We start from the raw sequence: 48,784 nt of genomic DNA, 5'->3' as shown, positions 1-48,784 counted from the left end.
ACACATGGCGGTGATCGTCGCGGATGCCTCGCCCGCGACGATCACCACCAGTGCATCACGCCACGAAGTTGATCAATTACCCAACACTTTCTCAGGCGGTGCGGCCGAAGGCGGCCAGGCGGTCCGGGGTGCCGAGGTCGGGTGCCGCGGTGCGGATGTCGAAGGCGCCGACCGGGTGGCCCTGGCTGATCGCCCAGGGCATGAACTGCCGGTACAGGTCGGCCTCGCCGGGGTTGGCCAGGCGCCGGGCGTACTCCTCGAACAGGGCCCGGAACGGGGCGGGGGTGAGGATGACGGCGCCGGTGCTGGTGGCCTGCCGCAGCCCGCTGCGGCTCCCGGCCGGCAGGGTGGCGTCCACGCCTTCGAGGGCGTGGACGACGTGCTGGCCGTCGGGGTCGAGGAAGAGCCGGCCCGCGTTCTGGGCCGAGCGGCCGGGCGCGGTGGTCACGGTCCACGTCACCGCCGCCGGGCGGGAGCGGTGCTCGGCGACGGCGGAGGGCAGCAGGGCGGTGGGGAAGAGGGTGTCGGCGGGCAGCACCACCGCGGCCGGGGTGTCGGGCAGGTGGTCCAGGGCGGCGTAGGCGGCACCGGCGGTGCCGAGCGGGTGCTGTTCGCGGTGGATCGTCAGCTCCGCCTGCCGGGCCGAGGGGTGGGTGAGGGCGTACGTCTCGACGGCGTCGGCGCCGGTGGCGGGGTCGGTGCTGGTGAGCACGGCGATCCGGCGGAACCCGGCGGTGGTGAGCTGGGTGAGCGCGTGGCCGAGCATCGGGGTGCGGCCGGTGTCGGTGTCGATCGGAACCAGAACCTTCGGCGTGCGGTGCAGCTCGGCGTCGGCCGCGTCCCGCAGCCGGCTGCCCTTGCCGCCGGCCAGGACCAGGGCGACGGCGCGGGCGGGCAGGGAGACGAGCTTGCTGGTGTAGTAGGGGGCGGTGGTGTCGGTGGTGCTCCGTTCGGTCACGGGGGTCCTCCCGGGTGGCGGGTGGGTGAGCGTGGGGTGCCGCACCTGCCCGCCCCGGGGTCACAGGAGGTTCAGCGCATCCAGGGCGAGGTAGGCGGCGGCGGTGTCGGTCATCTCGCCGCGGCGGAGCACGCGGGCGCGGAACTCCGCCAGGTCGAGGGTCACGACGTCGATGAACTCGGTGCGCTCGGGGGTCGGTTCGGCGACCTTGACGCAGTCGGTGGCGAAGAAGGCGAAGCGAAGGGCGTTGGAGTACGCGTCCAGCCAGTACGGTCCGGCGGCGTGGACCTCGCCCTGGTAGCCGGTCTCCTCTAGCAACTCCCGGGCGATGGCGTCCAGCGCCTCCTCGCCGGGCTCCAGGAAACCGCCGGGCAGCTCGTAGAGCACCTGGTCCGGGCCGGGCCGGTACTGGCGGGCGAGGATGACCTGCCGGTCGGTGGTGAGGGCGAGTACCGCGCCGGCCGGGCGCTCGCTCTTGAGGTAGAACTCCTCCTTCCGGCCGTCTGGCAGCTCGAACTCGACGCGGTCCACGGACCGGCCGAACTTGCTGAACACGGTGGTGCGTTCGATCTCGCGCCACGACGCGGTGGTGGTGTCGGTCGTCATGGCCAGGACTGTACGGCTCCGGCCCGGCCCAGGCGGCCGTTCCGCTGTTGCTTGTCGGCCGGTGCCTGGTGGCGGGTGGGGCATGTCCAGAAGACCACCGGATCGGGTGACAGCGGCAGGGCAGATCGGTAGGCAGTCCGTGGCCGTCTCGGTACGCTGAGTTCTCTGCCTGGACCGAGGGTTGGGGCGGGGCATCGTGGCGAACGTGCTGTTCAAGCGCGCGCGGCTCGCGCTGGGCCTGACGCAGCGCCAGGTCGCCGAGCGGGTGCGCGCGCTGGTCGAGGCGGTCACCAGACGGGAATCGTCGTTTGACGCCGGCTACGTCTCGCGCATAGAACGTGGCCTCATCACCTGGCCGCACGAGCACTACCGGCAGGCCCTCTGCGTCGTGCTGGGGGCGGGGACGGCGGCCGAGCTGGGCTTGATCGCCAAGCAGGTCCACCACCGCGAACACCCCGATGAGGTGAGCTCCTCGAACCGCCGAGACGTTCTCCAGGCAGCCCTGGTCGCCCTGCTGCCGCCCGCGCCGCCCCTGTCGCGCCTGCGCATCGGCAACGTCCGGGCCATCGCCTCTCGCACCAGCGTCCTGGAGCACTGGGACCGGGCCGCGGGCGGCCGGGCCGTGCGCGACTTCGCGCTGCGCGAGCTGCAGGCCGCGGTGGCACTCGCCGAGGCGTCGACCAGCCCGGCCGTGCGCGCCGCACTGCTCGGCACGATCGCCCGTCTGGCGAACCTGACCGCCTGGTCCTCCTTCGACGCCGGCCTGTTCGACGAGGCCCGCCCGCTCTTCCAGCTCGGCCTCACCGCCGGCCACGAGCACGGCGACGCGGGTCTGCTGTGCCATCTGGCAACCAACGCCGCCCGTCAGGAGATCCACCTGCGCCGCCCCGAGCGGGCTCTGGAACTGGCTGGCCGGGTGGACGGGCGCCTGCCCGCCGCCGCGCGGGCGATGCTCGCCGCCGTGCGCGCCCAAGCCCACGCCCTGGGCGGCGACGAGCGGCAGGCGGCCCGCCACCTCGTGGCCGCCGAGCACGCCTACGACAAGGTCACCGACCTCGCGGCCGGCCCGGCCTGGACTCAGAGCATTACCGAGGCCAAGGTCGGCAGCGACAGCGGCTTCGCCCTCTACCTGCTGTCCGCCGCCACCGGCCGCGACAACCCCCAGGTCGTCGCCAACCTGCGCCGGGCTGCCGAGGCCGACACGGCGCAGGCCCGGGTACGGGCCATGGCCACCGCCCGCCTGGCCACCGTGCTCTACCGCCGGGGCGAGCGCGCCGAAGCCGACCAGCACGCCGCCCAGGCCCACGACCTGGCGGCCACCGTCGGCTCCGCCCGCCTGGCCACCGCGCTCGCGGACATGCGCCACGCAGCCCTCCGGCACTGACCCACGATCAGCAGCCCGCCTGTCCGGCGCCGGGCTAGAGCCGGATCCCGTTGCGGAGCAGGAGAGCGGCCAACTCGGGATCGTCGTCGGGGCTGACTCCGTGGATGTCGCCATTTCGCAGCGCCCACACGCCGCGCAGGCTGAAGTCGACGGCGACGCACAGGATCTCGCCCCGGTAGTCGAGTTCGTAGTACGTGCAGTGATCCAGTTCGGGGATCGCACGCTGCACGCGCTCGGTGATGTCCGCGCCTTCTCTTTCTTCAACGGGCTCGGCGGCGGTGTCCTGGATGCCGCTGATGACCGCGCGCAGGTCGATGACGGCCACGCCGTCCGGGGCGTCGATGTTGCCCTTGCCGAAGCGGAGCCAGATCGGGACGGCGCCGGCGTCGCGGGCGAAGGCGAACTTGGCGGCGGAGGAGGCGTTGGGCGCGGAGTCGATCTCCACGACGATGTCGGCCGCGCCGAGCTGGCGGATGACGGTGTCCAGGCGGCCGTAGCGGCTCGCGCCGGGCGGGACGACGGGCAGGCGGAGCTCCCGGTAGGGCTGGGCGCGGAAGGGGCCCTCCAGCGAGCGGCCGAGCTCGCCGACCTGCTTGGTCAGCAGCCGGGTGATCGCGGCGGTGCCCAGCACGCCCTGCGCCTGCCGGGCCTCGGTCAGAGCAGCGTCCGCCCAGTCGGCGAACCAGTCGGAGAACTCCTCGGCCATGTCGTCCAGTTCGTCCGTGCCCACGGGGCGGGGACGGCGGCCGGTGAGGTGGTGCGGCCAGCCCTCCGCCCAGTGGGCGTGGTCCAGGATCTTCAGCACCCCGCCCGCGGCGGAGGCCCGTCCGGCCTCCGCCTTGGTGGGCAGCATCGCAGCGGCCTGGGCGGTCACCCGGACCAGCGCCGCGTTCATCTCGCCCTGGCGGCCCGTCAGCGCGGCCTCGGCCCCGAACGCGCCCTGCAGTGTCTTGGCCGCCCAGACTGCCCACCTGGTTCTCCACGAAGACCAACAACATCGACGACCGAGCCCAGCACCACATGCTCGTCTCCGCAGCCACCCAGGCCCTGCACGAACTCGCTCACCTCACCAGCACAACTCCCGCCGGCCTGGCTCACGCGCTCCCCGCCTTCGGCGCCGACGAAGGCCCCGTCCGGGCCACGACCGCCTGCCACCGGTGCACTGCCCGCCTCGGTATCCGCGAGCCCGTCCCCGTCCACCTCCCGATTCACCACAAGGTCTGCACACAACACGGGATCTGGCTCAGCGATCTCGGAGAACACCACCTCGGCCTCTCCCTATGTCCCGAGATCACCACCGCCCAGCACCGGGCGAACCGCCTCCTACGACGCTTCACACCCCAGCAACTCACCCTCGCCCACCAAACCGCGGCCACCGCCGTCGCGCCCTGGCCGGCCTCCCCAGCCGCCGTCCCGCACCACTGGAGATACCGGCTCCTCGCACTGCAGACCCACAATCACCAACGCGGCGTCCCGACCGACCTCGATGCCTACACACACGCCGCGATCTACCCCGACACCATCGAACTCGCCGCGGCAATACTCGCCAAGCATCCTCACGATCCAGCAAGATCCACTGGCGAGACCTCTCCGCACCTCCGAACGCTGACGCCCGTGAGTCACGGTCGCTTCGCCACTCAAGATTCCTCGTCGCAGGTCAGAACGACCGCGTCAGGGACGACTCGGTGACACAGAACAACTCCCGGATAAGTGAACTCGTTCGAAAAGCGCGCGTGATCGTGACACCATGGACCGCGTGATGACGAACCGAAAGGTCCATGCCGCGTAGACGGCCGACGGACGTCCGGACCAGCCTCCCCCCACACCGGGCACAGGCTTCGAGACCCGCGATCGACGGTGTCTCCTCGCGGGCACTCTCCGAGGTAGCCCGTCTCGAACGCACCCGGAACTACCTGCAACCAGGGGATGTCACCGTCGCTGTGCGCCTGTGGCGGGACCACGTTCGCCGATCTCGCCGACCTCTTCGGGATCTCGCCCTACACCGCCCGCGTCTGGTCGTCCCGTCCCAACACGGTGACGCCCACATTCCTGGCCCCGAACGCCTGGATCGACGCGGCCGGGAATATGACCACCACCGCCCCGCCAGAGGGACGCCACCACGGGTGGCATCCCCTCTGGCGTGAGGACCACCGAAACACGCCCTCGTGACTGCCGATCCAGAGCGGCTGCCGGCCCGAGGTAGCGGCACCGTGGAGTGATCTTGTCGTAGACGGCGCGCTCATGGCGGTCTACGAACCCGAAGACCTGTTCAGCCACCAGCGCATGGGTCCTATCGTCTAAGCAGCTCGTGAAGCCTTGAGGATCATCGCGTCGTATACGGGACTGTCGTCCGCGTGCTTGATCTGGCCGATAATCTCGTAGCCCCACTTCAGGTAAGCGCTGTGCGCGGGTTCGTTGTCGGGGATGCAGGTGAGTGCCGTCCACCGTTGTTCGCGTCCGGCGACCCACTCATCGTGCAGACGCCGCCCCACACCGCGATTCGCATGTTCGGGGAGGACCATCAGCTCGCGTAGCCAGCCGATGTCGCCGGCTTGCGCGTCGGCGACGGTTGGCGCGGGGCGACGTACGCCGAGAGAGACCCACCAGGCACGGTCTGCGGGAAGGGTAACGCCGTGCACCAAACCGATCATCGCGCCGTCGCCGCCGGTGTGTGCGGTAAGGCACTCGAACCCCGGCAATTCGGTAGCAGCGAGCAGGCGGTCGCGAAACATCGCCGGGGTGAAGAACGGGTCGTCGTTATAGGGCGGGACGTTGTAGACGTGGGCGTAGACGTCGACCAGGTCGTCGAGGACTTTCACGGTGGCGTTGGGCGTGTGGCGTTCAAGGTGGAGCTCGGAGATCGGCATGAGGGGACTTCCTTACTGGTCAGGCGGCGTACTGGGTGATGCGTTCGATCGTGTGCCGGGCGCGTGGGTCGTTGTCGTAGCGATTCAACCCGGAAGCAATGCCGAGCAGCACCTGCTTGTTTCGGCGGGAGGTCATACCGCTGCCGATCATCCGGATGGATTGTTCGGCGGCGTCGATCGACTGGTCCAGGTCGCCGGCGTGCAGGGCTGCGCCGGACAGACGGACCAGGCACATGCCGCGGTTTCGGTCGTGGGCCGTATCCTGCAGCTGTGCTGACCGGCTGAGGAGGTTGACGGCCTGCTCGTGATCACCGAGGTCGTTGCGGCACATCCCCTCCAGACAAACCAGCTCCGCTTCGTTGAGGAACTGCGCCCACTGCGGGTCGTAGTCGGTGGTGCCCCGTTCGAACGCCCGCCAGGCCCTCAGAAGCGCATCGTTGACGCTAGTAGTGTCGCCCATGGCGGCATACCCCTGCGCCTCGCGGACGGCGAGAAGGGACTGTACGCGGGCCGGCGCCCAAGCACCGACATACTTCCCGGCGCGCTGCGCGTAGCGGACGGCGGCACGAGGGTGCCCGAGGTCGACAGCCTGCCGCGCCATCACCGACAGTGTGCGGACGATGAGCGGGTCGTCGTCGGACAGCAGGGCGGTGTTGAGGGCCCTCTCCCAATGGGCTGCGGCCTCGCCGGTGCGCCCGGCGTCATAGCAGAACCAGCCGATGGAGGTGGTCAGCGAGCCCGAGATCGCATGCAACTCGTCGCCGACGCCCTCGGTGAAAACTCCTCGTTCCAGGAGGTCGGTGATGTAGTACAGGGTGTGCTGCGCGCCGCGCCAGAGCAGGTCGCCGCCGAAGCGCTGGTCCAGGGCATCGAGCTCGCTCAGACTCCGGCGCAGATCGTCGATCTCCTCATCGCCGACCCGGATTGGATCCAGGGAGCGGCCGCCAGAAGGTGAGGACAGCCAGGGCAACGCGCCGATGGCGGCAGCCGTGCCAGCAGCAAGAACTTCACGTCGGTTCACAGGCGGGATCATCACCCCTCTCGCGAGTTCCACGCCAGCCGAACGCAGATCGAGGGGCGCGACGAACCCGAGTTCCTCATACGTGGCGTTGAAGGTCGCTGTGAGCGCCTCCAAAGCATCCGTAGTCGGCAAGCCTGGGTTGGGCGACTCCCAGCGCTTCCAGCTGCGCGCCGTGACCTCCCAGTTCGGCTTGCGGAAGATCTTCCTGCCGACCTTGGTGACCTCGCTGGCCGCCTTGACCTGGGTCGTCCACCCCTTCCGCATCCGGGCCGCGTACAAGAGCTCGTTGTACCCCTCTGGCTTCGGCCTGCTCATTCCGTTTCCCTACGCATCGTCACATCCCAACGCTATTAGGCAATGTGGCCGAATGGGAGCTTCCTGGCCGGATTCACCCAGGGGTTCCGCAGGTTGGTCCGTCGATGGCCCTTCGATGGCCCCTTGTCGGTCCTTCGATTGTCTTCCGCAGGGCTGCGGTCGGCCGGTGGAATGGATCTGCTGTCGCGGAGCCCGCATCGTCACAGATCCCGGGCCCGCGCAGCTCCACCACGCTTCCCGCCCTCGGCGGTGGGACCCCCGAAGGAATGGCATGAACGCATCTGTTGGGCTTCGTTCCTGCGGCCAGCAGCCGGAGGGGCCGGGCCCCGTTTCCCTCCCGGCTGCGCTCTACGCGCTCTCGGCAGGTCGGGACCGGCCGGACTATCCGCTGACGACGTGCCAGATGACGGCCCAGGCCCGGGGGTGGAAGCCGGTCCAGGCGTTCTGGGACGCGGCGCCGCCGCCTGGCGGAACCGGGCTGGGCCTCGGTGAGAGCTGGGGCAGGCTCTTGAAGTTGGCGGAGATGGGCACGGTGTCCGTCATCGTCGTGTCCGACATCACCGCGGTCGTCCACGACCGCGCCGGGCTGCGGCAACTGGAGATGTGGGCTGACGACAACCGTGTCCTCGTCCACTGCGTGACGGCCGGCAGGTACGCCGGAGCCCACCACCAGATCGGGCCGCCGCCGCTGAGGAAGGGCGCGTGATGGCCACCCACACGGTGACACCGGCCCAGGACGCGACCGCGCTGCCCACGCCGGTCCGTGCCGGGGTCCTGCTGCCGGACCTGAGGGCTCACCAGCACCCGGCGGGTCCCGACGACCAGTGGATCGTCGACTTCGGCGGGGCGTCCACCCAGACGGCCCCCAGGCCGGCCGAGGGGATCGATCGTGCGTGAGGTGACATGGTTCCCGAACGCGACGGGCAGCGCCGATCAGACGGTGCGCCAGGTGTGCGTCTACCTGCGGGAATGGGGAGTGCAGCTCGACCCGGCGACGCGCGAGCGGGTCGCCACGGTCGTGGCCAACCTGTTCTGCGCCGCCGCACGCAGCCCGCACACGCGCTTCTCGGTCGGGCTGCGGCTCGTCCTGAACCGCCGGGAACTCGCGGTCGAGGCCCTGGCCGGCGCGGTGGCGTTCCCCCGTCACCGATCGGCCGACCGCCCGCTCCCGGAGCCGTTGTCGGCCTGTACCACCTCCGGCGGGATCGAGGAGCGGGCCAACGGCTGCCGGTTCTGGGCGACCGTCGACCTGCGCAGACAGCGCACGCGCGCCGGGCCCGTGGGCCGGTGCCTGGCGCTACGACGCCGGGGCGAAACCCGCAGCGGCTTCGCCTGACCGGCTCGCCACGCTTCCGGTAGCCGCCGGCTGCCGGATACGGCGCCCGCCCCGTGTCCCGGGGCGGGCAGCGGCAGGACAGCGCGCCCGGCCTCCCCCGCCCGGTACGCCGCTGTTCGCCGCTTCCCGGTTCTCCCCGTCGCCGGTGGGGAGAACCGGGCCCCGAGCTCCCGTTTCCCACCTGGCGGCAACGGGAGTTCACGGCCGTGAACACGGTCGCGTGTCGCCGGCCGCACGGTCGGTGGCGACGGGGTGTCGAGGGCCGCAACGGCCCGTCCCGCACCCCGCCTTGTGACAGCCCGCTCTCGGGGAGCGGGCAGGCCGGGCAGCAGGAGGCACCCCCCTTCCGTCTGCTGCCCGGCCGAACCGGACGGCCGCGGCTGGGGACCAGTGCCCGCGTCCGTCCGCCCGGCCACGTGCCACCCGGCACGGGGGCCGGCCCGTCCGGGGCCGCCTATGGGGACAGGCGGCCCCGGACTCCACTTGCCTCAGCCGGATTCGATCCCAGTTCAAGGACCCCCCGTGAGTGTCGGACCGCACACCAGCAGACTCCTCAAGACCACCGTCGGCCAGGCACGCCATCAGGCCATCACGGCCTCGTACTCGGCGCTGGTCCAGGCCTGCGACGCGAGCGGTGAACAGAGCGACGGAGCCGAACTGGTCGACGAGAGCCCGCGACCCCTCTGGTCGCTGCCCGGCTCCGGCGCGTACGCCGTGGTACACACGGACCCCGATGAGGCGCGGGCCCTGCTGTGGAGTGCCCACCTCCTCGAGGAGCACCAGGTGCCCGTCGTCGTCCCCGAGTACCGCCACCCTCTGAGGGGCGGCGGCCGCGACGTCACCGTCTGGCACCGTCCCGGGCCCCGGTACAGCGGCCGGTCCGTCGGCGCGTGGGCGAGCGCCGCGGTGCACCGGATCCAACCGGATGCCGGACAGCTGAGGGACCACGATCCGTTCGACGGCCTGCTGGACGGCCTCGCGGACGCGCCCCTGCTGCGCGCCGACCGGGACGTCCTGCGGCTGCGCGCCGACCGGCTGCGCGAGCAGTGGACGAGCATCGACTGGCCGACACCGCCGACCGTGATCCTCGGCGACCTGGGGGCCGCGCGCTGCCACGGCGCCGGAACGACCCTCCCGCGGCTGCTGCTTCGCCGCCCGCTGCTGCGCGGGCACCTCGAGTGGGACCTCGCCGCCGCCCGCTGGCGCACGGACATGCTCGCCGGCCACCTTCACGACCACGACGGATACGCCGAGGCCTACGCCACCCACACCGACAGGAACCTGCCGTACGGGTCGATCGACCGCTGGGAGCACTACCCGCTCGTGCGCGACCTCGTCGTACTCACGGACGTGATGCACACGGTGCGCCGCGCCCACCTCGACTCCCGCACCCGCCAACTGGCGGCACACCAGAGCGCCTGCCTGCGCGGCTTGGTCGCCCGCCCCTGGCCCTGGAAGGTGCGCTGATGCTGGCCCTCCCGTTCGCGACCGGGCCGGGAACTACCCCGGGCATCGCGTGGACCTGGCCGCGTCTGGGCCACGCCGTCCTCGGCGCCCGCCTGCGGCGCCCTGCGGTCGAGTTCGCGCTGCGGCGCAGCGTCGGCCCCGGGGGAAGCGTCCCGCTGCTGGAGCACGTGGTGGTCGGCGCGTTGCCGCGCTGGGGTCCTGACGTGGCCGGCGCGCCCACAGCGTCGTCCGATCCTCAGCTCCCGCCCGGTCATGGGGGCGGGGAGCGGAAGAGCAGCGCGGCGACGGGCCGCGTCACAGCTCACCGCCGCGGACGACCTGCCCGGTGTCCTTTGCCGGGGGCCGGGCGGGCGTTCGTCACCGTCGCCGATTCGGCGGCGGCCAGGGGCCCGCTGTCCCCGGCGGGGCAAGCGGGCCCCGCCAAGGACACTCCAGCACGTGGACAGGAGCTGATGTGAGCGCGGCGGCCGACGGCGGTGTGCCCAGGGGACTGCTGGAGGCGGCGATGCAACTGCTTCCGCAGACGGACAGCTGCGACGTGCTCCTGGCCTTCATCGGGGACCAGCTCCACGAGCACTGGGGCGGCCCCGTACTGGTCAACCCGAGCCTGTGGCTGGTGGAGGAGCACTGCGAGCGGGCGGCCCGCCACCGCCAGCGGGTCCTGAAGCGCACGGACGCCGTCGCCGACGCGCTGATCGAGTGCGCGCTGCAACTCGTCGACGCCGACCGGCCGGCAGACACCGACCACACGCTGGACACGGTGCGCCGGGTCGCCGCGCTGGTCGCCGCCCTGCCCCACTTCGACAACCCGTTGCTGGGCAACGGCGCCACCGTCGCGCCGGGCCCCGCCGATTCCCGGGCGCTGCCCGGCGCCGACACCAGCACGAGGACACCGCCATGCGCCCCATGACGCTGACACAGATCGCCGCCCTGACCGGCGCGGCCCTGCACGGCCCCCGCACCGACCGCTCGACGGATCGCGTCGTCACCGCCGTGGTCCGGGACCCGGACGCCGTCACAGCTGGCAGCGTCTTCGCCCCGCTGGTGCCCGGTGCCACCTCGACGGACCTCGTCCGGGCCGTCCGACACGCCTTCGGTGCCCTCGCCGCCCGACGCGCGGTCGGTGTCATCGCCGCGCAGCCCGTGCCCGGGGTGCGGACCGTGGTCGTGGACGACGTCGAGGCGGCCCTGGAGACGCTCGCCGCACACGCCGCGCTCGCGTTCGGCCGGCGCGTCATGGTCGACGGCGGCCCGGACAGTCTGCCGGCCGCGCAGATCCTCGCGCAGTTGCTGCCCGATGCCGTGGCGGCGATCGAGATACCGCCCCGCCCGGGCCCGAACGCGGTGACCGGGGCCCTGCTGACGTGCGGCCCGGATGTGCGGCAGGTGGTGGCCGACCTCGGCGCCGCCGGGTCCGACGCCGCCGCCCGGGCGATACGGGTCCTGCGGCCGCAGGTCCTGACGGTCCTGCCGGCCTCGGCCGAGTGCCCCGACGGCGTACTGCGGGCGCCGCAGGCGGTCTTCGACCTCGCGCCGGCGTGCGCCGTCCTGCCCGCCGGGTATGAGCTGCACCCCGCGCTCGAGGCGTGGGCTCCCCAGCGCGTCGTCACCTACTCCGCTGACGAGGACGTGCCCGCCGCGGTGCGGGCCGAGGACCTGATGGTTCTTCCGGACGGGCGCGCCCGGTTCACGCTCGTCCACGGGGCGGTCAGCCGTGTGGTGGAGCTGGCCCTGCACAGCCCCGAGCACGTGGAACCCGCGCTCGCGGCCGCCGCGACCGCGCTCGCCGCGGGCCAGCGCTTCGAGGACGTCGTCTCCCGCCTGGGCCGGGCCCGTCTGCCCAGCGGCTGCCTGACCACCCGGGAATACGGCGACGCGCGGCTGCTGTTCGCTGACGGCTGCGGCACGGGGGCGGCCGCGACCGAGGCCGCCCTGCGTGTGCTGCACCGCCGGGGTCTGGCCCAGCACCGTCCGGCCGCCGCCCTGCTGGGTGAACTGCGCGGCACCCGGCCAGGCGGCGCGATCCAGCAGATCCGGCGCACGGCCACCGACCTCGGCGTGGAAGTCGCCGTGATCGGCAGCGAGCTGGCGGGCGGCATGAGCCCGCAGTCCCGGGGTTTCCCGACGGCGTCGCAGGGTCTGGCCTGGGTGCGCGCCCGGATCGCGTCCAGCAGCGAAAACCGGTCCAGCATCGTGCTGATCAAAGGCAGCACGGAGCAGTGCCTCACCGCCGACGCGGTCACGGCGGACCTGCAGCTGAAAGCCGACGGCCCCGACACCAGCCCCGCCGGAACGCCCTCCCACGAGGACATGAGGTACCGGAACCCGGAAGTCGCCGCCGCGCAGGTGCTCGCCGAGGCCTGCCGCCGGAGCGGCCGGGACGCGGCCCGTGCCCGCCGGCTCCCGGGCGAGGACCCCTCCTGGCGTCTGGACGGCGCGGTCGTCGCCCGCGTCCACCTGGACAGGCCCGTCGAGGCGGCCGCTCGTGCCTTGCGCGGCACGCAGTGGCTCGCCCGACGCGGCATCCCCGTCGTCGCCCCCGCGCACTTCACGCCGATCGCGACCGGCGCGGACTCCTGCGCCACTTTGTGGCAGGACACCGGCCACTGGACGGCGCCTCTCATCGCCGCGGGCACCCTGCTCGCCGCCGTCCACAGCATCCCCGCGGACGGGCTCCACCCCAGCTCCCCGCTGCTGCATCTCGAGTACCTCCTCGCCAGGGTCCCCCGCGTGGACCCGGACCGGCGCGCTCTTGTGGCCGAGCACCTGGGCGACCTGTCCGAGCGCTACGCCCGTCTGACCTGGCCGACACCGCGCACCACGATCCTCGGTGACTCCAAGGCGCCGAACCTGCGCCGTGACCGGGCCGGGCACGTGCGCCTGGCCGCCGCGGGGTGGCCCCTGGACGGGCACCGGCAGTGGGACCTCGCGGTGATCCGGCGCGAAGTCGACCACGGGCGCCTCCACCCCGCCGACCACCAGCTGTTCCTGCAGACCTACGAGCGCTCCAGCGCACTCAACGGCCTCGCCGACTGGCCGGGATACGGCCTGTTGATCGACCTGATCGACCTCACGGAAGCACTGGGCCCGCTCGTCCGCAGGGGGCCCGGCCCGGCACGGGCCGGGGCCGAAACCCTCCTCACCGATCTGGTGGACCGTCAGCGCGCGGCCATGGCCGCCGGACCCTGCGCCTCCGCCCCGGGAGGTCCCCGGTGACCAGCCCCCGCCCCGCCCCCGACGGGCCGCCCGCCCGTACCGCCCTGCCCCGCCGCGTCCCCGGCCGCCACCTGACCGGCCCCGCCCCGCTGTCCAGCCCCGCCACGGCGCTGTTCACCCCACGCGTCGCGCCGGCACCCGACCCACTGGCCCGGCTCACCGGCTCCCAGAACGCAGCCGCCCGGATCGCCTCCCACCTACGCCGCGGCAACGGATCGGCGTGATCGACATGTTCCTCGACGACGCCGCCACCGCACCGCAGGTAGTCCCGCTGCGGGCCCCCGCCGCCGACGGGCACCACCACCGGCTCGGAGCGCTGCCGCCCGACGCCGCCCGCAACCCGTTCACCACGATCACCGGCCCGCTACCGGACCAGGCCCTCGACGGGCTCGTGACCGCGTGCGCCGCAGTACCCGCCGCGATCACCCTCACCCCGGCCCGGCTGGCCGCCGACCCGACACCCCACAGCGACCCGCTGCCGACCCCCGTGCTGGAGACCACCGTGGACGACGCCCTCACCCACGCCCACGACGCCCTCGCCGCCACCGACCCGCGCACCGCCCGCCTCTACAGGGTCCTCGGCACGCTCCCCCTGCCCGGCCCCCGCATCGACGCCCCGATGGCCGCCGCAGCAGCCGGCCTCGACCCGGTCACCGCCGGACACGCCTTCGACACTCTCGTCGAACGACGCCTCGTCACCCCCCTCGACTCCGACTCCCGCGCGGTCGAGCGGCGCTACGCCTTCCAGAGCGCCGACGGCCGCCGCCACGCAGCCCGCCTCGCGCACCTCGTCGACGGGCCCGACAGCGCACGCACCTGCCAACTACGGGCCCTGGACTGGCTCGTCGCCGAGGCCCATGTGGCGTCCCGGATCCTCGCCCCGCACCGTCCCCTGATCACCCCGGAGCTGCAGTACCTGCCCGCGCACCGCGCGGGCATCGGCACCCGGGTCGCGGCCCACGCCTGGTTCGCCGGCCGCGACCTCGACCTGCTCGGCGCGCTGCACACCGCCCGCGACGCCGGACTCGACTACCACAGCGCGTTCCTCGGCTACGCCGCCTGGCCCTGGCTGTTGCTGCAACGCGACTACCCGCAGTGGATCGCGGTCTGCGACATCTCCGTCGAGGCCGCCCACCGCCTGGCCGTGACGGCGCCCCGCCGGGGCTCGGGCCGAATGCTGCTGCGCGAGCTCCTGGGCGCCCGCGCCACCGCGCTGCGGGCCGTCGGCCGCACCCGCGAGGCGATCCGCGACTGCGAGCACGCCCTGGAACAGGCCACCGAAGACCGCGACGCCGTCGACGAGGCACGCGCGCTGCACGACCTGGGCGCCGCCCACCACCAGGACGGACAGCCCCGGCGTGCCTACGGATACCTCGACCAGGCCTACCGCGCGCGCATGCTGCTCGGCAGAACCCGGGACGCGGGCGTGACCCTCGTCCAGGTCGCCGAGGTCCTCGCCGACCTCGGCGACCACCCCGCTGCCCTCACCTGCCTGTACGAGGCCCGCCGGATCCTCCTCACCGAGGGCGACCCTCTCAACGCCGCCCGGGCCCTGGCCTGGACGGGCCGTCTGCGCGCCCTCACCGGCGACACCGCCGCCGGCGCGGACCTGGACGCCGCCCTGACCGAGTTCGAGGCCCTCCACTCCCTGCCCTGGCAGGCCCGCGTCCTGAACTGGAAAGGCCTGCTCGCCGAGGACCAGGGCCACACCGACGACGCCATCGCCCTGCACCACCGCGCGCTGGCCCTGTACACGGGCAGCGCCCACGACACCCACCGCGTACGCGGCGACCTGGCACGTCTGGGAGTCGACGCATGACCGGCAAGGTCCCGTATCACCGGGCCACCGCGCCGCCCCGCGGCCCCACCGGGCCGGTGGGCGCCCGCCGCGGCCCGACACCGCATCGCGTCCCGGCCACGGCGTCGTCACCCCGCACGCCGTACCAACTGCCGCTGTCACCGGGCCCCTACCGGGTGCCCGGGGGCGCCCGGTGCTTGCCGGTACTGGTCGCCGGGAACCGCTGTCCCGCCTGCGGACACCGCATCACGGCCGACCCGGCGTTCGTCGACCTGCTCTCCCTCACCGCCCACGGCTGGAACATCCACCAGATCGCCGACCGGTGGAGCACCGTTCCCCGGCAGGTCGACGCCGACCTCAACCGGATGATCCGCGACCTCGGTGCGACCGGACCCGCGCACGCGGTCGACATCGCCATCCGCTCCGGGCTGCTGCCGCGCCGTGTTCAGCCGCTCGTGCTGCGCCGCCGCCTCACCGAGGGCACGCTGCACGCCCTGCGGGCCACGGCCGCTGGTCTGGGCCCCGCCGAGATCGGCCGGCGGGCGGGACGCACCACCCGAGCGGTCGGCATGTCGATCAGCCGCTTCCTCGACAGGTACCAGCTCAGATCCCGTGCTCAGGCGGTACGCCTGCTCCACGACGCCCACCTCCTCGACCACACCCACCCCTGCCCGTGCCAGAACACCCCCGGGACACCGACACCGACATGACCACCACACACACCCCGGACGCGCCGGTCCACGGCCTTCCCTGCCCGGGCTGCGGCACCACCGTGACCGTCACCACGATCCAGCGCGACGTCCTCCACGAACTGGCCTGGGGCGCATCCACCCACCAGATCACCGAATACCTCGACGCCCGCGGGATCCACAGTGCCCTCCCCCCGACGATCAAGAGCCGGGGAGCGGCGGAGGTCGACGCGATCCAACGCACGCTCAACGCCTCGGGCTGCAACGACGCCGTGGACATCGCCTGCCGTCTGCGGATCCTCGTCCCGCCCAAGGGCCTGCGGCTGCCTCCCAAGGGCATCCCCGAGGGCCTCCTGCGCACCGCCGCGCTCATCGCCCGCGGCATGGACCACGCCGCCGTCGCGCACCAGCTCGGCCTGAAAGAGAAGTCCGTCTCCGGCCACATGGCCAGGCTCCGCGCCCTGCTCGGCGCCGCGAACACCCCGCACGCGATCTACTCGCTGCACGCCCTGGACCAGCTACCGGCACACCACCCCTGCCCGTGCCGTTACCCGTTCTCCGCCCACCGCTCGCAGGACAAGCGGTGACCTTGACCCCGGAAGAAAGCCGACGCATCGTCTACGGCGCGGCCCGGGCCCAGGGCCTCGACCCGACCGGCGCGGAGCCGCTCCAGCCGGGACACGACCACGTGTACCGGCTCCCGCACGCCGGAGCCGTCGCCAAGGTGCACGGCCCCTCCACCAGCCGCCGGGACGCGCTGCGCCAGCGCCGTGCCGCCCGCTGGCTGCGCAGCAAGGGCGTCGCCACGCCCCGGCCCGCCGGCATCTACGTCAACCCGATCCAGTGCGACAGCCCGCTGGGGCCCCTCCAGGTGACCTTCGCCGACGACCTGGGAGACACCCCGACGACCCCCGGACAACTCGGTGCCCTCCTACGGAAACTGCACAGCCTCGACAGCCCCGATTTCGAGCTGCCGGTCTTCGACCCCTTCAAGCGCGTGGCCGACCGCATCGAGGCACTGCCCGCCGCTGTGCTGCCCTCCAGGGAGCGCACACGCCTGCACCGGTTCCTCGCCACTGCCCGCACCGCCTGGCAGGCCCTCGAGTGGCCCGACCACGGCGGTCTTCTCCACGGCGACGTCGGCCCGGCCACCAGCATCCTGGCGCCTTCCGGCGCGCCCACGCTGGTCGACCTGGAAACGCTGTCCGTCGGCGGGCCCTGCCTGTGGGACGCCGCCGCGATCTCCTGGCGCCGCGATGTCTTCGGCGTCCCGTCCAGGGAGCATGCCGAGTTCACGGCCGAGTACGGCATCGACGCGTCCCGATACGACGGCGGGCGCCCCTACGAGGTGATGTCCAGGATCTTCGCGCTCCGCGGGTACCTGACGGCCGCCGAGTACGCGCTCACCGAACCCGACCGGCAGTCCCAGGCCGACCTGCGGCACAGCAGTGTCGCCGACCCGCTGCCGCCGTTCCCCTGGAACTGGAGCCTGGACAGCCGGCTCCCGGAACCCAAGCCCGCACCGTGACCGCTGCCCCCGATCGACGCGGCTCCGCGAAGCCGAGCGCCGCTGGGTCGATGTTCCTGGCCGGCCCCGCGCGCCAGCAGCCGGCGCGGCAAGGGTGGCCGTCGATGTTCCTGGCCGACCCCTACTCCCACGACCGCGATCAGCCCTCCTCCGGGCACCGCGCGTCGGTTCCACCGCAGAAGGTCTCCGGTACCGGCTGCCCGATCTGTGGCGCCCGACTCCACATCTCCCGCGGCGCGCTGCACCTCCTGGCGTTGACGGCCCAGGGACTGACGGCCCGAACGATCTGCCGCCGCTCACGCCAATCCCTGGACCGGGTCACGCTCGACCTCGCGGCCGCGGCCGCCGAACTGGGCGCGGCCAATCCCGAGCACGCGGTCGACATCGCCCTGCGAGGCGGTCTCCTGCCCTTCGGCAGGCACTGGCTCTCACAGGCGAAGCCGCTGTCGCAGGCGGACCTGACGGCCCTGCGTCTGATGGCCGACGGCCTGACCTCCCGCGAGATCGGCCAACGCACCAGACGTACCGCCCGCGCCGTCGACACCGGGCTGCAGCGGATCCTCACCCGCCACGGCTGGCGCACGAGAGGGCAGGCCGTGGAGAGACTGCACGCCGCCGACCTCCTCGACCGGACCCACCCGTGCCGGTGCGTGAACGACACCAGCCCCGGAACAGCAACCACATGACGACCTCCACCGAACCCCAACAAGCCGACGGACGCTCGGACCCCGTACTCCGCTTCGCCCCTCCGGAAGGCCCTTGCCATGACCACTGACGCCCTCCCCGCACCGCCCGGTCCGCTGGAACGGGTTCTCGGCCTGCACCTGGCCCACCTCCACGCCACCGTCGAACCGGGCGTCACTTCTCAGCTGCCCTTGCGACCAGACGCCCTGGAGTCCGGGCGCAGCACCGCGCTGCGTGAGGCCGTGGAGGCGGGCTACAGGCCCGCGATCGCGCGCTACTACGGTGCCGGGCGCCGAGAGTGCGACGAGTGGCTCTCCTGCATCATTGAAAACGCGCCCGGGCGTGGGTTCGTTGACTCCGGCCCGGGGTCGGCGCACCGGTACCAGATCGTCGAGGAGCAGGCGGCCGACGTGCTGCTCGCTGCTACCCATGTCCTGGACTTGCCGGCGCTCACCGATCGCACGCGTGAGTACCTGCACGTGCGGTTGGGCTCGGTCAAGCATGAGGTGAAGGCCGGGCGCCCGGCGCCGCCGGTTCCCGGACGAGGTCGCGTCCCGGACGTGGCCGGGGCGCCGTGCCAGCTGTGTGCGCTGGTGCGCAGTGCGCTGCTCGACCGGGGCGCCCCGATGGCGAGGCGCAAGAGCGAGTGGTGCGAGCGGGAGTGGCGCGGCCGTGTCGCCACGGCCCGGGCTGAGGCGTTCCTGGAACGCATCGGCCGGCCGGGCCCGCCGACCGCGACCGTGCTGATGGACGCGCAGATCATCGCGGAGATGAGCGCCGTCGAGGAACACACCGGCCAGCTGGCCCACCTCGTCGAACTCGCGACCACCACGTCGCTGCGGCTGCGCTGCGTCCCCACCCGGCAGTCGCTGCTGGTTTCCCGCGTTCTGCTCACCCTCGACGGCGGCACTCTGGTCGCCGAGCTCTCGCCCAAGCACGTCGCCTACGACACAGGATCGCCCGACGACCTCGACGACCGGGTCCGAGCCGCGTTCTCGGCTGAGGCCACCCTCACCCTGCTGCGGCGCGCCGCCGCAGGGCCGTTGAGGCAGCCGTGGCTGTGGTGACCCGGCGGCCGCTCGCCGCCCGGGCCTGGCCCTACCAGCAGCAGGCCGACAGCGGGCAGCACGCCGCGGGGATGGCCGCCGCCGACGAAGGCGCCCCGACCCTCCCGCTCGCGGGAGGACCGGTCCGCTACCGCCTGCGCGCTCTGAGCACCCGGCTGGGGGCACGGTGAACGCCGCTGCGCGCCTGCCGGACGGCTACGCCTGGGCAACCGGCCTCGACCACGCCCAGGCCCTGCTCACCGACGCGACCATCCCCCTCCTGGCCACCGGCGAGCGGGAGCGCGACGCGCGGATCGCCGCCGTCCTCACCCGCTACGGGCCCGCCGCCGGGCCGCTCCCGCGCCCGGCCCGGGCGTGCGCCCGCGTCGTGTCCACCGGCGACGACCCGCGCCTGGGCCGGCTCGCCGCCACCGCGCTCGGCCGCCCCCACCACCACTACCCGACCCTCGCCCAGGCCCTCACCGACCCCGGCCCGGCCGGCGGCAGCGTCCTGCTCACCGCCGACCCCGCCCACCTGACCCTCGCGCATCTGCTGCCCGCCCTCGACACCTGGACCCGCCACGGCACCCGCCTCGGACTGCTCACCGGCCGCGACACGCCCGCAGCCCTGTTCCTCCTCGCCAAGATCCTCGCCGCCCCCTCGACCCCGGACGGGACTTCCGCGCTGATCGACGGCACCACCGGCCGCTCCCGCCACCTCCACCGGCCCGGCGCGCCCCGGCTCACCACCGCCGAGACGATCGGCTCCCCCTGGCGCACCCTCCTGATCGACGCGCACGGCTCCGCCGCCCACGCCCACCTCGGCACCGCCGTCCTGTGCGGCCTGCCCGGCGACGCCGAACGCACCCGCACCGGCCACCTCGTCCCCGGCGGCTGCACCCCCGACCGGTGCAAGACCGCCCCCTCCAGCGGCCTCACCGTCCACCACCCGCACGACCTGAACGCCGCCGTCCTGGGCCTCTACATCTGCAACGCCATCACCCTCGGCCCCGACGAGCAGTACCCCACCACCGTGAACCTCGCCCTGGACGCCGTCGACGGACACCCGGCCGCCATCTTCGGGCTGCTGCGCGGCGACGCCGACACCACCACCGAAGACCCCCACGCGGCCGCAGACCTCCTCCACACCGGGGCCGACCTCGGCGCCGTCACCATGGACGCCAACCGCCGCGCCGCCGAACGCGGCCTCACCGGAGGGGCCGCGGTCCTCCTCGGCGACCCCGACCACCATCCCCACCCAGTACGCAGCGACCGCCCCGCGCCTCCCGCGCCCCGCACCAGCCCCCCACGTCCGCCCGCCGCCCCCACCCCCGAGCGGGACCGGGAACTGGCCGACTGGACGCAGCGCACCGCCGAGGCCGCCCTGTTCGAGGCCGCCCTCGGCGACTCCCTCGCCCACCGTCCAGACCCGGGCCTCGACCAGTGCCTACGCTCCATGGCCGACGTACGCGCCGCCGCCCAGACCCTCCTGCGGCGCACCGCCCCCACCAGGCGCCTCGACCACGAGGAACTGGAACGCCTCGCCCACCAGTGGGCCGAGCACGCCCTCGCCCTGCTCACCCGCACCCGCGGCGGCGCGTTCGGCCGCCAGCTCACCGCGCTGCGCGCCACCCACCGCATCCACGGCACGACGCCGGCTCCCCCGTGCCCGCACTGCGCGATGCCGCTGACCGCGCAGCACCTCACCAGCGTGCTCGGCCCCTGCGACCGCATCGCCGTCACCTGCCCGCGCTGCGGGCCCGCCCACAGCCACCCCGCCGGCCAGCCCCCGCTGACCGTCCACGCCCCCGCCGCCGTCCACCCCGGCCGACCCTTCACCCTCACCGTCGACGGCCCCGAACGCGGCCTGCTCGCCATCCACCTGCACCCGCGCAGCAGCCGCTCCGCCAGCTACGCCCACACCACCACCGACCTCGCGCCAGGGCCACTGACCGTCGGCCTCGACGTCCCCACCGGCCTGGTACCCGAACTCGACCGGCTCTGGCTCGTCCACGCCGACCGGTTCCGCCTCTCCCTCCACCAGCGGCGTGTGCCCGTCCTACCCACCGAGTGCAACCCTGGCAACAGCCCCCGCACGTCGTAACCTCGGCCAGCGCCCGCAGTTGGCCCAACACCACGTGCCCCGCTGGCCGTCGACGCGGACCGCATCCTGGAGCATCTCGGAACGCCCGGGCCCGTCCTTGCGGTGGACACCCTGGCTCAGGCACACCGCCACTGGCCCAGCCACCTGCCGCCATGGGACCTCGTGATCGTCCACAACCCGCTCCTGGCCGACGACGCACGATCGGGTGTCTTGAACGGCTTCCGTTGGACCCGGGCGAACGGTGGAAAGTGGCCCCACCCCTCGAACGGGCAGACGACGGCTCAGCTCGCCGTCGCCGACCTCTTCTCGCTGGCTGCGCTTGTGCCCGGACCGCCTACGGGCCCGCCGGTCGAACACCTGGCGGAGCCACTTCTCATCGTTCCGGTGGGGCCACTTGAGACCGTCGCAGACAATCGGGTCTCGAGCAGGTGCCGGCACGCACCCGCCTGTACCTCACCGCCGTCGAGGAAGCGGTGACCCGTGACCGCGGGGCCCAGACCGGCCTGGAGGAGTCCCATGTCGGGCCGCCGCCGCCTTGGTCGGCCCGCACGCCGACCGCACCCCACCCATCCCTCCGAACGTTGAACTCGCAGAAAGAAGAAGCCGGTTGAACCGCAGCCCACCCCGCGCGACCGCGCACGCCTGGCCCACCCGCTCCCACGCCCGTTCGGAGACTCACCGCCATGACGCCCGCCAAGCACTTCCCGCCCGAGCTGCACGACTGGGTCGCCGGCCATCTGCCCGGCCTGGCCGCGAGCGAGGACCGCTCCTGGCCGCGCAGCAACTCCCTCGTGTGGCACGTGAGGGGCGACTGGGACGCCTACGTGAAGATCAGCCCCAGCGACCTCGACTTCGAACGCGAAGTCGCCGGATACGCCTACGCCGAAGCGCACCTGACCGACCAGGAGGCACCGCGACTGCTGGCCTGCGACCCGCACCTGCGCGCGATCCTCAGCTCGCCGCTGCCCGGCCGCGTCGTCCGGGACCTGCCCCTGGAGACCAGCACCGAGCTGCGCCTGCACGAGGACGCCGGACGGCTGCTGCGGCGCTGGCACGACGCGTCCGAGCCCGGCACGGACGCGGACCGCGCCGCGGTGCGCTCCGACATGCAGGACAAGGCCCAAGAGGCCGCCGACTGCCTGGAGCACGTCGCGGCGCACCTGGGCGCCGACCGGCTCGCCCTGGTCGAGGCCGCGTCGAAGGAACTCGCCGACCTCGCCGAGCAGCTGCCGCTGGTCTACCGGCACGGCGACTACGAGACCCGTAACTGGCTGTTCGACAAGGCCACCGGCCAGCACGGCCTGATCGACTTCTCGACGGCCGCGCACGGTATCGCCGCGTCCGAGTTCGTCTGGCTGTTCGGTGCCCTCTGGCCGGGGCGCCCGGACCTGCGCGAGGCGTACTTCACCGGCTACGGCCGCCCGCTGACCTTGGAGGAGGACAGGCTGCTGCACCTGCTGACCGTCCGCCTCGGCGTCTCCTACCTGCGCAACGGCCTGATCAAGGACCGCGACGACCTCGTGACGCGCGGCCATCTCGTCCTCGACCGGATGGCCGCCTACCAGCCGTAGCCCGAACGGAGCGCGGGGCGCGGGGGTCAGTGTGTGCTGGTGTGCCGTTCCGGCTTGGTGGGTCGCTCCATCAGCAGGGCGGCCGCCTCGTTGAGGTCGACTTCGCCGCGCAGGAGCTGGACGACGGCCTCGGTGATGGGCATCTCCACGCGGTGGTGGTGGGCAAGGTCGAGGATCGCTTCCGAGGTCTGGACGCCCTCGGAGGTCTGGCTGATCGCGGCAGCCGCCTCGGTGACGGACTGTCCGCGGCCGAGGCGTTCGCCGAAGGATCGGTTGCGGGACAGCGGTGAGGCGCAGGTGGTGACGAGGTCGCCCATGCCGGCGAGGCCGGAGAAGGTGTGGGGGTCGGCGCCGAGCGCGGCGCCGAGTCGGGCGGTTTCCGCGAGGCCGCGGGTGATGAGCAGGGACTGGGAGTTGTTGCCGAGTCCCGTGCCGGCCGCGATGCCGACCGCGAGGGCGATGACGTTCTTGGCGGCGCCGCCGAGCTCGCAGCCCAGCACGTCGGTGTTGGTGTAGGGGCGGAAGTACGGGGTGTGGCAGGCCGCCTGCAGGCGCTGGGCGACCTGCTCGTCGGTACAGGCGACGACGCTGGCGGCGGGCTGCCGGTTGGCGATCTCCCGGGCCAGGTTGGGCCCGCTGACCACCGCGACGCGCTCCGGCCCGGCGCCGGTGACCTCGGTGATGACCTCGCTCATCCGCTTGGCGGTGCCGAGTTCGATGCCCTTCATCAGGCTCACCAGCACGGTGTCCGGGCCGATCAGCGGTGCCCAGGCGGTGAGGCTGGCCCGGACGGCCTGGGCTGGCACCGACACCACCGCGAAGTCGGCGCCGGCCAGCGCCTCGGCCGCGTCGCTGGTGGCCCGCAGCTGCTCGGGCAGGTCGACGTCCGGCAGGTAGCCGGGGTTGCGGTGGCTCGCGTTGATCTCGGCGGCGACCTCGGGACGCCGGGCGTGGAGGGTGACGTCGGTCCCGGCGTCGGCCAGCACGGCTGCGAACACGGTGCCCCAGGAGCCTGCGGAGAGCACTGCCGCCGTCGTCATGTCGTCCCCTAGCGGTGGTCATCCCCTGCCCGGCCGGGCGGGTGGGGGCAGCCTACCCGGCCCACGTCGGGCGACCGGTCAGGCCGGAGGCCGTCTCAGGGTGAGGGCGACGGCCCGGCGGCCGTCCAGCGTGGGCAGCGTCCTGGCCGCCTCGGCGAGCATGCTCCCCGCCGGGGCGTCGCCGAGTTCCCGGCGCAGCTCGGCCTCGTGGTCCTGCCAGAGCTGGTAGAGGCGGGCCCACATCCGCGGTTCGTGGGGCCGTTCCTCGATGTGCTCGACGACGAGTCCGGCGTGCTGGACCTACTCGGTCTAACCGGGTTCGGCCTCGGGGCGCAGCGCGCGGGTCAGGACGATGCGTGCGCCGGGGTGCAGGATGCGGTGGAGTTCGGTGAGGGCGGCAGGGTCTGCCCGGGTTGCAGCCGGAGCCGGTCGATGAGGGTGGCGACCAGTGGCCAGTCGCAGGAGCTGGTCGGGGCGATCTCGGTGGGGTAGGCGTCGCCCATCGCGAGGGCGTAGAGGCGTGCTGTCAGGTCGCTGCCGGTCCGGGCGGTGTGTAGGGCGTTGTAGCCGCGCTGGAGCGTGGCCTCGTCGGGCGAGAGGGCGGGCGGGGGTGCGGGCACGGCGGCGGCTCCTCGGGTCAGCGGGGGACGGAGCGGCGGATGCGCGAGCGGGCGCCCGCCACCAGGACCTTCACCGCGGCGAACGGCTCTCCGCCCGACGCGCTCGCCGGCTGGTCGCCGCCCTGGCTCTGCCGGGCACCGCCCGCACCGCACAGGCCTTGGCCGGGGTACGGGCGGCCGCGACCGTCACCGAGTTGCTGCGCCGGATCATTGCTCGGGACGTACGCACGCAGCGTGGCATCGCCGCCCAGCTGCTGGTCGATCGTCATGGTTCCCGGGACGTCCGAACGGAGCTGGGCATCTCCAAGTCGGCCTTGTCCGAGTTGCTGTCCGGGCAGTGAACGGGCCGGGGCACGGGTCTCGTCCTACTGGTTCTGGAGGCGGGCCAGGACGGTGCTGACCGGCTTGAGGTCCCGGTAGGCGTTGAAGGCGGGCGCTGCTTGACGGGCGAGTTCGACGCAGCGGGTGGCGCCGATGCGCTTGGCGGTGTCGAGGGAGGCGGTGAGGACGGCGGCGGCGTGCTCGGGGTTGCCGGCGCGGGCGAGGGCTTCGGCCTGGTAGGTCTGGAAGATGGCGCTGGTCTTCGCGCGGGGTGTCTGGAGTTCCGCGAGGCCGTTGTCGATGTAGCTCACGCCGGCACGAAGGTCGCCGAAGTCGAGGAAGCAGCGGCCGGCGTCGATGAGGTAGTCGGCCGGTGACATCCAGGAGCACCAGGCCGGGACCGGGTCGGGGCTGGAGGTGTCGAGGAGTTCTTCGCAGGCGTGGAGGGATCGGTAGCAGAGGCGTTCGTCGCTGCTGATGGCGTGGGCGCGGGCCTTGCGGATGTGCAGTAGCGCCCGTGCTCGGGGGTGGGTTGTGCAGTCCAGGGTGCGGTCGAGGAGCCCGATCGCGGTGCTGGGGTCGCGCAACCAGATCGCCTGGTAGGCGAAGTCCGCGAGGATGCTGGTGCCGAGGTCGGTGGCGCGCGCGGCGTGGGCGGCGTGGAGGGCGCCTTCCCACAGCCGTCCGGCGGAGCCGTGTTCCCCGATGTCGAAGCGGGTCCAGCCGGCGGTCTGGCCGAGTCGAGCTGCCAGGGCGTGCAGGCGCAGCGTGGTGGGCTCGTTGTGGCGGCCGGTTTCGATCAGCGTGGTGGCGGTGGACAGGTGGGCGTCGATCAGTTCGACGGTGTGCTGGCGGTCGGCCGTGGGCAGGGCGGTGAGGGTGCGGGAGGCTTCCTCTAGCCGGTCGACGAGGCCGGTGTCGCAGGCGGTTTCGCCGGTGAGGGCTTGGTCGAGTTGGTGGGCTTGGGCGTCTTGGGACCACTGGGTGCACAGGGTGATGAGGGCGCCGGAGCTGGCGGCGATCGCCGAGCGGCGGGTGAGGTTGCCGATGGCATCGCGTAGGACGGTTGCGGCGGGGACGGAGCCCAGGTCGACGGGCTGGTGCTGTCCGGGGAGCCAGTGGGGCCAGCCGTAGCGTTTCACGTCGCTCCAGGGGACGTCGAAGACTTCGGACAGGTAGAGCTGTGATTCGTCGGTGGGGTCGTGCCCGTTCTCCCAGCAGTAGACACGCTGGCGCCCCATGTTGGAGGCAAGTCCGTGTTCCTGCTTGCGCTTTCGGATCTCGCGGGCGAGGTCGTCCTGCGACCATCCGCGGAGCGGCACAAGTCCCGCAGACGGTGACAGCGAGGTGGCAGATAACTACTTGCCGCAGCAGGCGATTTGCCCTGTACTCGGTCCCCCGGCCCGCTCGTCCCGGCCGGCCTCGACCACTGGCTCCCACGTCAACTCGGCGGGAAATGAGGCGAGATGGACATCAACACGCTGCTGCGCACCTTCTACACCGTCGAACGCGCGGGTTCTGAGCTGCTTTCGGACGGAGGCGGCCCGCTGGGCTTCGACATCCAGGTCGCCCTCCAGTTGGACTACCTGATCCGCGGGTACCAGGTCGACGGCATCGTCGAGACCGGCGGTTCCTGGAGCGACGTCGGCCGGGCGCTGGGCGGGATCACCAAGCAGTCCGCGCAGAAGAAACGCCGGACGCTCGCCGACCTGACCAGGACGGCGTCAGCCGCTGGCTGACGCTCAGGCGGCCTGGGGATGCCCTGCGGCGGACCCGGCCGCGCCCGCTCCGCCCGCCAGCGTCAGCCTGCGGCTGACGGGCTGTCGCCGTCCTCGCCCGTCCGGCACTTCGCACCCGGCGGCGGCCACACGACCACGCCGGGCGGACGGACGACGCCGAGGCCGCGCGGGCCGGGCCACCATGCGCCCCCTTGCCCCTGCGTACGCCCTCTACCGGCCGACAGCGGACTGCGCCAGGATGGTCGACCGGTCGTGCACGTGGAAGGGGAGCGTCATGGGTGAGCACCAGAAGCCGGCGGATCTGGGCAAGGGGGATCCGCCGCCGAACAACGCGGACGGGAAGGTCGACAACCCCCCGCCGTCGACCGGCAAGCACAAGAAGGGGAAGTGAGCACCCACGACGGGGACCTGGTCGGGCGTCGGACGGGTATGGACACGGCCATGACCGAACGCGGGGCGTGGCCGCAGGACTCTTTGTGGCTGCGGGAGGCCATGGCCGCGCTGCCCCGGGACCGCTTCGCGCCGGATCGGCTGTGGCGGTGGGACGGGTACGCCTATGTGCCGGTCGACCGCGCCAGCGACCCGCAGGGGTGGGCGAACGAGCTGTACGACGACGTCAACGGTGCGGCGATCACCCAGCTCGACGGCGGCCGCCCGTCCTCCTCGCTGTCGGCGCCCGGGGCGGTGGCGGACATGCTGGACAGCCTGATGGTGGAACCCGGGCACACGGTGTGGGACGTCGGCGCCGGTCAGGGCTGGACCACAGCGCTCGCGGCCTGGCGCGCCGGGCCCGGCCTGGTCGTGGCCACGGAGATCGACGAGGCACTGGCCGAGTTCGCCCGCGACCGTCTCAAGGCGGCCGGGGTCGACGCGGAGGTACTGGCCGCAGACGCCACCCGCACGGGGCCGCCCGGCGGCGCCCGGGTCGACCGGCTCCACGCCACCTACGCGGTGGAGACCGTGCCCTGGCAGTGGATTCAGGCCGTGCGGCCGGGCGGCCGGATCGTCTACCCCTGGGGCCGGCTCGGCTACGTCGCGCTCACCGTCGACGACGACGGGGGCGGCGCGCAGGGCTGGGTGCACGGCCTGGCCCAGTTCATGGCCGACCGGCGCGGCCCGGCACAGGCCCAGACCGGCCGCGCCGCGTACGCGGCGGTACGCGGCGACGGCGAACCAAAGGTGCGGCGGGTGGTGGAACGCGACCTCGCGCCGCTGGCCGACGACTGGCACCTCAGGTTCGCGGTGCGGGTGGCGGTGCCCGACGCCGTGCTGCTCACCGGCCGGGACGAGGACGGCGTCAACGCCTGGGTGCACGACGGCGACGCGTCGTGGGCGGAGCTGACCGCGCGCGGCGACGGCAGCGTGATCCTGCTGCAGGGCGGGCCGCGCCGGATCGGCGACGAGGTGATGACCGCCTGGTCCCAGTGGGAGGCACTCGGCGAACCGGAGCTGTACGACTACGGGATCGCCGTCACCCCCGACGGGCAGTGGGCCCGGCTGGGCGAGGACGGCCCGCACTGGCCGATCGGCCGCCAGCGGCTCCCCGCACCGGGGGACGACGCCGGTACGGGTGGTGGTCGCTCGTCCGGGTGACATCCGGGTCGTCCGCTGGCGAGGACGCCCTGCCGTACGGAGTACCGGGCCGATGTGCACGCTCGCGTGGCCGCGGGGGCACAGGGGTTGCCCCGCTCCGAAGGGACGGTCATGTCCATACCTGCCGGTGCCCGCTGGTGAGGCGACGTCGTTGGTGCGGTTCCCCCGGCCCGCTCGGGGGTTCAGGCCGGGGCCGCTGTTCCGCGATGCCGGTGACGGCAGCCGACGGCGCGCGGGGCTACGCCGTGGCGGTGGGCGCAGCCGGCTTTCCTCGGCAGGGGACGGCATGCATACGATCTGATAACTCTGTGTGAGGGTGTTGGTCGTTCTATGGTGTTCTCCATGCGCGGATCGAAACTCCTGTACGCGGCGGCGGTCTTGGTCCTGGGTGCCGCGTCCGTCGCCGTCGCGAGGACTCAGGACACTGCTGATGAGACCCGTATGGCTCCGGCGATCCTGCTGAGCCGGGAGTACCACGAGCAGCACCTGCGGCCCGTCGCGGACGAGATCCACCGGTTGATCGACTCCGGACAGGTCGACGGCAGGAGCTTCGCGTCGGTGGTGTTCCACGGCGATGAGCACTACCTCGACCTCTACTGGAAGGGAACGGTTCCCGTCAGGATCACCGAGGCTGTCGACGCCTGGCGCACGCGCACCCGCGAGGCGATGCGCCACGATCCCGCCGGCCCGGTCAGTCCCGACTACGACGTCCACTACCGGACGGCCGTCTACTCGCGGTCCGAGATGGACCAGGCCATCAGCAGGTTCATCGGTACGGTCGGCAACGACACGGCGGAGTGGTCCTCGATCTCCCCGGCCAACGACGGCAGCGGCCTCGTACTCTCGTACCAGCCGAAGACCGCCCGGCGCATCGCGCCGGTCAACGCGCCGATGCGCGACTACGAGACCCGGGCCGAGCAGATCGCCGGCATCCCCGTCCACCCGCAGATCGGCTCCCCGGAGACTCCCACGCAGGGCAGCCGTACCAGCGACGCCCCGCCCTGGTATGCCGGAGCCGACCTCAGGCTGAGCGACAACAGCCGCTGCTCCACCGGAGTGCCGGGCTGGGTCAACGGCAAGCGCGTCCTGCTCACCGCCGCCCACTGCCAGACCAGTGGGAACGTCTACACCGGGCAGCGCGTCGTCGGTGAGGTCACCGCGTCCGACGGCGGCCTCGACGTCGCCGTCATCACCACAGACCAGCAGACCGTGGCCCGCTTCTACAGCAGTGCCTGGAACAGCGGCGACTCCCGCCCGCTGTACGGCCCGGCGCGCCTGGACCCGGGCCGGTCCGCCTGCTTCAGCGGTGCCACGTCCGGGTTTCACTGCGAGCTGGAGGTCACGCGCGTCGGCGTCCACTCGCCGTCGGGGCGCACCAACGCGACTGAGGTGAAGTCCCGCGGCGGAGGCATCGCTGTTGCCCAGGGTGACAGCGGAGGGCCGGCCGTGGCCAACCCGGAGGGCGATTCGATGGCGCCGGTCGGTGTCATCATCGCCGGGAACACCGACACGAAGGTCCCGTGCAGCGGTACCTCGTCCACGACGACGTGCTTCTCGACCGGTTACTACACCCCGCTTGATTCGGTGGGGTCCCGGTTCGGGTTCTCGGCGTTGTGAACCGCCTGGGAAGGAGCGCCGTCGTGAACGTCGCGCTCACCGGCCGGCTGGCGGCTGCCTTCGGCGTGCTGGCCGTGGCCTGCGGCGCGGCCGCGGCTGTCCCGGGCCCGCTGCCCCGCGGCCGGGCCCTGGCCGCCCTCCAGCGGGACGTGTACCAGGCCGGGATCGGACCGCGTACCTGGCACATCGTCACCGTCACGGCCGAGCCCGGCGCGGACACCCTGACGGTCGGGGTGATCGGCAGCCTCGCCGACGCCCGCCACACCCTCGACCGGAGGTTCCCCGACCGCACCAGGGTCGTCCACGGACAGACCCTCGTGCCGGCCGTCTGGCGGCCCGGCCACGACTACCCGCTCGAAGGCGCCCTCCGGGGCCTCGAAGAGCCGGGCTTCCAGGTCTTCGAGACCGGCGCCGAGGGCGGGCGTACCACGGTCGGTGTCGTCGGCGACCTCGACGCAGCCCGCGACTACCTCGACGCCCGCTACCCGGGCCGCACGAGCGTCCACGACAACACCCCGCACTGAACGTGGGTGGTTGTTCAGCGACGTTTGGTGTTCCAGGCGGTCGCCACGGCGGTGTCCTTCCCGCCTTCGGCCGGGGAGTCCTGGTCGACTGCGCGCAGGCCGGGGCGTTGGACGGCGCAGCAGTCGAGCGGGAGTACCTGGCCCTGCTGTCCGACCTCCCCGACGACAGGCTCCGTCGCTCCGTGACCGGCGCGCGGGTCTTCGCTCAGCAGCGCCGGCCGACACACCAAGGCCGAAGCCCTCGCCCGGAAGGCATCGGCCCTCCAGTCCGTGACCTGTCTCTCCGCCGGTCTCGCCCGCAGCCTCAACGTCCTCGGCCGGCCCGCGGAGGCGCTGCAGGTCATCACCGACGCCAATGCGGACACCCCCCAGGACCGGCGGGCCCGCGCCTCGGCACGCAGCTCAACGGACAGGACGGTCACGTAGGACGACCCCGCCCCCACCGGTGGCCGCGATCAGGGCCCCGGCACGGCTGAAGATGAACCGCGGACGGATGCCACGGAGCAGGACGGCGTTCCCACCCGCCCCGCACCGGCGGCGTCCGGTACGGCTTCTTCGGCGTCGCCGTTCAGGGAACCGGATGCGGATCCCAGCTCGGCAGCCGAGAGCCCGCAGGGCTCGGATCAAGGCGATGGCACGCTCGACGATGCCCAACCGGTGTCGGCCTCGCAGGACACGACCCGGACCCTGCAGGAGCTCTGCCTGCAGATCCTCGCCACCGCACAGGCCCCGATGCGCAGTGGCGATGTCCTGACGGTCATCCTGCACCTGCAGACCCTAGGCCGGACCACCAAGCTCCTCAAGGTGAAACACCAGAAGGAGACCGTGCGCACGGCACTCAAGCGACTGGCGGAGAAGGGCCAACTGGTCAAGACCGAGCCCGGGCTGTACGCGACCGCTCGCGACGATGCGCCGTTCGGTGCAGCGCAGAAGGCGGAGGCCGCCTAACGAGAGGCCGAGCGACAAGTCCCCTGATACGAGACGTCAGAGGGGAGAGGTGCCGCCGGCTTAGGCCCCGGCGGCACCGAGCGGTCCCCTGATACGTGGTTCGCATGCCCGAGCGTAGCCGAGGGAGGTTCCGCTCGGGGCCCGTGCGGCCTAATTCGCGTTGCCCGGGTTCCGGCGGCCCCAGCCGGTCGCCCGTCCGGGCGCGCGGGAAGGCGCTTTCACACATGCGTTCCTTGCGTTCCCTTTCAGAGCGCGGCGGCGGAGGCTCGGGTGGTGGCCGCAGGCCACAACACCGCGTCGAGTCCGTCCTCCAGCAGGCTGATGGTCACCACGCCCGCCCAGCTTCGACCGGCCAGCAAATTGGCGATCACCTGACGGTTCACCCCGGTGAGCGCCGAAACCTCCCACAGGCTCCAGCCCCGCTCGTCGATGTGCCACCGGAGGCCGCGCGCGATGAACAGCATGACGCGGGCGCGGGGGCGCACTGGCCCGGACCCGATACCACCCGGACAACCACCGGGCCCTGGAGGACGCCACCGCCCTGGGCCGCGCCCTCGCCGTCCAAGGCCGACGCCCCGAGGCCACACAACAGCTGACCCGCTGCGCCACCGCCTGGCGCGAGCACTTCGGCGCCCGGCACCCGCACACGGTGGCCGTCGAGGCCGACCTCGCGGCGCTGACCCGCCTCTGACGGCCGGTCCGCAGACAGGGCCCACACCCTCAGCCTGCGGACACCGGGCAAACCGTCCTACCGCTGTACCCGGTTGTCGGTCGCCAGCACGTCGCCCGGCACCGTCGAGCCCACCTGGCGCCGCAGCGCGCCGATCGCCGGATCGGAGATGGAGACGGTGAGCCGGTAGGGCGGCTGGCCGGTGATGGTGTTGTGCGAGTCGGTCGGTGCCATCAGCCGTTGCTGGACGGCGAAGCCGTCGAAGCCCGGGCACAGGGCCTCGGTCGGGAGCGTCACCTGTACGAACGCGCCTCCCTCGGGCCCGGCGTGGACGGTACCGCCCGGGTCGGCCGGGGCGTCGTCGTCGCCGTGCGTCAGCGGGAGGCCGCGGGCCCCGCCGACCAGGCCGTCCGGGCCCTCGATCTCCACCGCCACGCCGTGCGGACCCAGTGGCGCCGACAGGTCCAGCGCGCGCTCGCCGGCGCCCGGGCCGAGACCCAGGCCAATGGTGAAATGCCCGGGGTCCTGTGCCGCGCCCCGCGAGAACCCGTAGGAGCTGAGGACGAGTTGGGGTCCCGGCGGCGGGGCGTCGGCCAGTGACCCGGCGAAGGTGAAGGACGCGGGCGCCGGCTCGAAGTGGTGGAAGCCCTTGGTACCGCACCTGGTGCCGTCGGAGACCCCGCCGCCGGGCAGCGCGACGTCCACAGTCGGCCGGGGCGATCCGGGCACCGGCCGCGGGCTGCGCATCGACAGGCCGTCCCGGTTCAGCACACCGGCCGGGTCCGTCCCGACCGCGACGGCCAGCAGCGCCGCGAAGACAGTGGCTGCGATCAGCACGGTGCGCCGGCGCCCGGGCCGGATCCACCGCGAGCGCGCCGCGCCGCGGGCCGCCCCGGGCGCGGCCCCGGGCGCCCAGCGGCGGCCGCCCAGGTCCACCGGCGGCTCTTCCCGCCACCGTGCGGCGAGCATCCGGGTCCGGGCGGTCGCTCCTCGAACCGGCCTGGTTCCTCACTCTTCTCGCACTGTGACCCCGCGCTGGCGCAACAGCGCCACCACCTCCTGGTAGTAGGTCAAGCCGCGGTTGTCCACCGCCCCAGAACTGGGCTGCGGATGGACCTGGGAGGCGATTCACCGGGTCCGGCCTCGTGTGCCGCTCAGCTGCCCAGAGTGCGGTCACGGTCTCCACGGGAAGGTCTCCCCCGCGCCACGGCGGCTGAAGTACTTCGCCCATGACCCTGGTGCCCCGCGATGCGAGCTTGCCGAACAGATGCTCGACCACCACCTGCTGAAGTTGGAGATCGTCACCACTGTCCGGGCGGCCGGGGCTCACGCCGAGCTGGAAGCCGCCAGCCGGGGCTGGCGCACCGACGTGCTCGCCACCGCGGCGGACGGCCGCCGCGTCGGCTGGGGACGTGCAGCTCGCGTCGATCACCGCAGCCGAGATGGAGCAGCGCGCCGCGCGGATGGCCGCCGATGAGGTGACGGCATGCTGGGTGGCGCTGGGCACGGGCGAGCGGTGGCTGGGGCAGCAACCCGCCATCGGCGTGCATCCGCCTGACGAAGGCGACGGGCAGTGGCGGATCGCGGCGGGTCTGCTGCGGCTGGTCGGGCAGAGATCCGACCCGGCCCGGGGACTTCCGCCGGTGTGCTGGAATCAGGTCCAGGACGCCACGTTGCAGGACTTCGTGGGGTGGGCGCTGGCCGGCCGGGTCGTTCCGCGCAGGTTCGCGGAGTGCGAGAAGGTCTGGGTCGGCGGCTGGACGGCCCCGGCCTACCTGGAGCGTGCCCGGGCTGTGCTGATTGGCGAACAGGCGGCACGGCGGCCGATCGGCGCTGCTCGCCGCGCGCGGTGAGCCGGTGGAATGGTTGGTGGAGGGGATGCAGCGGGAGGTGGAGCAGCGGGAGGTGGAGTCGCTGGACGGCATCGTCGAGCGGATCTTGTACGTCGGCGGCGGGTTCACCGCAGTGCGGCTGGGTGTGGAGGGCGGCGAGAGCCTGACGGTCAAGGGGGAGGCCCTTAAATGGGCGGCGTCGAACCGGTGCCGGGCTCCGCAGGTGATTTCCGGAACACGCCCGACCTCGGCTGTGGGCGCCGGGCGTCCGGGGCGCCTGTCACAGGGGGCCGGTACGCTCTCGACCGGCAGAGAAAGCCGTGTCGGGGTCCGGGGAAGGCACCTCCCGGACCCACTCTGTCGAGGCTGGTCCTACCGAACCGCTCCTCGTCGGCTCGGTCAGCCGCCACACGGTGGCCCGAGGCATGGGGCCAGCCGCAATCACGCGGCGCCTACATAGGCGGTGCTCTCCAGGAACTCGCGGACGATCGGCACTTCCCGTCGCGCGGTGAACTTCGAGCGGAGGTCGGCGAGCGTGGATGTGCTGCGGGCGGAGGTGATGCCGCCCATGTGGTCCACCGCCCGGTGGGCGGTGTCGATCGCTCCGTCGAGGTCGTCGAGGGCGATCCGGGCTTCTGCCTCGCGAGCCAGGTAGATGGCCGCTCCACGCGGATATTCGTCCTCGCGGTAGGTGTCGGCGGTGCTCAGCCCCGCGGACGCGCCCTCGAAGTGGCTGATGGCCTCCTTGGGCCGGCCCAGGTTCAGGGAGCAGGAGCCCTGGAGCATCCTGATCTCGCCCAGGTTCAGCCAGTAGACGCAGTCGGGGTCGGCGGCGGTGTCCTGGTCGCGTGCTCGGTCGTAGGCGGCCATCGCGGCATTCTGTGCGTGGGCTGCGGCCTGGCTGTCGCCGGCGTGCGCGTGGGCGCGGGCGAGGCGGGCGAGGAGCATCGCCTCCATGCGGGCGGAGCCGATCTGCCGGGTGTAGCCCAGGGCGCCGTTGACCAGGTCCACGGCGCCGTTCGCGTCGGCGGTGCTGTAGCGCATGATGGCCCAGAACGCCAGGGTGTTGGCGGTGACGACGGGGTCGCCGGATGAGGCGGCCGCCCGGAGCGCGACGAGGTAGTGCTCCTCGGCGAGTGCGTGCTGGCCGGAGTCGTAGGCCGTCCAGGCGCAGATCCGGGCGGCTTCGGCGGCTGCCGCGTACAGGCGCCGGCCGGTGGCCTCGGTGTAGGAGGCGGTCTTGAGCTGCTTGGTGATCAGGGCGAGTTGGGCGCGCGCGGAGGCGTGGACCTGACCGGAGCCGAACTGGTCGTCCTGGCGTCGCAGGATGGCCAGGGACTGCTCGAAGAGCGCGGGCACGCTCGCGCCGATCCTGGAGCCGGTGGTGCGGGCGGGTGCGAGCGGGGCGGTGGCGGCTTGGGCCAGGACGGGCGCCAGTCCCGCGACGATGACGAATCCTCGGCGGTCCATTCCTTGGCGGTCCATCAGTCCTCCTACGGCGGCGGCGTGGTCGAGCAGCTCGATCGCGGCCTGGGGGGTCCACCTGGCATGCAGCAGGTCTCGTGGGCCCATGCAGGCCAGCGAGAGCCATGCCGGCCACGGGCGGTCGGCGACCTCGCTCTGGGGAATGTTGTGCAGGACCGCCATCGCTTTCTGCGCACTGGGCTCGGGTGTGGTTCCGTGCCGGGTCCAGCGGGTGATGCGCTTGCGGTCCGGCGGGATGGCTCCGTAGCCGAGTCGTTCGTGGACGGTGCTCAGGCGCGCGAGGTACTGGGTCGCGGTCCAGTTGTTCTGATGGAGCAGGTAGGTCAAGGGGTGCTGGTCGATCTCCAAGCCCGCCACCTCCGGTTGCCCGTTCCGCTCATGATGCCCGGTCAGCTGCGGGTTGAGTAGCTCCAGGCGCATGGGTGGTAACACGTGGGAACAGCCTGGGCACGGTTGGGCACCGCCGCGCTCTTCCGCGACCCGGCGGTCGGCGTGATGGTTGACCGTGCTGGACACGGCGGCCCTGGATCGGGCCCCGCTCGGCCGAGTCCCGCAGCAGCACTGCCGGACTGAACCGTCGTCCGCCACTGCTGCGCCAACGCATCTCCGGCCCGGTATCGCCGGCGCGGGAGCCCGCACCACCCAGAGAGGTGACCGATGGCTCGACAACGCCTTCACCCCACCGCATCCCCGCCTCCGCCCGCGGCGGCAGCCCCGTCACGCGGTCCAGCTCGTGTTCTGGAGGGCGTGATGGTGACCGGGACCTACACCATCGGCAAGCGTGTGCGCTTCGAAGCGGCCCGGGAGCTCGATGGGGTGGACGCCAGCGACTCATTCACCGCGGAGGTCGTCCTGACAGCACGTGAGCTGACCAGGCCGGGCTTCGTCTGCGACTTCGGCGAGCTCGCCGGGCTCCAGGAGCACGTCGACGCGGTGCTTGACCACCGGGACCTCAACGCGGTGCTGGCCGATGCCAGCGACAAGGGCATCGCCGAGCACCTGCACGCCAGCGCGGAGGCGACCCTGCCCGGCGGCGCCCGCGAGCGGCTGAGCGAGGTGCGGATCCTCACCGGCCGACCCGTCTCGGTGGTCGAGCCGACGGCCGCCCGTTTCCGGGCCCGGCACTGGCTGTGTGGCCTTCCGGCCGGGCACAAGTGCGGCCGCCCGCACGGGCATGCCTACGTCGTCACCCTGCCGTTCGAACTGCGGGGCGACCAGCTGCTCCCCATCCCCGGCCAGCTGCGCGCGTACCTGCTGGCCGACTTCCACCAGCAGGTGCTGAACGAGGTGCTCGACGTGAACCCGACGTCGGAGCATCTTGCCGCGCACCTGGCCCGCTGGCTGACAGCGCGCGGCCTGGCGGATCCGGCGGGGCGCCCCTTCATCGTGCGCGTATCGGAGACGGAGAGCACCTGGGCCCAGTTCGCCCCGGACGCGGGGGCATCTACGTGACGGGGCGGGGCCTGCTGCCCGTCGCGAGGACGGATGTGCTGCTCTGCGAGGTGTTCGGCCCGACCCTTCAGGGCGAGGGCCCCTCGGCCGGCCAGATCGCCTCGTTCCTGCGGACCGGGGACTGCAATCTCGCCTGTACCTCCTGCGACACCCCGTACTCGTGGGACTGGCAGCGCTTCTCGCGCGCCGAGCAGACGCGCCGAGTGCCCGCCGCGGATGTCGCCGCCGAACTGCTCCAGCACCCGACACGCCTGGTGGTCGTCACCGGGGGCGAGCCGATGCTGCAGCAGAGCCAGCTGGCGCCGGTGGCCGCCCGGCTCAAGAAGGCCGGGCGCCGCGTCGAGATCGAGACCAACGGCACCATCGCCCCAGCCGGCGGCCTGGACGAACACGTCGCCCTGTACGTGGTCTCCCCGAAGCTCGCCCACATGGGCGGCCCGGAGCACCGGCGGATCCGCCCCGAGGTGCTGATCGCGTTCCAGGCCACCAGGCGCGCGGTGTTCAAGTTCGTCCTCGACAGCCCCGCGGACGCCGAGGAACTCGCCACCTTGCAGGACCAACTCGGCCTCGAACGGGTGTGGGTCATGCCCGAGGCCACCACCGCCGCTGCCGTCGTCGGCGGCATGCGGGCGCTGGCCGACGTCGCGATCGAGCGCGGCTGGAACGTCAGCTCCCGCCTTCACGTGCTGCTCTGGGAGGACGAACGTGGCCGCTGACCCGACGCCCCGGCAACTGACCTGGGACGACATCGACCGGCATGTCGACCGGATCGCCCGGGCCACGGGCGAGATCGGCACACCGCAGACCCTGGTGGCCGTCGTGCGCGGAGGCATGGCCCCGGCCGTGCTGCTGGCGCACCGGCTCGGCGTGCGGGACGTGCGGGCGCTGGAGGTGACCCACACCGTCGACGACAGCGCCAACGCAGCGAAGACGGCCCGGCCGCAGGCCCGCAACACCGCCTCGCTGGGTGATCTGTCTGGCCTGGACGTCCTGGTGGTCGACGACGTCGCCGGCACCGGCGAGACGCTTGCGGCCGCCGTGCGCCTGGTCGAGCTGGCCGGCGCGGCCAGGGTTCGCAGTGCGGTGTGCGTGGTCAACGAGGCGAACTGGACCGGTGTGCTGGCGCCGAGCGAGGCGGTGACCGCCATCGGCGAGACGGTCTCGGGCTGGGTGGTCTTCCCGTGGGAGCGCGGGGCCTTCGAGGGCGAGTCGGCGGCGCCGCTGGCGGCCGGACCGAGGAAGGGATCTTCGTGAGTACGATCGCGTTCTGCCTGCTGTCCTACCGGCCCGATCACCCTTCGGGGATCGAGCGGTCCATCGCGGCCCTGGTGGAGGGTGTGCGCAGGCTCGGCCACACGCCGCTGATCCTGGCGGCCGGCCCCGGCCGCCAGGAGGACGTCAAGGAGCCTGGTCTGATCCGGCTGGAGACGATCACCCTGCCGCGCCCGGCGCTGAACCAGGACGTCCTTGCCGCCTTGGCCGATCCCGCGCCGGTGGTGGAGGAGGTCCGCGGCATCCTGGCCCGCCATGGCGTCGACGCGGTGTGCTGGGCTGACACCCTGTGGGGACTGGGCTACCTCAACCCGGCGCCGCAGGGCGTCACGTCCGCACTGATGGTCCACAAGATCCGGCCGAGCGGTGAGGACCGGTGGCAGCGGGCGCTGGCCGCGGTGGACGTGGTCTGCCCGGCGAGTGACTACCTCGCCGCGCAGGGCGCCGCCGCGGGCCTGCACCACGGCACGTGGGTCACGGTCCCCAATGCCCTGCTCACCGCCCCCGCACCCGTCGAGCCTGCCCGGCGGGCCGCTCTGCGCGGTGACGGGCCGATCCGGATCGCCTCCCGGGTCGAGCCGGCCAAGGGCCTGGCGGAGTTCCTCGCCGCGATGCCCGAGAACTGGAGCCGCCCCGTCGAACTGGTCCTGGCGGAGGCCGACTTCGAGTTCTGGAGCGGCATGCAGAGCCAGGTGATCGCCGACTGCCGCGAGCAGGCCGCGCGCCGCCCGGACGTGATCCGGATCCTGCCCGCGCTGGGCTGGCTGGAGGTGCCCGCCTTCCTGGCCGGGGCGGCGGCCACCGTCATCTCCTCCACCGAGCCGGAGACCTTCTGCCACACCGCGGCCGAGGCCCTGTCCGTCGGTACCCCGGTCATCTCCTTCGACTTCGGGAACGTGCCGACCATGGCCGGCCCGGCCGGGCGCGCCGTTCCCGAAGCCGACGGACATAGCGGCCTGTGGACGGCGCTCGCCGACCTGCTCGCCGACCCCGGCACCTACCGGCAGGCCAGTTGGGCCGCACCCGGCCGGGTCAAGGACTTCACCTGTGAGGCCGCCGCCGCCACGCTGCTGGCCGCCCTCGGCCTGTAGCACCGCCTGCGCCGCCGCACGGGTCGGCCGTGCGGCCCCGTCGATCCCTTCCCACGGACAAGAGGAGGGCAACGTGTTCAACCTCGCCCCCGGCGACCGCGCTCTGGTGGTCGCCACCCACCCCGACGACGAATCCCTGGGCCTGGCCGGCACCATCGCCAAGCTGACCGGCCACGGCGTGATCGTGGACGTCCTGGCTGTCGCCCTCACCAGCGGCCCCATGCACGGCGGACACTCGGACGCCGCCGTACGGACCCGGGAGTTCACCGACGCCTGCGACGCGCTCGGCGTGCGGGCGCGCACCATCGCCTGGACCGACAAGCCGCACGCCGCCAACCCCGGCGCGCACCTGCCCGACCTCGTGCGGCTCATCGAAGCCGGACCCACCGCCTCGCTGGCCGCCACCCGCCCCGCGGTGCTCTTCCTGCCCGCCGCCGGTGCCCACCACCAGGACCACCAGGCCGTCCACACCGCGGCCCTGGCCGCCGCCCGCCCCGCACCCGCCTGCCGACGGCACATTCCGTGGAGCGTGGTGGGCTACGACGGCCCCGAGGACCGCGCCTACCTCGCCGCCCACGCCCACCGGCCGCTGATCGTGGACACCAGCAGCCAGTGGCCCGCCAAACGCAAGGCGCTGGAGTGCTACGCCACCCAACTGCGCCCCGCCCCGCACCCGCGCAGCCTCGACAAGATCCGCGCCCAGGACGAAGCCGCGGGAGCTGCGATCGGAGCCGACCTCGCCGAGCGGTTCGCCCTCTACCGGATGGCGGCCTGACATGCCGCGAGCGCTGCGCGCCGAGGTGCTGGTCGCGCACCAGCCCGCCTACCTGCCCTGGCCCGGCTATTTCTCCCGGCTCCTGGACGTGGACCGGCTCGTCCTGCTGGACCACGTCCCCTACAGCGAGCGCGGCTGGCAGAACCGCAACACGGTCACCGGCCCGCACGGTGAGCGAATCCGCCTGACCGTCCCCGTCACCCGCACCTTCGGCCAGCCCCTGGCCGACGTCCGGGTCGCGGAGGACCGGTGGCGGGCCCGGCACTGGCGCACCCTGTGCCAGACCTACGCCCGCGCCGCCCACTGGCCCGCCCTGCAGCAGCGCCTCGCGCCGATCTACCAGCGCCCGTGGACGCACCTGGCCGACCTCAACGCCGCCGTGCTGCAGGTGATGCTGCGCCAGTTCGGCCTCGACGTGCGCCTGGAGCGCTCCAGCGACATCGCACCGGCCGGCCCGAAGACCGGGATGCTCGCCGACCTGTGCCGGCGCACCGGAACCAGCGTGCTGCGGGTGGGCACTGGCGCCGCCGACGGCTACCTCGACGCATGCCTGCTCGCCGAGCACGGCATCACGGTCGAAGTCGCCACCTACGCCCCGCCCACCGAGGGCCCGGCCGGGGCCAACTCCGCCCTCGACCTGCTCGCCCACCACGGCCCCCAGGCACTTCGATTCCTGGAGGCCGCAGGGCGCCTGCGCCCGCTTGCACCGACGACCCAGGAGAGCACCGCGTGACCACCACCGCTGAACGAGCCCCTGCCACCGGCGAACCCGCGCCATCTCGGGTCGACACCGCGGCCGTCGAGGCCTGCGTGCGCGACCTGCTGCGCGCGCTCGGCCAGGACGTGACCAGCCCGGGCTTGGCCGATACCCCGGGCCGGGTCGCCCGGTTCTACCAGGAGTTCCTGGAGTACCAGCCGGGCAGCCTCGGCACGGTCTTCGAGCACCAGGTCACCGGCGCAGGCTGCGTCGCCGTGGGCGGCATCCGCACCGCCAGCCTGTGCGAGCACCACCTGCTCCCGTTCGAGGTGGAGGTGTGCGTCGCCTATGCTCCCGCCGGCCAGGTGCTGGGGTTGTCGAAGCTGGTGCGGATCGTGGAGAAGCACGCGCACGCGCTGCAGCTCCAGGAACGGCTCACCGTCCAGGTCGCCGAGGAGGTCGCCCGGCTGACGGGCAGCAAGGCGGTTGCCGTGTGGGCGGTGGGCGAGCACCAGTGCATGACGGTGCGCGGGGTGCGCGCCCACGGCTCCCGCACCGCCACCGAGTACCTGCTCCCCACGCTGGCCGACCACCCGGAACTGGTCGAGCGGCTGCGCCGCACCGCGGCGATGACCGGCGGCGAGCTGTGAGCGCCTGGGTGGCCCTGGAGGGGGTCAACGGCGTCGGCAAGAGCCACCTGGGGCGGCTGGCGGCCGGCGTGCTCGGCGAGCGGTGCGTGCCGCTGGTCGAGCTGCCCGACTCCGAACCCGCCGGGCTGCCCGGGCAGGTGATCGCCGCCCTGCACAGCGCGGGTGACCGGTTCCTGCGCACCGGCCACCCGCGCACGGAGACGCTGCTGCTGGCCGCTCTTCAGGTCCACCGCTGGGAGGCGCTCCCCGCGCCGGGCGCCGGGCAGGTGGTGCTGGAGGACCGTGGCCCGGCCTCGGTCGCCGCCTACCAGGCCGCCGTCCTCGCCGAATCGAGCGACGCCACGGACGCCTGGGCACTGGAGCAGGCCCTGGCCATCGGGCGCGCCATCGGGGCGTGGCGGCCACCGCCCACGGCCACCGTCCTGGTCACCGACGACCCCGCGCTCTGCCTGGCCCGGTTCGAGAGGCGCACCGGGCGCCCGTGCAGCGCCGACGAACGCGCGCTGATGGCCCGGGCCGGACGCCTCTATCACCTGCTCGCCCACGACCGGCCCGACCGGTATGCGCTGCTGGACCGGCGCGCCGTCGGCGAGCGGGAAGCCGTCGAGTTCATCGCCGACGTGTGCCGCACCGCGGCCGCGGGGGCCCTTCGGGAAGGGACGACGCCGTGAACAGGCCGATCAGCGTGCTGTGGGGGCTGCGCTCGCACTGCGCCTCCCACGGCTGCCTGTACTGCTACTTCGGCACGATCGCCGAGCACCGCGAGCAGCTGCCGACCGCCCCGGGCGTGCTCTCCCACCTGTCACCGCACGACCTGACCGCCGCCGAGGTGCTCGCGTTCGCCGAGACCCTGGCCGACTCGCCGGTGGGCCGGGTGTTCCTGGCAGGCGGGGAGCCACTGCTGTGGAAGCCAATCATGAAGCTGATCGAGATCCTCAAGGCCGGGAGGTTGGAGGTCGTGGTGTGCACCAGCGGGGTCGCACTGAACCGGCCGGAGCTGCGCGAGCCGCTGGTCGAACTCGACGTCGACGCGGTCTCCGTCTCGCTGGACTCCGCCGACCCCGCCTACAACGACACCTGGAGGCCGCCGCGCCGCGACGGCGACGGCTGGCAGAAGGTCGTCTCCGGCATCAGCGCCCTGATCGAAGCCCGCGGGAGCGCGCCGCGGCCGAAGGTCGGGATCTACAGCGTGATCACCCGCCGCAACCTGGCGGACGTCGTCGCCGTGCCGGAGCTGGCCGCCGCTCTCGGCTGCGACTACGCCGTCCCCCAGCCGATCGCCCTCGATCCGGGCCACAAGCTGGCCGACGAGCTCGCCCTCACCCCCGGCGACCTGCCCGAGCTTCAGCGGTACTTCGGCGAGCTGTACGCCGCCGATCTGCCGCTCGTGCTTCCCGGCGCCGGCTATCCGGGCCAGGTCGCCTCCGCCGTCACCCGGCCGACCGGGCTCGTGCCGGGGTGCTTCGGCGGGAACACCTTGTTCTTCATCGAGCCGGACGGCACGGCGTGGGACTGCCCCTCCTCCCTGAAGATCGCCGCCACCCCGGCCGAGCGGCACCGGAGCATCGCGGGCGCCGCCGCCCGCGACCTGTTCCCCGCCCCCGCCGGGTACGGGGTCGACTGCGCACTGTTCAGCGTGGACTGCGTGAACATGTGGCCGCTCACCGGTTTCGACCGCATCCTCACCCCGACCGGATTGGACGTCACCGATGCCTGAGCAGGACACCGCGCACGAGGCGATCGGGGCGGTGCTGGCCCGCATGCCCGATCCGGTCGGCTACCACGAGGCCCGTGCTCTGGAGGCCGGTCTCGCCCAGGCATTCGGGGTCCGCCGGGCCGTCGCCCTCTCCTCAGGCACCGCGGCGATCCACACCGCGCTGGCCGCCTGCGGCATCGGCCCGGGCCAAGACGTTCTGATGCCCGCCGTCACCGTCGTCATGACGGTGGCCGCCGTCGTCGCCACCGGAGCCCACCCGATCTTCGTGGACGCCGCCGACGACGGGCGCGGCATGGACCTGAAGGACCTCGCCGCGAAGACCGGCCCCGACACCGCTGCGATCCTGGCCGTCCACCTGGCCGGGCGCACCGATCGCATCCACGAGGTGGCCGCCTACGCCCGCACCGCCGGCCTGCGCCTGATCGAGGACGCCTGCCAGGCCCAGGGCACCACCACCGGCGGCCGGAACGCGGGCACCATCGGCGACATCGGCGCCTTCTCCCTCAAGGACGGCAAAGTCATCTCCTGCGGCGAAGGCGGCTACCTCCTCACCGACGACACCGACCTCGCCGACCGGGCCGCGGCCTTCCGCACCCACTGGCAGACTCCGGCCCCCGGCGCCCCGGGCGGCAGCCGCCTCGGCCACAACTTCCGCCTCGCCGAACCGCTGGCCGCCCTCGCCCGCCACCAACTCCAGCGCTTCCCCGAAGCCCTGGCCCAGCGCCGCCACCAGGCCGTCACCCTCCACCACGCCGTCGACGACACCCCCGGCCTGGAACCCCTCCACCCAGCCGACGGAGAACACCCGAACGGATACAGCGCCCTGTGGCGCCTGACCCTGCCCGAGCCGCGCGCCTTCAGCACCCGCCTGGCCGGGGCGGGCGTGCCCAACAGCGTCGGCACCCACTGCCTGACCGCGGTCCACCGCCACCCCGCCTGCGCACACCTCGCCACCGGCGATCTTGCCCGCGCGCAGGCTACTGTGGATGCCCTGCTGGCGGTTCCCTTCACCGAGCACGACACCGACGACGTGCTTCGGGAACTGGCCCTGACGATCCGACAGGAGGCCGCACGGTGGCAGGCTCGCTGATGGGCGACCCGCGGTTCGCCGCGCTGACCCTGCTCGTGGTCGACTTCGAGGCGCTCACCCCCGCCGGGCGCCCCGCCGAGCCGATCGAGGTCGCAGCCCTCGCGCTGCGCCCCACCGAACGGGGGCTGCAGGAGGTCGGACGGTTCGAGGCCCTGATCCGTCCCCCGGCCGACGTGCCCGTCACCTCGCTGGACACCGCGCAGACCGGCATCACCGCGCAGTTGCTGGCCGCCGCCGGTCCGGCCGGCGAGGTTATGGCCCGCCTGGACGCGCGTCTGACCGCCCCGCCGTACCGGATCGTGGCCCACCACGCCTCCACGGAAGCCGGGCTGATCGCCCACCAGGGCGCGCACTGTCCCGTCCTCGCGAACACTCCGCTCCTGGACACCGTGCGGCTGGGCCGGGCGGTCGTTCCCGGACTCGGCTCGTACCGCCTCGACAACCTCCTGGCCTACTACGAGATCCCGCAACCGGCCCGTCGGCACCGGGCGATGCCCGACGTCGACGTCACCGCGCAGCTCCTGGAGCGGCTGCTGGACGAGGGGTGCGCCGCCGGGCGGTGGCGCACCCTGTTCGACCTGGACGCGGCCGCCGGGTCGCAGCCCAAGCGACTGACCCCCGCGCGCGAGACGGAGCAGAGCGCCCTGTTCTGACCCTCACACCGCCAGGCGCAGCGACCCGTCCGCGATCATCGCGAACAACTGCTTCACCTGCAGCCGCGAGTCCTCCGAGAAGCCCTCGACCTCGGCGGCCTCCTGCCCGGTGAACCACCGCACCTGGTGCACCGCGCCCTTGTTCGCGGGCGCGCCGCGGTCCACGGCGACGAACACGTGGTCGATGTGGACGTGCGGCTCGCGGGTGTGGTTGTCGGCGCAGGCCTCCATCTCCACCACCCACCACGGAGCCACCACCGCACTGTGCGGAAACCCGGCCGGCAGCGCGAGCGTCGGCCCGGGCAGCAACTCGGCCTGCAGCCCGGTCTCCTCCTCGATCTCGCGGACCGCGGCCTGCGCCGCGCTCTCGTCCACCTCCACATGCCCGCCGCTGGGCAGCCACATCTCCAGACGCGGGTGCCACACCAGAGCGGTCCGGCACTGCCCGTCCCCCTCGGTACGGAACACGAACGCGCTGGCGGTCGATTCCTTGATCATCAACGTCTCCTCCGCCTTCAGCCACCATCACAGCGCCACCCCGGCCGCAGCCCGCGACGACGCGCCCCGAGCCTTTCACACCCCCCACCACCACCCTGACGTACCGTCACCACCACCACAGGAGATGATCCGTGGAACCCGTCTGGAACGGCCTGCTGACCTGCGACTACGAACACACCAGGCCCGGCAGCACCGCACTGGAACTCGACCTGTACACCACCTCGCTCACCAGGTGGCCCAGCGCCTTCATGGACGACCCGCGCCCCTACGGCCGGCTGCGCCGCCCAGGGATCGTGGACATCCCCGAACCCGACCACCTCGCCCTGACCGGCCGCTGGCACGACCGGCTCGCCGACCCGGCCCACGCGAGCGCCATGGTCGATGCCGCCCGCGTCCGCCAGCAGCGCACCGAAGCCGCCCTCCAGGCCCTGGAGCACAGCCTCGACACGGACACCACCAGCGCCGGGGCGCACCTGGCGGCAGCGACCCAGGCGTTCCTCGGCGTGATGTCCGCGCACATCGTCAACTGGCTCCTGCCCGAGGAACAGTGGGAGGACCTCCTCACCCGGCTCCTGGGCAGCCTCGAGGACGGCCGAGCGTGCCTGCTCGCCCTCAATACCCCGGGCGAAACCGGGTACCTCCTGCACGCCCACCAGTTCCTCCTCCAGAGCGCCGAAGCCGTACACGAGGGAACCGACCTCGACATCCTCGCCACCGCGGTAAGCGCCCGCAGCGGAACCCTCTACGGCCCCGGCTCGCCCGCCACCGCCGCCATGCCGCTCGAAGACCACGCCCGCGCCGCCGACCTCCTGACCACAACCGCCCGCACCGACACCGCAGGGCAGCTCGACACCATCCACGCCGCACGCCTGCGCGCCGCCGCGCTGCGCGACGCCTGGGCCCTGGCCGCGCTCTTTGCCGCCGCCGGGGACGACACCGCCACCCGCCAGGTCCAGGCCCTGACCACCGTGTGCCGGTGGGCGGCAGACAGCGAGGAACGACGCAAGGAACTGCGCCACCGCTACCTCGCCGCAGCCCGCCGCTGGTGCGAGCAGAACGCCACCGACCCCGCCACCATCACCACCGCCGACCTCCTCACCACGGGAGCCGCACGATGACCCGCCCCGTCCTGCCTACCCTCGACCAGCCCCTGGAGCGCGCGAGCGCCGGAGCCAAGGCCACCGCGCTGGCCACCCTGGTCCGCGCCGGCCTTCCCGTCCCCGCCGGAATCGTCATCCCCGTCGACCACCCCGACCGCGACCTGGCGGCGGCCGTCACCGAGATCCTCACCCGCACCGCCGAGGCCGCGCCCTACGGGCTGATCGCCCGCTCCTCAGCCGTCGGCGAGGACGGCACCACCGCCTCCTTCGCCGGCCTCTACACCTCCCGCATCGCCCCCGCGGAGCCCACCGCGCTGCTCGCCGCCGTCCGCGCCGTGCGCGCATCCGCCCACGGCGCCACCGCCGCCGCCTACAGCCGGGCCCTCGCCACCACTGGCGAAGCGGGGATGGCCGTCCTCGTGCAGCCCGCGCTGCGGCCTGCATGCTCGGGAGTCCTCGCCGCCCGCGTCTCCGGCAGCCGCTGCACCCGGTGGCGGATCGAGACGGTCCACGGCCTCGCCGAGCCCCTCGTCAGCGGCCGGCAAACAGGCGAGATCCACACCGGCGAGCCCGACGGCACAATTATGGTCCACGCCAGCGTCCAGACGACGCTGCAACTGCCCGGTGCACCGGCCGAACTCGCGCTGCCCCCTGGCGAATGGGTGCACCCCGACCCCGACTCCCCAGCCCGAGCGAAGATCCAGACCTCCAGCGACGGCGTGCTGACCCTGTACGCGCCCGCCGACATGGCCGAGCACGCGGTCCTCGCCGACGACCTGCGCGAGCAACTCCTGCGGGCGGCCGCACACGCCGCCGGCGCGCTGTGCGCCGAGCACATCGATGTCGAATGGGCCGTCACCTTCGAGGGCCGCCTTCACCTCGTCCAGGCCCGCCCGCTGACCACACCGCTCACCCCGGTGAGCACTGGCACCGCCCTGACCGAGCCGCAGGTCCTGCACGGGATTCCCGCTGCCCCGGGCATCGGCACCGGCCCGGCCGTCCTGGACACCGCTGCCGACACCGCCAACCGCGTCCTGGTGTGCGACGCGCTGGGCCCCGAAGCGGTCGCGGCCCTGCTGGCCCGGCCCGCCGCAGTCGTCTCCACCACCGGCGGACCCCTCTCCCACACCGCGATCATCGCCCGCGAACTCGCGATCCCCTGCGTCACCAACGTCACCAACGCCCTGACCGCCATCACACCCGGCACCACCCTCGAAGTCGACGGCACCGCCGGCACCGTCCGCCGCTCCCCGACCGTCCCGGCCCAGCGCACCGCCCAGCAACGGCTGCTGACCGGAACGGCCGTGCTGACCCACACCTGGCCCCGGGACGAACCCACCGACGGCCGGGCCGCGACGATCCTCCTCCATGCCCCCCACGGACCCGCGCTCGCGGACTTGACCGCCGTCATCACGAACAGCACCACGCCGGTCGGCATGCTGATTCCCACCGGCACCGACACACTCCCGGCGCCCGACGGCTACCGGACGATCAGCCTGTCGGACATGGGCGTGCTCCTGTGGCCGGCAAGTGCCATGCCGCCGCCCACCGCCATCGCCGTCCTCGGCCCTGACCAGCAGATCCTCCACCAACGAAGTGTTCCTCAACCGGGTCCTGGAGAAGCTCGGTTTCGTCCGTGAAGGCACCCTCCGCGAGGACTGCGTCGTCAACGGCGACGTCTCCGACTCCTGGGTCTTCGGCTTCCGCCGCGAGTGGCACCCGACGGCCACGCTGGCGGTCGGCCGCTAGAAGGCTGAGGGCCGGGCAGAGACGACGTCCAGCCGCACCGCGAAGTGGTACATGGCGGCGGCCTTGCGGTTCAGAATGCGCAGATACGCCCAGTGGTTACGCCACTTCCCGGGCTGCCGCAGCACCCGCTGCAGCGGCTCGGCGGGCTCGCAGCCGACCAAGTGCAGCGGGCCCGCCGTCTGCTGGGCCCGAGCCCGGTACAGGCCGGAGACGGAGACGCAGCGGACCGGCTCGCCCCAGCCGTCCGACGCGAACAGCTCGACGTGGTCGACCAACGGCGGGGTATCCCCGACCTCCTCCTCCAGCCTCACGCCCGCCGCCACCACCACGTCCCACAGCCCCTGCCCCGCGCCGCTGGGTGTGCGGGCCAGCACTTCCGCGTCCACCAGCGTCCACCACTCCGGGCGTCCGCCGGACCACACCTCCACCAGTACGTCCCCCAGCCCGCCCGCAACCGTCCACGGCCCCTGCAGCGGGCAGCCGCGCAACGTCAGCAGCTCGCGCGGATACCGGACCGGCTCGACGAACCAGCCGTCCAGCCCCGCACACCGGCCCCACAGCGGTGCGTCTTCATCCTCTGCTCCGCCGACGAGCAGTGCCCGTATCGGGTGGGGGCGATTCCAGTAGGCCGGGTCGTCAGCGATCACCGCGGCAGTCTGTCACAGCGTCAGCAGCGCGGCGCTCGGCCGCCGCGGGTCACTCCTCGACAGTCGCCATGGTGTCGGCCTGGCAGGAGGGGTCCGCGTTGCAGCCCACCGCGGCGGCCGTGAACACCACTGAGCGAGAACGGCTGCGGGACCGCACAGGCCGCGAACAGCTTGAGCGACACGCCAGTGCCATAGATGCCACCGCGGCAGATCAGCTGAGCCTGGGACACCGCTGAACGCAACGACCTGGAACAGGCGAGAGAAGCAGTGCTACTGAAGTTGAATTCGTGATGTCGCTCGGATGGGTGAAGCAGTAGCATTCGCCTGCCGTTGGAGGGTTGGTCCCGGTAGTCGTGTGCTGTGAGGTATGCACAGGGTGGCGGTTTGACCGACGCGGAGAGGGCCGCGCGGGAG

General features: G+C 73.0%; 52 protein-coding genes and 1 pseudogene. 38 read left to right on the top strand and 15 right to left on the bottom strand.

Going from position 1 to position 48,784, the window contains the following annotated elements; genetic code table 11:
• Positions 1–91 precede the first annotated feature (91 nt).
• Together AB0P03_RS36360 and AB0P03_RS36355 are read right to left on the bottom strand one after the other, a co-directional pair.
• A complete protein-coding gene (locus AB0P03_RS36360; protein ID WP_363632902.1) occupies positions 92–958 on the bottom strand; it encodes an NTP transferase domain-containing protein in 867 nt (288 codons plus the stop codon).
• Positions 959–1,018: 60 nt separating this feature from the next.
• Positions 1,019–1,564, bottom strand: a complete 546-nt coding sequence (locus AB0P03_RS36355) for an NUDIX hydrolase (protein ID WP_363632900.1) — start codon at positions 1,562–1,564, stop codon at positions 1,019–1,021.
• Positions 1,565–1,769: 205 nt separating this feature from the next.
• Between AB0P03_RS36355 and AB0P03_RS36350 the strand changes: the two genes are divergently transcribed.
• Positions 1,770–2,948, top strand: a complete 1,179-nt coding sequence (locus tag AB0P03_RS36350) for a helix-turn-helix domain-containing protein (protein ID WP_363632898.1) — start codon at positions 1,770–1,772, stop codon at positions 2,946–2,948.
• Between the two features lie 34 nt (positions 2,949–2,982).
• Here the strand turns inward: AB0P03_RS36350 and AB0P03_RS36345 are convergent, their stop codons facing one another.
• From AB0P03_RS36345 to AB0P03_RS36335, 3 genes are all read right to left on the bottom strand, one after another.
• Positions 2,983–3,843, bottom strand: a complete 861-nt coding sequence (locus tag AB0P03_RS36345; RefSeq protein WP_363632896.1) for a hypothetical protein — start codon at positions 3,841–3,843, stop codon at positions 2,983–2,985.
• A 1,402-nt stretch (positions 3,844–5,245) separates the two neighbouring features.
• Positions 5,246–5,815, bottom strand: a complete 570-nt coding sequence (locus AB0P03_RS36340; RefSeq protein ID WP_363632894.1) for a GNAT family N-acetyltransferase — start codon at positions 5,813–5,815, stop codon at positions 5,246–5,248.
• A gap of 19 nt (positions 5,816–5,834) precedes the next feature.
• The gene (locus AB0P03_RS36335) at positions 5,835–7,151 is read right to left on the bottom strand and encodes a tetratricopeptide repeat protein (protein ID WP_363632893.1); all 1,317 of its coding nucleotides are present in this window, start codon (positions 7,149–7,151) and stop codon (positions 5,835–5,837) included.
• A gap of 403 nt (positions 7,152–7,554) precedes the next feature.
• Between AB0P03_RS36335 and AB0P03_RS36330 the strand changes: the two genes are divergently transcribed.
• From AB0P03_RS36330 to AB0P03_RS36255, 16 genes are all read left to right on the top strand, one after another.
• The gene (locus AB0P03_RS36330; protein WP_363632891.1) at positions 7,555–7,857 is read left to right on the top strand and encodes a hypothetical protein; all 303 of its coding nucleotides are present in this window, start codon (positions 7,555–7,557) and stop codon (positions 7,855–7,857) included.
• Positions 7,857–8,048 carry a hypothetical protein gene (locus AB0P03_RS36325; RefSeq protein WP_363632890.1) on the top strand — a complete coding sequence of 64 codons (192 nt, stop codon included), beginning with the start codon at positions 7,857–7,859 and terminating at the stop codon, positions 8,046–8,048. Before AB0P03_RS36330 ends, AB0P03_RS36325 begins: the two co-directional genes overlap by 1 nt.
• Positions 8,041–8,487: a hypothetical protein gene (locus tag AB0P03_RS36320; protein WP_363632888.1), complete on the top strand. Its 447-nt coding sequence runs from the start codon at positions 8,041–8,043 to the stop codon at positions 8,485–8,487. The genes AB0P03_RS36325 and AB0P03_RS36320 overlap by 8 nt, the downstream gene beginning before the upstream one ends.
• 522 nt (positions 8,488–9,009) lie before the next feature.
• Positions 9,010–9,954 (top strand): hypothetical protein, encoded by a 945-nt coding sequence (locus tag AB0P03_RS36315; protein WP_363632887.1) that lies wholly within the window; start codon positions 9,010–9,012, stop codon positions 9,952–9,954.
• A 454-nt stretch (positions 9,955–10,408) separates the two neighbouring features.
• Positions 10,409–10,864, top strand: coding sequence for a hypothetical protein (locus tag AB0P03_RS36310; protein WP_363632885.1), 456 nt, complete (start codon positions 10,409–10,411; stop codon positions 10,862–10,864).
• The gene (locus tag AB0P03_RS36305; protein ID WP_363632883.1) at positions 10,861–13,170 is read left to right on the top strand and encodes a hypothetical protein; all 2,310 of its coding nucleotides are present in this window, start codon (positions 10,861–10,863) and stop codon (positions 13,168–13,170) included. The genes AB0P03_RS36310 and AB0P03_RS36305 overlap by 4 nt, the downstream gene beginning before the upstream one ends.
• Positions 13,167–13,394 (top strand): hypothetical protein, encoded by a 228-nt coding sequence (locus AB0P03_RS36300; protein WP_363632882.1) that lies wholly within the window; start codon positions 13,167–13,169, stop codon positions 13,392–13,394. Before AB0P03_RS36305 ends, AB0P03_RS36300 begins: the two co-directional genes overlap by 4 nt.
• Positions 13,395–13,399: 5 nt before the next feature.
• Positions 13,400–14,989, top strand: a complete 1,590-nt coding sequence (locus AB0P03_RS36295; RefSeq protein ID WP_363632904.1) for a tetratricopeptide repeat protein — start codon at positions 13,400–13,402, stop codon at positions 14,987–14,989.
• A complete protein-coding gene (locus tag AB0P03_RS36290; RefSeq protein ID WP_363632880.1) occupies positions 14,986–15,678 on the top strand; it encodes a hypothetical protein in 693 nt (230 codons plus the stop codon). The genes AB0P03_RS36295 and AB0P03_RS36290 overlap by 4 nt, the downstream gene beginning before the upstream one ends.
• Positions 15,675–16,244: a LuxR C-terminal-related transcriptional regulator gene (locus AB0P03_RS36285; RefSeq protein ID WP_363632878.1), complete on the top strand. Its 570-nt coding sequence runs from the start codon at positions 15,675–15,677 to the stop codon at positions 16,242–16,244. Before AB0P03_RS36290 ends, AB0P03_RS36285 begins: the two co-directional genes overlap by 4 nt.
• Entirely contained in the window at positions 16,241–17,185 is a 945-nt protein-coding gene (locus AB0P03_RS36280; protein ID WP_363632876.1) for a phosphotransferase, read from the top strand. Before AB0P03_RS36285 ends, AB0P03_RS36280 begins: the two co-directional genes overlap by 4 nt.
• Before the next feature lie 104 nt (positions 17,186–17,289).
• Complete coding sequence (locus AB0P03_RS36275; protein WP_363632875.1) at positions 17,290–17,871, top strand: hypothetical protein; 582 nt, start codon at positions 17,290–17,292, stop codon at positions 17,869–17,871.
• A gap of 78 nt (positions 17,872–17,949) precedes the next feature.
• Positions 17,950–18,936, top strand: coding sequence for a hypothetical protein (locus AB0P03_RS36270; RefSeq protein WP_363632874.1), 987 nt, complete (start codon positions 17,950–17,952; stop codon positions 18,934–18,936).
• A complete protein-coding gene (locus tag AB0P03_RS36265) occupies positions 18,924–19,106 on the top strand; it encodes a hypothetical protein (protein ID WP_363632873.1) in 183 nt (60 codons plus the stop codon). Before AB0P03_RS36270 ends, AB0P03_RS36265 begins: the two co-directional genes overlap by 13 nt.
• Positions 19,103–21,019, top strand: coding sequence for a hypothetical protein (locus AB0P03_RS36260; RefSeq protein ID WP_363632872.1), 1,917 nt, complete (start codon positions 19,103–19,105; stop codon positions 21,017–21,019). The genes AB0P03_RS36265 and AB0P03_RS36260 overlap by 4 nt, the downstream gene beginning before the upstream one ends.
• 683 nt (positions 21,020–21,702) lie before the next feature.
• Positions 21,703–22,590, top strand: a complete 888-nt coding sequence (locus AB0P03_RS36255; RefSeq protein ID WP_363632871.1) for an aminoglycoside phosphotransferase family protein — start codon at positions 21,703–21,705, stop codon at positions 22,588–22,590.
• Positions 22,591–22,616: 26 nt separating this feature from the next.
• Here AB0P03_RS36255 and AB0P03_RS36250 read toward each other — a convergent pair whose 3' ends face one another.
• The 5 genes from AB0P03_RS36250 to AB0P03_RS36230 all read right to left on the bottom strand — a co-directional run bounded on the left by AB0P03_RS36250 (position 22,617) and on the right by AB0P03_RS36230 (position 25,812).
• Positions 22,617–23,630, bottom strand: coding sequence for an NAD(P)H-dependent glycerol-3-phosphate dehydrogenase (locus tag AB0P03_RS36250; protein ID WP_363632869.1), 1,014 nt, complete (start codon positions 23,628–23,630; stop codon positions 22,617–22,619).
• Between the two features lie 78 nt (positions 23,631–23,708).
• Positions 23,709–23,873 carry a hypothetical protein gene (locus tag AB0P03_RS36245; RefSeq protein ID WP_363632868.1) on the bottom strand — a complete coding sequence of 55 codons (165 nt, stop codon included), beginning with the start codon at positions 23,871–23,873 and terminating at the stop codon, positions 23,709–23,711.
• 101 nt (positions 23,874–23,974) lie between these two features.
• Complete coding sequence (locus AB0P03_RS36240; RefSeq protein ID WP_363632866.1) at positions 23,975–24,250, bottom strand: hypothetical protein; 276 nt, start codon at positions 24,248–24,250, stop codon at positions 23,975–23,977.
• A gap of 17 nt (positions 24,251–24,267) precedes the next feature.
• The gene (locus AB0P03_RS36235) at positions 24,268–24,519 is read right to left on the bottom strand and encodes a hypothetical protein (RefSeq protein WP_363632864.1); all 252 of its coding nucleotides are present in this window, start codon (positions 24,517–24,519) and stop codon (positions 24,268–24,270) included.
• Positions 24,520–24,615: 96 nt separating this feature from the next.
• Positions 24,616–25,812 (bottom strand): XRE family transcriptional regulator, encoded by a 1,197-nt coding sequence (locus AB0P03_RS36230; protein WP_363632862.1) that lies wholly within the window; start codon positions 25,810–25,812, stop codon positions 24,616–24,618.
• A gap of 225 nt (positions 25,813–26,037) precedes the next feature.
• Between AB0P03_RS36230 and AB0P03_RS36225 the strand changes: the two genes are divergently transcribed.
• From AB0P03_RS36225 to AB0P03_RS36200, 6 genes are all read left to right on the top strand, one after another.
• Positions 26,038–26,310, top strand: coding sequence for a hypothetical protein (locus tag AB0P03_RS36225; protein ID WP_363632861.1), 273 nt, complete (start codon positions 26,038–26,040; stop codon positions 26,308–26,310).
• Positions 26,311–26,697: 387 nt separating this feature from the next.
• Entirely contained in the window at positions 26,698–27,903 is a 1,206-nt protein-coding gene (locus AB0P03_RS36220) for a methyltransferase domain-containing protein (protein ID WP_363632859.1), read from the top strand.
• A gap of 441 nt (positions 27,904–28,344) precedes the next feature.
• The gene (locus AB0P03_RS36215; RefSeq protein ID WP_363632857.1) at positions 28,345–29,520 is read left to right on the top strand and encodes a trypsin-like serine protease; all 1,176 of its coding nucleotides are present in this window, start codon (positions 28,345–28,347) and stop codon (positions 29,518–29,520) included.
• A 23-nt stretch (positions 29,521–29,543) separates the two neighbouring features.
• On the top strand, positions 29,544–30,044 hold the full coding sequence (locus tag AB0P03_RS36210; protein WP_363632856.1) for a hypothetical protein: 501 nt from the start codon (positions 29,544–29,546) through the stop codon (positions 30,042–30,044).
• Between the two features lie 270 nt (positions 30,045–30,314).
• Entirely contained in the window at positions 30,315–30,470 is a 156-nt protein-coding gene (locus AB0P03_RS36205) for a hypothetical protein (protein WP_363632855.1), read from the top strand.
• 231 nt (positions 30,471–30,701) lie between these two features.
• On the top strand, positions 30,702–30,992 hold the full coding sequence (locus tag AB0P03_RS36200) for a hypothetical protein (protein WP_363632854.1): 291 nt from the start codon (positions 30,702–30,704) through the stop codon (positions 30,990–30,992).
• A gap of 245 nt (positions 30,993–31,237) precedes the next feature.
• Here AB0P03_RS36200 and AB0P03_RS36195 read toward each other — a convergent pair whose 3' ends face one another.
• Both AB0P03_RS36195 and AB0P03_RS36190 read right to left on the bottom strand, forming a co-directional pair.
• Positions 31,238–31,456: a helix-turn-helix transcriptional regulator gene (locus AB0P03_RS36195; RefSeq protein WP_363632853.1), complete on the bottom strand. Its 219-nt coding sequence runs from the start codon at positions 31,454–31,456 to the stop codon at positions 31,238–31,240.
• A gap of 284 nt (positions 31,457–31,740) precedes the next feature.
• Entirely contained in the window at positions 31,741–32,631 is an 891-nt protein-coding gene (locus tag AB0P03_RS36190) for a hypothetical protein (RefSeq protein ID WP_363632852.1), read from the bottom strand.
• 443 nt (positions 32,632–33,074) lie between these two features.
• On the opposite strand from AB0P03_RS36190, the gene AB0P03_RS36185 reads away from it, so the two are divergent.
• Complete coding sequence (locus AB0P03_RS36185) at positions 33,075–33,515, top strand: hypothetical protein (protein WP_363632851.1); 441 nt, start codon at positions 33,075–33,077, stop codon at positions 33,513–33,515.
• A gap of 420 nt (positions 33,516–33,935) precedes the next feature.
• On the opposite strand, the gene AB0P03_RS36180 is transcribed toward AB0P03_RS36185, so the two are convergent.
• Positions 33,936–35,327: a transcriptional regulator gene (locus AB0P03_RS36180; RefSeq protein ID WP_363632850.1), complete on the bottom strand. Its 1,392-nt coding sequence runs from the start codon at positions 35,325–35,327 to the stop codon at positions 33,936–33,938.
• Positions 35,328–35,729: 402 nt separating this feature from the next.
• On the opposite strand from AB0P03_RS36180, the gene AB0P03_RS36175 reads away from it, so the two are divergent.
• The 11 genes from AB0P03_RS36175 (at position 35,730) to AB0P03_RS36125 (ending at position 44,376) form a co-directional block, all read left to right on the top strand.
• A complete protein-coding gene (locus AB0P03_RS36175; protein WP_363632848.1) occupies positions 35,730–36,431 on the top strand; it encodes a 6-carboxytetrahydropterin synthase in 702 nt (233 codons plus the stop codon).
• The gene (locus tag AB0P03_RS36170; RefSeq protein WP_363632846.1) at positions 36,428–37,147 is read left to right on the top strand and encodes a 7-carboxy-7-deazaguanine synthase QueE; all 720 of its coding nucleotides are present in this window, start codon (positions 36,428–36,430) and stop codon (positions 37,145–37,147) included. The genes AB0P03_RS36175 and AB0P03_RS36170 overlap by 4 nt, the downstream gene beginning before the upstream one ends.
• Entirely contained in the window at positions 37,137–37,685 is a 549-nt protein-coding gene (locus AB0P03_RS36165) for a phosphoribosyltransferase family protein (RefSeq protein ID WP_363632844.1), read from the top strand. The genes AB0P03_RS36170 and AB0P03_RS36165 overlap by 11 nt, the downstream gene beginning before the upstream one ends.
• The gene (locus AB0P03_RS36160; protein WP_363632843.1) at positions 37,682–38,794 is read left to right on the top strand and encodes a glycosyltransferase family 4 protein; all 1,113 of its coding nucleotides are present in this window, start codon (positions 37,682–37,684) and stop codon (positions 38,792–38,794) included. The genes AB0P03_RS36165 and AB0P03_RS36160 overlap by 4 nt, the downstream gene beginning before the upstream one ends.
• Positions 38,795–38,867: 73 nt before the next feature.
• Positions 38,868–39,569: a PIG-L family deacetylase gene (locus tag AB0P03_RS36155; RefSeq protein WP_363632841.1), complete on the top strand. Its 702-nt coding sequence runs from the start codon at positions 38,868–38,870 to the stop codon at positions 39,567–39,569.
• 1 nt (position 39,570) lies between these two features.
• The gene (locus AB0P03_RS36150; RefSeq protein WP_363632839.1) at positions 39,571–40,302 is read left to right on the top strand and encodes a WbqC family protein; all 732 of its coding nucleotides are present in this window, start codon (positions 39,571–39,573) and stop codon (positions 40,300–40,302) included.
• A complete protein-coding gene (gene folE / locus AB0P03_RS36145) occupies positions 40,299–40,916 on the top strand; it encodes a GTP cyclohydrolase I FolE (RefSeq protein ID WP_363632837.1) in 618 nt (205 codons plus the stop codon). Before AB0P03_RS36150 ends, folE begins: the two co-directional genes overlap by 4 nt.
• Positions 40,913–41,587, top strand: a complete 675-nt coding sequence (locus AB0P03_RS36140; protein WP_363632835.1) for a thymidylate kinase — start codon at positions 40,913–40,915, stop codon at positions 41,585–41,587. The genes folE and AB0P03_RS36140 overlap by 4 nt, the downstream gene beginning before the upstream one ends.
• Complete coding sequence (locus tag AB0P03_RS36135) at positions 41,584–42,633, top strand: radical SAM protein (protein ID WP_363632833.1); 1,050 nt, start codon at positions 41,584–41,586, stop codon at positions 42,631–42,633. The genes AB0P03_RS36140 and AB0P03_RS36135 overlap by 4 nt, the downstream gene beginning before the upstream one ends.
• The gene (locus AB0P03_RS36130; RefSeq protein WP_363632832.1) at positions 42,626–43,723 is read left to right on the top strand and encodes an aminotransferase class I/II-fold pyridoxal phosphate-dependent enzyme; all 1,098 of its coding nucleotides are present in this window, start codon (positions 42,626–42,628) and stop codon (positions 43,721–43,723) included. The genes AB0P03_RS36135 and AB0P03_RS36130 overlap by 8 nt, the downstream gene beginning before the upstream one ends.
• On the top strand, positions 43,708–44,376 hold the full coding sequence (locus AB0P03_RS36125; RefSeq protein ID WP_363632830.1) for a 3'-5' exonuclease: 669 nt from the start codon (positions 43,708–43,710) through the stop codon (positions 44,374–44,376). Before AB0P03_RS36130 ends, AB0P03_RS36125 begins: the two co-directional genes overlap by 16 nt.
• Before the next feature lie 3 nt (positions 44,377–44,379).
• Here AB0P03_RS36125 and AB0P03_RS36120 read toward each other — a convergent pair whose 3' ends face one another.
• The gene (locus tag AB0P03_RS36120) at positions 44,380–44,874 is read right to left on the bottom strand and encodes an NUDIX domain-containing protein (RefSeq protein WP_363632828.1); all 495 of its coding nucleotides are present in this window, start codon (positions 44,872–44,874) and stop codon (positions 44,380–44,382) included.
• Positions 44,875–45,005: 131 nt separating this feature from the next.
• Here AB0P03_RS36120 and AB0P03_RS36115 point away from each other — a divergent pair, with 131 nt between their 5' ends.
• From AB0P03_RS36115 to AB0P03_RS36105, 3 genes and pseudogenes are all read left to right on the top strand, one after another.
• Positions 45,006–45,992: a hypothetical protein gene (locus AB0P03_RS36115; protein WP_363632827.1), complete on the top strand. Its 987-nt coding sequence runs from the start codon at positions 45,006–45,008 to the stop codon at positions 45,990–45,992.
• A complete protein-coding gene (locus tag AB0P03_RS36110; RefSeq protein ID WP_363632825.1) occupies positions 45,989–47,614 on the top strand; it encodes a PEP/pyruvate-binding domain-containing protein in 1,626 nt (541 codons plus the stop codon). Before AB0P03_RS36115 ends, AB0P03_RS36110 begins: the two co-directional genes overlap by 4 nt.
• Positions 47,583–47,723: pseudogene (locus tag AB0P03_RS36105) on the top strand (GNAT family protein); the annotation flags it as partial. The gene AB0P03_RS36110 and the pseudogene AB0P03_RS36105, both read left to right, overlap by 32 nt.
• Here the strand turns inward: AB0P03_RS36105 and AB0P03_RS36100 are convergent.
• Positions 47,720–48,370 (bottom strand): hypothetical protein, encoded by a 651-nt coding sequence (locus tag AB0P03_RS36100; RefSeq protein ID WP_363632824.1) that lies wholly within the window; start codon positions 48,368–48,370, stop codon positions 47,720–47,722. The pseudogene AB0P03_RS36105 and the gene AB0P03_RS36100 overlap by 4 nt on opposite strands.
• Between the last annotated feature and the right edge of the window lie 414 nt (positions 48,371–48,784).

Origin of the sequence: Kitasatospora sp. NPDC088779 (assembly GCF_040685395.1) — a bacterium.
Lineage (GTDB): Bacteria > Actinomycetota > Actinomycetes > Streptomycetales > Streptomycetaceae > Kitasatospora.
Note: the sequence above shows the minus strand (reverse complement) of the source record. Positions and strands in the feature narration are given on the sequence as shown.

What these genes read in the sequence shown, in the direction of transcription:
- AB0P03_RS36275 (WP_363632875.1), top strand. Translation starts at nt 17,290, where the DNA reads ATGTTCCTGGCCGACCCCTACTCCCACGACCGCGATCAGCCCTCCTCC.
- AB0P03_RS36190 (WP_363632852.1), bottom strand. Translation starts at nt 32,631, where the DNA reads ATGCTCGCCGCACGGTGGCGGGAAGAGCCGCCGGTGGACCTGGGCGGC.
- AB0P03_RS36285 (WP_363632878.1), top strand. Translation starts at nt 15,675, where the DNA reads ATGACCACCACACACACCCCGGACGCGCCGGTCCACGGCCTTCCCTGC.
- AB0P03_RS36230 (WP_363632862.1), bottom strand. Translation starts at nt 25,812, where the DNA reads ATGGGGCGCCAGCGTGTCTACTGCTGGGAGAACGGGCACGACCCCACC.
- AB0P03_RS36215 (WP_363632857.1), top strand. Translation starts at nt 28,345, where the DNA reads ATGGCTCCGGCGATCCTGCTGAGCCGGGAGTACCACGAGCAGCACCTG.
- AB0P03_RS36330 (WP_363632891.1), top strand. Translation starts at nt 7,555, where the DNA reads ATGACGGCCCAGGCCCGGGGGTGGAAGCCGGTCCAGGCGTTCTGGGAC.
- AB0P03_RS36175 (WP_363632848.1), top strand. Translation starts at nt 35,730, where the DNA reads ATGGTGACCGGGACCTACACCATCGGCAAGCGTGTGCGCTTCGAAGCG.
- AB0P03_RS36295 (WP_363632904.1), top strand. Translation starts at nt 13,400, where the DNA reads ATGTTCCTCGACGACGCCGCCACCGCACCGCAGGTAGTCCCGCTGCGG.
- AB0P03_RS36335 (WP_363632893.1), bottom strand. Translation starts at nt 7,151, where the DNA reads ATGAGCAGGCCGAAGCCAGAGGGGTACAACGAGCTCTTGTACGCGGCC.
- AB0P03_RS36345 (WP_363632896.1), bottom strand. Translation starts at nt 3,843, where the DNA reads ATGAACGCGGCGCTGGTCCGGGTGACCGCCCAGGCCGCTGCGATGCTG.
- AB0P03_RS36255 (WP_363632871.1), top strand. Translation starts at nt 21,703, where the DNA reads ATGACGCCCGCCAAGCACTTCCCGCCCGAGCTGCACGACTGGGTCGCC.
- AB0P03_RS36250 (WP_363632869.1), bottom strand. Translation starts at nt 23,630, where the DNA reads ATGACGACGGCGGCAGTGCTCTCCGCAGGCTCCTGGGGCACCGTGTTC.
- AB0P03_RS36130 (WP_363632832.1), top strand. Translation starts at nt 42,626, where the DNA reads ATGCCTGAGCAGGACACCGCGCACGAGGCGATCGGGGCGGTGCTGGCC.
- AB0P03_RS36290 (WP_363632880.1), top strand. Translation starts at nt 14,986, where the DNA reads ATGACCGGCAAGGTCCCGTATCACCGGGCCACCGCGCCGCCCCGCGGC.
- AB0P03_RS36235 (WP_363632864.1), bottom strand. Translation starts at nt 24,519, where the DNA reads ATGACGATCGACCAGCAGCTGGGCGGCGATGCCACGCTGCGTGCGTAC.
- AB0P03_RS36150 (WP_363632839.1), top strand. Translation starts at nt 39,571, where the DNA reads ATGCCGCGAGCGCTGCGCGCCGAGGTGCTGGTCGCGCACCAGCCCGCC.
- AB0P03_RS36340 (WP_363632894.1), bottom strand. Translation starts at nt 5,815, where the DNA reads ATGCCGATCTCCGAGCTCCACCTTGAACGCCACACGCCCAACGCCACC.
- AB0P03_RS36225 (WP_363632861.1), top strand. Translation starts at nt 26,038, where the DNA reads ATGGACATCAACACGCTGCTGCGCACCTTCTACACCGTCGAACGCGCG.
- AB0P03_RS36355 (WP_363632900.1), bottom strand. Translation starts at nt 1,564, where the DNA reads ATGACGACCGACACCACCACCGCGTCGTGGCGCGAGATCGAACGCACC.
- AB0P03_RS36325 (WP_363632890.1), top strand. Translation starts at nt 7,857, where the DNA reads ATGGCCACCCACACGGTGACACCGGCCCAGGACGCGACCGCGCTGCCC.
- AB0P03_RS36245 (WP_363632868.1), bottom strand. Translation starts at nt 23,873, where the DNA reads ATGTGGGCCCGCCTCTACCAGCTCTGGCAGGACCACGAGGCCGAGCTG.
- AB0P03_RS36110 (WP_363632825.1), top strand. Translation starts at nt 45,989, where the DNA reads ATGACCCGCCCCGTCCTGCCTACCCTCGACCAGCCCCTGGAGCGCGCG.
- AB0P03_RS36195 (WP_363632853.1), bottom strand. Translation starts at nt 31,456, where the DNA reads ATGCTGTTCATCGCGCGCGGCCTCCGGTGGCACATCGACGAGCGGGGC.
- AB0P03_RS36120 (WP_363632828.1), bottom strand. Translation starts at nt 44,874, where the DNA reads ATGATCAAGGAATCGACCGCCAGCGCGTTCGTGTTCCGTACCGAGGGG.
- AB0P03_RS36270 (WP_363632874.1), top strand. Translation starts at nt 17,950, where the DNA reads ATGACCACTGACGCCCTCCCCGCACCGCCCGGTCCGCTGGAACGGGTT.
- AB0P03_RS36305 (WP_363632883.1), top strand. Translation starts at nt 10,861, where the DNA reads ATGACGCTGACACAGATCGCCGCCCTGACCGGCGCGGCCCTGCACGGC.